The organism is Streptomyces sporangiiformans, from assembly GCF_005768555.2.
In the GTDB taxonomy this organism is placed as follows: Bacteria; Actinomycetota; Actinomycetes; order Streptomycetales; family Streptomycetaceae; genus Streptomyces; species Streptomyces sporangiiformans.
This window is the reverse complement of the sequence record NZ_VCHX02000069.1, coordinates 1-56,664: the sequence shown is the minus strand read 5'-3', so window position 1 is coordinate 56,664 and position 56,664 is coordinate 1. Positions and strand designations below refer to the sequence as shown.

Here is a 56,664-nt window from a genome sequence, read left to right as displayed (position 1 = left end):
CGTCCGGCGTTTGAGGACGAGGCCGTTCAGGCCGATAGCGGGGGTCTGGGGGCGCAGCCCCCAGGAACAGGATGGGACGGGTAAGGGCGGCGGGGGCGGAACAAACCAAGACCGCCCCCTGTTCAGTTGCCGCGGGGACCGCGAACCCCGCGGCGTACCGAACAGGAGGCATTCACCATGGCGGCAGACGAGATCCGAGGCACGGCGCAGGGATCCACCCCCGTCCCCCTCTCCGTCCTGGACCTGGTCACCGTCGGAGCGGGCCGCACGGCCACCGACGCCCTCCGTACCAGCGTCGAGCTGTCCCGCCTCGCGGAGTCCCGCGGCTTCCACCGCTACTGGGTGGCCGAGCATCACTCGATGCCGGGCGTGGCCTCCTCGTCCCCGGCCGTGATCCTCGCGCACCTGGCCGCCCACACCACCCGCATACGCCTCGGCTCGGGCGGCGTCATGCTGCCCAACCACGCCCCCCTCGTCATAGCGGAGCAGTTCGGCACACTCGAAGCCATGGCCCCGGGCCGTATCGACCTGGGCCTGGGCCGCGCCCCGGGCACGGACGGTGCCACGGCCGCGGCCCTGCGCCGCACGGAGAGCGTCGGCCAAGGCGCCGACGACTTCCCCGAGCAGCTCGCGGAGCTGACCCGCTTCCTGGACGACGACTTCCCGGACCGCCACCGCTACTCCCGTGTCCACGCGGTCCCGGGCCCCATCCAGGGCACCTCTCCCGGCGGCGTCCAGTCCGCGCACCGTCCACCGGTCTGGCTGCTCGGCTCCTCCGGCTTCAGTGCCCGCCTCGCCGGATCGCTCGGCCTCCCCTTCGCCTTCGCGCACCACTTCTCGGCGCAGAACACGATCCCGGCCCTCGACCTCTACCGGGAGTCGTTCAAGCCCTCGCAGGCCCTCGACGCGCCGTACGCGCTCATCGGCGTCTCCGCGCTCGCGACGGACGACGAGAAGGAGGCCCGCCGCCAGATCCTGGCCGCGGCCCTGAACATGGTCCGCCTGCGCACCGGCCGCCCCGGACTCGTACCGACCCCGGAGGAGGCCGAGGCCTACGAATTCAGCCCGATGGAGCGGGAGTTCATCGACAGCTGGAACTCCAACGTCATCCACGGCACGGCGGACGAGGTCCGCTCCGGCCTCGACGACCTGCACAAGCGCACCGGCGCCGACGAGTTGATGATCACCAGCCATGCCCACAACAGCGACCTGCGCCTGCGCTCGTACGAACTGATCGCGGATGCCTACGGGTTGCCGCGGGCTCAGGCCTGAGAAGGGTCGGGCCTGAGCAGGGTCAGGTCTGCGGGCAGTCCTCCGCTGTCAGGAGTGCGGAGATACGATCCGGCGCCACCGGACGCGAGTACAGCCACCCCTGACCGGTGTCGCAGCCGATGCGGCGCAGGCGGGAGGCCTGGCCGGACGTCTCCACGCACTCGGCGGTGACCGTCAGGCCCAGACGGTGGGCGAGTTGGATGAGAGCCTCGACGATGACCTCGTCGGCCGGGTTGGAACGGTCGCCCGCGTCCTCGTACTGGAAGCCGCGCACGAAGGACCCGTCGAGCTTCAGGACGGAGACGGGCAGGCGGCTGAGGTAGGCGAGGTTCGAGTACCCCGTGCCGAAGTCGTCGATGGCGATGCGTACGCCCATGTCGCTGAGCGCCTGCAGGGCCTGGAGCGGGCGGCCGGCGGAGCCCATCACGGCCGACTCGGTGAGCTCCAACTGCAGCAGGTGCGGGGCGAGTCCGGTCTCCGCGAGGATCGTCGCGACATCCGCCACCAGATCCGAGTCCCAGACCTGACGCACCGCCACGTTCACGCTCACGAAAACCGGAGGCACGTCCGGATGGTCCAGCTGCCAGCGGCGCGCCTGCTTGCAGGCGGTGGCCAGCACCCAGCGTCCGAGCTGCACGATCGAGCCGTCTTCTTCCGCAAGTCCGATGAACCGATTCGGCGTCAAGGTGCCGAACTGGGGATGGTTCCAGCGGACCAGCGCCTCGACTCCGTGGACGCCGCCGTCCTCCATCCCGACCAACGGCTGGTATTCCAGGGCGAATTCACCTCGCTCGATGGCGGGCCGGAGGCCGGAGGAGAGCGCCTGGCGGGTCATGCGGTGGGCGTTGCGCTCCGGGTCGAAGAGCGTCCAGCGGGACTTTCCGTCGGCCTTTGCCCAGTACAGCGTCGTGTCGGCGGCCTGCATCAGACCGGTCGGGGTGGTGCCGGCGGCGCGCCGCTCGACGACCCCGATCGAGGCCGAGACCGAGAGCCGCTGTCCGGAGAGGTCGAAGGGCGCCTGGAGGGAGCCCAGTACGGACTCGGCGAGCTCCGCGAGCTGCTCCGTACCCGTGGAGTCCTCGACCAGCAGCGCGAACTCGTCGCCACCGAGCCGGGCGACCAGCGGCGTGGCCGTCCTCGCGTACCCGGCCTCGTCCGCGCAGCGCGTCAGCCGCTCGGCGACGGCCGCGAGCAGCCGGTCACCGACGCGATGGCCGAGCGTGTCGTTGACGGCCTTGAACCCGTCGACGTCCAGGTAGCACACCCCGATCCTGCCGGTGCCGGACTCCTCGTACGCCTCCGGCTCCAGCGCGGCCGACAGGCGTTCGAAGAACAGGGTGCGGTTGGGCAGCCGGGTCACCGGGTCGTGCATCTGCAGGTGCCTCAGGCGCGCCTGGAGTTCGTGGCGGGCGCTGATGTCCGAGACGGAGAGCAGTACGGCGCGCTCCTCCTCGGGCAGCGGCGAGACCGTGACCTGGACCCAGAGCGAGTGGCCGTCGGGATGCTTGAGCCGGCGGGTGCAGCGAAGTCTGGCCTGGCGGCCGCGGAGCACCTCGCGGTAGGCGTGCCAGGTGCGGGCGTCGGAGGCCAGGTCCACCAGGTCGGCGGCGATCCGGCCCGTGAGGCCGTCCGGGCCCGCGCCGAGCAGCGCGGCCAGCGTGTCGTTGGCCGTGACGACCAGGCCCTCGCGGTCGACGACAGCCATCGGGAGGGGCGCGGCGGCGAAGGTGGCGCGGAAGGTGCGGGCCTCGACGCCCGGTTGCGTCCGGGCGGCGGCAGCAGGGGGCGTCCGTTCGTGCGGAGGTGACTCGTTGTCACTCTCTGTTACGACTGACCGGGCGAGGTCTGCCGCAGGCGCCGGTCCATCGGACGTTCCGCTCACCGTTCGCTCCCGCTGTGCACTCGTTCTCGTACAGGTCTCGTCGGGTGGTCGGCCGGAGGTGGACGGCCGCTCTGGCCGTGTCCACGCAGGAAAGTGTGCCGATCATAGAGGCTGTCCGTAAGGCCTTCCAGCTACTGCTCAGTCTTCCGGAACAACGAGCGCATGCGACAGATCGTTTCTGCCCGCACCTGGACGGGTTCCTTCATCACGCGATCACTTGTGACGTTCCGTGAGTACTCGGGGTGTCGACCTGCGGGTCGTCCGGTTGTCGGTCCCTCTCACCCTTCTGGTGCAGGCAAACAGGGTGACTGTGATCAAAAACCCACAAGCTGGGTGCGGTATCCCGAATTCCGCATCCGGAGGTCGATGTGCCGCGTCCGCTCACCCTCAAGGGGCTCGCCCGTGCCGGGATGAGACCTCGTTGGCGTGGTCCCGCGGCCGTGTTCACGTCCATGGCGGCGCTCGCCGCGACCTCCCTGGTGACGGGCCCCTCGATCGCCGTGACCCGCTCCCTTCCGTGCGCGCTGAAGCGGACCGACGCCCACCACTCGGAGGGGCTGGACACCTGGAACGCCTCCTATCCGCGCCCCGCCCGCCGCCTCGACGCCGTGATGGTCTTCCTGTCCTTTCCGGACTCCGAGCCGCTGACCAGGCCCACCGACCTGAAGGGCGACTACTTCCCGGCGACCAGTCGCTTCTTCGAGCAGGCCTCCTACGGCAAGTTCACCCTGCGCCCGCACCCGGTCCGCGAGTGGATCCGGATGCCGCGGGCCTCCACCGCGTACGCCATACAGCGCGACTGGCACTCCGCGCGACGGTCCGCGTACCTGCGCGACGCCCTCGCCGTCTCCAACGGGCGTGTCGACTTTTCGCGCTACGACGTCGTCTACTTTGTCGCCGACCCGGACGCGCCCGGCGTGGACTCGGACGCGACGAAGGTGGTGAACCTGGACACGCCGCTGCGGGCCGACGGCAAGGACATCCGCCGCGTCGTCACGGTTTTCGAGAAGCACCCGCCGGACCGGCTGGTTCTCGCCCATGAGACCGGCCATGTCTTCGACCTGCCGGATCTCTACCACCGGCCGACGGACGGCAAGGGTGACTGGGACACGCACGTCGGCGACTGGGACCTCATGGGCAGCCAGTTCGGCCTCGCGCCCGATCTCTTCGGCTGGCACAAGTGGAAGCTCGGCTGGCTGGCCCCCCGGCAGGTGGCGTGTGTGGAGGGGGCGGGTGACGCGGGCGGCGCGCGGTTGACGTTGGAGCCATTGGGGGCGGGGCCGGCCACGGCTGCCTCGATGGCGGCGGCGACGGCTGCCTCGGGGGCGGCGGGGGAGGTGCGGAAGGCGCGGGAGGTGGGGTTCGGGCTGGGCGGCGGGACGAAGCTGGCGGTGGTTCGCACCGGGCGCAGCAGTGCGATCGCCTTCGAGGCGCGGGGGCCGGTCGGGAACGACGAGGCGGTCTGTTCGCAGGGTGTGCTCGTCTATCGCGTACGCGGTGAGACCGCGTCCGGGGGCGGGCCCATCCAGGTCATCGACGCGCACCCCACCTCCGAGGCCTGTTGGGACAGGTCCGTGTATCCGCCGCTCGCGGACGCGCCGGTGGGGCTCGGGGAGAGCTTCACGGTGCCGGGGGAGGATGTGCGGATCGAGGTGGAGGACCGCACGCCTTCGGGCGCGTGGACGGTGACGATCTCGGCGGGGTGAGTGCTCACATAGGGGGACACTCCTGCCTGCGTCACGGGGGTGTGGGTGTCGGAGCCCTCGCAGGGCGCGGCGAAGCCGCGCGAAAACAACGATGGCGAGGAGGTTCGCGCTTTACGCGAACCCGCCTCGCCATCGCCATCGTGCGCCGCCAGGGACTCGAACCCCGGACCCGCTGATTAAGAGTCAGCTGCTCTAACCAACTGAGCTAGCGGCGCCTGCTGACGTCGTAGACCTTAGCACCCTGTTCGGCGGGAGGAAAAATCGATATCCGCGCTGGGCGAGCGGCCCGTACGGCGGCCCAGAGCAGGACCTCTGGGCCGGGCAGCCAGGGCCGGAGGGTGTCGGGGGCGACGAGCCAGCGGGCGGTGGTGGGCGGGGGGACCGGCTCGGGCTCGGAGGGTCTGGGCTCGGCCTCGGCGGGCGCGGGCCCGGGTGCGAGTGCGGGCGCCGGGCTCAAGGTCGGGATCGTCACCGCGTCGCCCTGGCCGTGGCAGAGCAGGGGCGGGATCGCGCCGCTGCGGCCCGCGCCGCCGTCGGAGCCCCATTCCTCCCACCGCAGGAGCGCGGGCAGGCGCTGCGCGGTGCCCGGGGTGGCGAACAGGAGTATCCGCCCCCGGTGCGTGGCCACCGGGCCCGAGCCCGGGCCCTCGTCCCACAGCCGGTCCAGCATGCGGCGGCCGAAGATCACGGGAGCGTTGACGACGTCGAAGGCGTGACCGCAGGGCAGGACCGCGGGGGTGCCGGGCGGGTCCTCCAGGGCGGCGAGCCTGCCACATGGATGCCTGATCGCGCGGGCGAGCCAGGCGGCTCCCTCCGGTGTGAGGGTGTGTGCTCCTTGGGGGACGGCGCGTGCCGGATTCCGTGTGCCGCTCATGCCGCTCATGTCGCCTACATCTACCGGCGGTGAGCGACTGACTCCCGAGAGTTGCCGGAAATGGGGACGGGAGGGGTGGATGTGGGGTACCTTGCCCGCCCGGCATATGCCAAGGGCCTTTCCTGGCCTCAGGTCACCGGCTCACGTGAGGTTGCCTGCTTACGGGCTCACGTGAGGTCGTCGGCTCACGGGCTCAGGTGAGGTCGTCGGCTCACGGGCTCAGGTGAGGTCGCCGATTCCATGCCCGTTGCCGTCCGCCCCGCGAAGCAGCTCCCGCCCGTACTCGACCATCCTCTTCGCGTAGTCCTCGGTCCACTCGGCACGTTCGGCGATGGCGGCCGGGGTGAGCCGGTCGAACCGGCGGGGGTCGGCGAGCTGGGCGGCGGCGATCGCCTGGTACTCGATGGCCCGGTCGGCGGCCGCGCGGAACGCGTGCGTCAGCTCCGTGGCACGGGACAGCAGCGCCCGGGGATCGTCGATCGACTCGAGGTCGAAGAAATGCTCCGGATCGGAGGCGGCCTCCGCGGGCTCGAAGAGCAGCGGCGCAGGGCGAAGCCGCGGCTCGTTCCTGCGCGGCGTGGGCTCCGCCATGACTTCTCCTCCTCGTACGGTGTGCGACCCGTCCTTGTAGTGGGCCACCGTCCATTGTCCCTTGACCCCGCAAGAGGGCATGCGGGGTCGCCGGCCGGCGGTCCCGCTCACGGGCGCCACGACACCCGGTGTTCCGACAGATGTGACAGCACCGCGTGGTTCGCCTCCCAGCCGTCCGGGAACTTCACCGTGACCCCGAGCTGGACCGGTTCCGTGGACGGGTGGTCGTCCAGCAGGTCCGTCACTCCGGCGCGGCAGACGACGATGCAGGCGTGGCGGTGGCGGGAGGCCAGAACGCACAGGCGGCCCGTTTCCAGGTGGAAGGCCGTCGCGTCGGGGCGGCCCGAGAGGGGATGGAGGACGACGGTCACGTCGTACTCGCGGCCCTGGAGACGGTTCGCCGTGTCGACGGTCACCCCACCGGCGCCGAGCTCCGCGAGCGCCGCGCGGACGGACGCCGCCTGATCCCGGTGTGCCGTGCCCACGGCGATGCGGTCGGCGGTGAGCGGGGCTGGATCGGGGGACCGCTCCGACGTGGCCGCTCCGCCCCGGTCCAGGAGACGGCGTACGACCTGGGCGAGGGCGCGGACCGCCTCGGGGTCCGTACGGGGCGTGTGCCGGGCCGGGAGTTCCAGCAGGCCCCAGCCCGTCTCGGCCGCCTCGTCGATGACCCGGTCGGGGCTTGAACCGTCCGACGGCACCGCGAAGGCGAGCCGGCGGTCGGCGTGGCCGGTGCCGCTGCGGAACGGGGTGTACGGGTAGAACGCGTCCGAGACCAGCGGCCCCGCCGACGCGGGGAGCCGCCAGGACACCGGCAGCCGGTGCTGCGGCAGCTCGGGGTTGTGGGCGAGCAGCGTCGTCACGGCGGACGCCGAGGGGTCGTACGACAGACCCGCCCACTGCTCCGAGCCGACGATCGAGAACGGGTCCAGCTGGCCCGGGTCGCCGACGAACAGCGCCCGCTCGAAGAGCCCGGCGACGGCGAGCAGCGCGTCCGAGCGCATCTGGTACGCCTCGTCGACGATCGCGTGACGCCAGGGCTCGACGCCCTTGACATGGGCCCATTTGGCAGCCGTCGAGATCACGACGTCCAGCCCCGAGAGGTCCGCGGCCTTGGCGGACTTGCGGACGTTCGGGAGATCGTCGAGCGCCTTGTCGTACGGATCCGTGTCGCTGCTGTGCAGGCGGCCGACGGGCAGCTCCGGGTTCTTCTCGGCGAGCCGCAGGACCAGGTCGTCGACCTGCGCGTTGGTCTGCGCGATGACCATCAACGGGCGCCCGGCCTCGGCCAGTTCGAGCGCCGCCCGGACCACGAGCGTGGACTTGCCCGCTCCGGGCGGCGAGTCCACGACGACCCCGCGGTGCGCCCCGTGCAGGGTGTCGCGCAGGATCGCGCCGGTGGCGCGGGCGGCCTCGGCGCCGGGATCGAACGGGGACGGGGAGGCGGGGGTCACAGAAGGTCCTCCTCGGTCACCGGGTCGGGCTCCGGAAGCGCCGCTGCTGCCGCGCCAGTCCTGCCAGTCGCCCCGGTCGCTTCTGCCGCTTCGGTCGACTCCGTCGGCGGTCCGCCGTGGGTCCAGGGCGTCTCCTCCGGGTCGGGCAGCTTCGCGCCGCCCCGCTGCTCGTGCTCGAAGAGCGTGAAGCAGATCTGGTCGCCCTTCTCGGGGACGGATCCGGGCTCGGGCTCCTTGCCGCGGCCCATCTTGTCGACGATGCGCAGGACGACGCTGAGGCCGGCCGCGGCCTCGTCGGCGTCGGTACCGGCGTCTGCGCCGCCGTCCTCGCCCCTGCCCCGGACCCTGTCGCCGTCGCCGTCGCCGTCGCCGTCGCCGTCTTCGCGTTCGACGTACTCGACGAACTCCGCCGACTGCGGTTTTCCGCCGAGAGAGCGGTAGACCTTGGCGCGCTCGCCGAGGTGCGGCCGGTCGTCCGTGCGGATCGTCACGAGCGGGCGCGGGCTGGGGCGCTTGCTCTCGCTGTACGCCATGACCACGTCCGTGACCTCGCCCGCGAAGGCCTCGCCCGCGAGCCGCCGGCCGGCCATGACGAGCGGGTCGTCGAGGGCCTCCTGGGCTTCCAGGCGGGCCTGTTCGCGCTCGCGCGTGGCGAGCTTGTTCGCGGCGGTCACCGCGTCGTCGCGGCGCGGCTGCGGGGGCTCTCCGGCGAGGACGCCGTCGCGGTGGCCGGTGAACGACCAGCGGTCGCGGGTCCAGCGGTCGGCGGCGTGGGCACCCTCGGGCAGCCCGCGCAGGAGGTCGAGTCCGCGCCACACCGCGTCCCAGGTGGGGCGGGTGCGGCTCTCGACGAGGTCGCGGATGTGCTGCTCGGCGGCGGTGAGTTCACCGAGCCGGTCGTCGGCCTCCAGGCCGTCCTCGGCGGCCCCGAGCGCCGTACGCGCGCGGTCGTAGCGCTCGATGGCCGGGGCGAGCAGCTTGTTGTCGAACGCCGGGTCGGTGGCGGGTCCGGCGGGCGGGCACAGCAGCTGCCCCTTGGCGTCCCGCTGCAACTCGGCCCGCAGCGCGGCCTCGGCACCGGGCTCGCCCTCGGGCGGGGCGATCCAGGCGAGCAGGGCACCGAGGTGCTGGTCCTCCAGGCTGCTCTGACCGGTGGCCCAGTGCCGCGACAGTACGTCCGTGAGGGCGAGCAGCAGCGCGGAGCCGGGCACCCGGGCCCGCTCCCCGAAGTGCGTCAGCCACCGCCCGAGCAGCGGCACGCGCGGCGGCGCCGGATGCGGCGTCTCCGGGTCCTGCTCCGCGGTGCGCCGAAAGCGCATGGAGCGCCCGAGAAGCCGTACGAAATCGATGCCGGCGCGGCTCGGCACGATCAGCTGCGGTGCGTCCGCGCACAGTTCGACCTCGACCTTGACCCGCTTGCCCGTCTCGGGGTCGGTCTCGCTGCGCTCGGCGGCCTCGACCGCGTCCCCGTACGCGTCGACGTACGGCAGTACGACATCGGCGAGTTCGGCGAGAAACGTGAACCGCAGATCCCGGTCCCGCGGCTGCGGCACGACGAGCAGCCGCGGTGCGTCGCGGTCGGTGCCGACCAGCGCGCCGAGCGGAGCCCCGGCCTCCCCGGCGGTGGTGAGCGGCACGAAGACGAGCGGCCGCTCGGAGAGATGCCGGTGCCGCACGGTGGCGAGGGGCTGGGCGCGCCCGGTGTCGACGGCTTCGAGGCGGGCGAGGGTGGTGATCAGGGACATGGCGTCCCCTTGTGGTCGAGCGACCGGTCGTGCCCGGGCGACCGGCTGCCCAGGGCCTCCGCCCGCAGTTCCGCCGCTCTGCGGAGGGCGGCGACCGCCGGGTCCGTCGGGTCGCCGGTCGTTCCGCGGGCCGCGGCGAGCACGTCGTCGACCGTCGTCAGGCCGCCCAGCTCCGCCCGCAGCGAGCGCCCCAGCGACGTCACCGCCCCGTCGGCGCGGGAGCGGGCGCGGCAGTGGAAGGCCAGTTCGCAGGTGGCGAGGCACTCGGGGGCGTAGGTGGCCGGGACCGACTCGACCGCGGCGGTCAGGTCGGCGGCGGGGAGGTCGGGGGCGAAGCAGGTGCCGTCCGGGAGGGAGTCGGCGATGTCCTCGATGCGCGTGAGACGGTCCAGCTGACGGCGGGTCACGGAGCGCTGCTTGCGGACGTCGACGGCGGACGCGGCCGGCAGGTTGGAGAAGTCCTTGGGGCAGACCAGGAGGATCCGGTGCCGGACATTGCTGATTTGGGCGCGCCCCTGCGGCTCCGCGACGACCCGGTCCGCGCCGAGCCGGTCCGCGCCGAGGCGGTTCGCGACCTGCTCCAGCGCCAGTACGTACACCGCGGCCTGCCGCGCGGCCGCGCCCACCTTCGCCGCGTCAGCCGAACCGTCCAGCATCGGGAAGGACTTGATCTCGACGACCGTCCAGCTCCCGTCGGGATGCACCACCACGGCGTCCGGCTCCAGGAAGGCGGGGGAGCCCGCGACGTCCAGGGCGAGCAGCGGATGGTCGAGCAGCGTCCAGGCCCCGGCCTCGGTGGCCTCGCGCAGCGCCAGCGCCGTACGGGCCGCACGCCCCTCGGGGCCTACGGCCGTGAGGTCGGGGACCGCGGCACCCTGGGGAGGAACCGCTCCCGGATCCAGCCTCTCGTGCACGAGCCGCAGCAACTCCGCGCCCCCGTCGGCCTTGACCCGCGCCTCGAAGGCATTGCCCCGCATGAACGCGAACTGCGACTGCCCGAAGGCGGACGGCGAGCCCAGCGCGCTCGCCAGCGTGGCCTTGTTCACCCCCGCGCCGTCGAGGATCGCGCGCCGCTTGCAGCCGGGGTTCGCGGCGAGCGCGGCCAGGGCGCGCGCGTCGAGCGGCTGCGGCGGGACCGCGGGTCCGCGCAGCTCAGCGAGCCGTTGCCGGAGCGCTGTCCCCCGCGTCGGCGGGACTCGCTTCGGGACCGGCTCCCTGCTCGGCTCCCAGCTCGGCGCCCGGGGTGGCACTGGCCTTGCGCTGTCGGGGAATTCGCTCACCCGGGGAAGTCTGGCATCCACCACTGACAATTGAGGAACCTGTGCCCCGAGAGACCATGGTGACGGGTGCCAGACGCGCGACCCCGAGCCGCGCCCGCGCCGTGTCCGCGAGCCGCAGCACCGGCGCGGTCAGCAGCAGTCCCGCGCCCATCACGAGCGCGCCCGCGAGGGCGTCCAGGAAGTAGTGGTTGGCGGTGCCCATCACCACGAGCGTGGTGATCAACGGGTAGGCGACGCCCACGGTCTTGGCGAGCGGTGTGCGGCCGTACCGCCACAGCATCACGCCGCACCACAGCGCCCAGCCGACGTGCAGGCTCGGCATCGCCGCGTACTGGTTCGTCATGCCGCCGAGCCCCCGTGGCGCGCTCGCCTCGCCGCCCCACCAGCCGTAGTCGCTGTACTGGGCCATCGTGTCGACGAAGCCGTGCCCCGCCGACAGCAGCCGGGGCGGGCAGGTGGGCAGCAGGGTGAAGCCGATCAGACCGATGAACGTGGAGGTCATCAGCCAGGCGCGGGCGGCTCGGTAGCGCACGGCGCGGGACCGGAAGAGCCACACCAGGACCGCGGGCGTGACCAGGTAGTGCAGGGAGGCGTACCAGAAGTCGGCGGGTATGCCTATCCAGGGTTCGCGGGTGAAGAGACGGTTCAGCGGATGCTCGGCGTTGAGGTAGAAGGCCTTCTCTATGCGCAGGATGCCCAGGCCGTGGTCGACGGCGCTCGCCACGTCGCCCCGTACGAGGAGCCGGCCGGCCGAGTACGCGGCGTACACCAGCAGGATCAGCGGCAGCTCGGTCCACCAGCGGGGTCGAGCGCGCAGTACCGCCTCGGTGCCCGGTACATCGGTCCGCCGCATCCGATCGCCCTCCCCCTTCTGTCCCGTGGCCCGGTGTGCCACGCCCGACGTTCAATCTACGGTGTATGCGAACGCCTGAACGGGGCGCCCTGGTGGTCATAGACGCAGAGATCGCCCGGCGGGTTGCCCCGCGGGGGCGTGCGCGATGATGGAGCGATCCAAGCCCGCCGTACGTCACGTACATGCCACATATACGTCCCGTACTCGTCCCGTACTCGTCCCGGAGAGGCATTTCATGGCACCGCGCATCCTGCTGGCCCGGCACGGACAGACGCAATGGTCGTTGTCCGGCAAGCACACCGGCAGGACCGACGTTCCCCTCCTGGAGGAGGGCAGGCGCGGCGCCAAGCTGCTCGGCGAGCGCCTGGAGCGGGCGCCGTTCGGCGGGCTCGCGGCGGCCGAGGTGCGGACGAGCCCGCTGGCACGCGCGCGTGAGACGTGCGAACTCGCCGGATTCGGCGACCGGGCGACCGCCTGGGACACGCTCATGGAGTGGGACTACGGCGCGTACGAGGGCATGACCCCCGCCGAGATCCAGGCGCGCCGGCCCGGCTGGCTGATCTGGCGCGACGGGGTGCCCCGGGGCGAGACCCTTGCCGAGGTCTCCGCGCGCGCGGACGAGGTGGTCGCCTGGACACGGTCCCTCGACCGCGACGTGCTCGTCTTCGCGCACGGTCACATCCTGCGCTCCATAGCCGCCCGCTGGCTCGGCCTGGATCTGGACTTCGCGGCCCGGATCCGCCTCAACCCGACATCCCTCTCGGTGCTCGGCTGGGCCTATGGAGAGCCGGCGATCGAGACCTGGAACGACTGCGGGCACCTGGACACGGCCTGACGGCGCGACAACCACAGTTCGACAAGAGGTGGACCGCGCGTCCCTACGCCGTCCGCGCGAGCGCCGCGTGCCGCTCCAGGAAGTCCGACACCCTCGACGCACGGCGGTGCGGCAGCAGCACCCGGGCCGTGCCCGCGAGCATCGTCTGGACCCGTGACGACTGCACCTGATCCAGAAGGTCCAGCACGCGCAGGCCGGCCGCGGCGGCCTCGTCGGGATGCCCGGCCCGGGCCAGATCGTCGGCCAGTTCGGCCGTGTAGAGCGCGAGGTTGCGCGTGAAGTGGGGATCCTGGAGCCGCGTCGCGCGCCGGGCGTGGTGGGCCGCGCGCGGCCAGTCGCCGAGCGTCGACCAGCACTGGGCCTCCAGGCCCGCCAGTTCGGCCGCTCCGTAGAAGCTCATCCACTCCGGATCGGCGTCACCGGGCCCGCGGTCGTACAGCGCCCGGGCACGGGTGAGCGCCTGTTCGCAGCTGGTGCGGTCGGCGAGCCCGGCCCAGCCGCCCGCCTCGCGCATCGAGAGCAGCGACAGCAGCCGGGCCGAGCCCAGCGGACGTGCGGCACGCTGCGCGGCCTGCGCCGCCCGCACCGCCTCGCGCGGCCGGCCCGCGTCGCGCGCCAGGAAGGACGTATTGCAGAAGGCATGCGCCTCCAGGGCCGGATCCCCCGCCATGCGGGCCGTCGCGAGCGCCTCCGCGTAGTGCGAGCGCGCGTCGCCGAAGCGCCCGGAGTCGTGCGCCAACCACCCCACGGAGATGGCCAGTTCACCCGCCCCCGCGTGCAGCCGTTCGGCGGTCGCCGGTCGCGTGGCCCCGGCGTCCAGCAGGGCGTACGCGGCTCGCATCGGAGCCGCCGCCCTCTTGTACAGCCCGTCGGCGCCGTGCCGGTCGTCGAGCAGCCGGATGTGCCGTACGGCCTCTTCGAGGGCGCCCGCCTCGGCCTCGCCGAACCGGTGTGCGGGACGGTCCGCGGCCGCGGCGACGCCGCCGAACGCGAGCCCCAGGGGGCCCAGGGTGGCGGCCGCCACGGTGGCGGTGCCGCCCGTCATGAATGCGCGACGCTGCACGTCGCTCTCCTCGTGGTTCCGATCGTGGTGCTGGTGCTGGTGCTGGTGCTGGTGCTGGTGCTCGTGTGTGTCGTGGTCGTACTCGTAGTCGTAGGTGTCATACGGCTCGTACGCCCCCTCCGTCTCAGGTGGCGCGTACGCCGGGATCCCGGTACGCGAAGGGGGCGGATCTTCGGTTGCGCGCGCCCCCCGTCCGCGTACCGATGAGCGGGGCGCGAACCCCAGGTCGGCCAGTGTCCGGCCGGGGAACATATGCAGGAACACCCGCTCGTACGCGTAGTTCGGGCAGCGGATCTCCCCTGCCTCCACCCGCCCCACATAGCGCGCGTCGCAGCTGACCCGCTCTCCTATCTCCCGGGCGGCCCGTCGCACCGCCGCGGCGAACTCGCCCGGCGAGCGCTGCCCGCGCAGCTGCCTGAAGGCGAGGTTCGGCCGCGGAGGCCGAGGTGACTGGGACGACGAGGTCGTCGTTGACGACGCCATGGCCGGGCCCTCTCTCGCGAACCGTCGAACCATGCCGGAGCCAGGGCGAGTTGATCATGTCCCGTCTGTTTCCGGCGGGCACGAAGGTACCCTCTGTGACCAGTCGGTCGCACAAGGTTTAGCTACAAAACGGATATCTCATCCACGATCTGCCATGAACTGCCAACCTTTGCGGTCGAGTTCCGCCGTAGCCGTTGACGCCCCGTGGCGTTGAACCATGCGGTGAGCTCGATCTAGGAGGGTTCCATGGCGGAGGCCAGGCAGAGCACCGATCCCTGTGTGCCGCTCTCGACGGCGCGGCATGCGCCGACTTCCGTCCCCGAGTGCGGCGCCGAGCCGCTCGGTGGCCGGGGCACGCGGTCCGAGGACTTCTGCGACCTCGTCACGGTCCCCACGCGCCAGGGGCTGGAGGCCGTCGACATCCTCCGGCGTGGCGCCGGGGAGGCCGTCGGCCCCGTCCTGCACGACGGCAATTGCGACACGCTCGGCTTCCTGGTGCCGCCGGGCACGGCCGACGCCTGGGACGTACCGGGCAGCACCTGCACCCATGCCCAGGCCGATGGCCGTGGTGCGGGCCTCCTCACCGAGGCCCTGGAGCCCCCCGAACCCCCGGATTCCCCGGCGCCCCCTGTGGAGGGCTCCGGCTGGCTGCTGCCCCCGGACGAGTCGGACCTCGCCACCGATCCCGCGGTACTGCGGGCAGCCCTGGATGAGGCGGCTCGGTTGATCGAGGCGGCGGACAACTGCCAGTAGCCCCGAGCTCCCGCGGCTCGCTGAGCCGGCCCGGGCGTACGGTCCGATAATGGGCAGATGGCGAAGGCGAAGGCGAAGGCGCGGAACAAGCGGTCCGGGGGTGGGCGGTCGGTGCCGGAGGCCGTTGTCGTGGCGGTCGACGGGGGGCTCGCCGAGTTGATGCCCGACCGGGAGCGGACGCGGGCCTGGACCCTGCTCATCGACGGTGCTCCGCAATCGCATGTCGACCTCGACGACCCGGCGTACCTGGACTTCGAGTACCAGCGGCGGCTCGGCCATGTCATCGACCTCGCCGCCCCGCCCGGCCGGCCCGTGCACGTCGTGCACCTGGGCGGCGGCGCTCTCACTCTCGCCCGCTACGTGGCCGCCACCCGCCCGCGCTCCACCCAGCAGGTCGTCGAGCGCGACGCGGCCCTCGTCCAACTGGTCCGCCGGGAGCTGCCATTGCCGTCGAACGCCCGGATCCGGGTGCGGTCCGTCGACGCCCGCGAAGGGCTGGCCAAGGTGCCGGACGGCTGGGCGGACCTCGTCATCGCGGACGTGTTCAGCGGGGCCCGGACGCCCGCCCATCTGACGTCGACCGAATTCCTCACCGACGTACGCCGGGTCGTCAAAGCCGGTGGCCTGTACGCCGCGAACCTCGCCGACGGCCCGCCCCTCGCGCACCTGCGTGGCCAGATCGCCACCGCGGCCGGTGTCTTTCCCGAACTGGCCCTGGTCGCCGACCCGACGGTCCTGCGGGGAAAACGCTTCGGGAACGCGGTCCTCGTCGGCTCCGACCGGCCGTTGCCCGTCGCCGAACTGACCCGGCGCGCTGCCTCCGACCCGCACCCCGGACGGGTCGAGCACGGCCCGGCGCTGCTCGACTTCACCGGGGGAGCGATACCGGTCACGGACGCGGCAGCCGTGGCGTCCCCCGCGCCACCCCCTTCGGTCTTCCGCTGAGCGGCCCGGTGATGACGGCCCAGGGGCCGTAACAGCCCCGGCACTTCTGGCAGTCGGCCTCTCGCCGACGCCGCGTCACAGCCATCTGACGACTCGCGTCGCCACGGCCGCGTACCCGATGCCGATCGCCAAGGAGACGAAGAGCGCCGACAGCGGGAAGTCCTCCCCGAAGTGGGGATAGACCTGGAAGTGCGTCAGGTAGATGTAGAGCGAGCTGCTCGCCAGGACGCCCGCGACCCGGTTGAGCGGGCCCAGACTGGGCAGCGTCGGCACCCAGATCAGCAGGGTCAGCCCGGCCACCACGAGAGCGGTGCGCAGCGGCTGGTCGTGGAACAGCCCCGGCATGGTGAGAAGGAGCACCGCCGTCAGCAGTGACCGCTGTCCCACGGTGGTCGCCCGCGCGGCCGCCCACCCCAGCGCGAACAGCCAGAAGACCACGGTGGGCCCCAGGTGGAAGCGGGCGGGTGCCACCTCCGGCAGGTCGTACCGGCCGATCAGCCCGACCACCAGGAGAGCCAGCGGCAACCCGAACGCGTACCGCCGTTCCAGCCGGTCCAGCCGCGGTACGGCCATGAGCACGGCGAGGACGACCAGGAAGTAGACCAGCGCCTCCACGAACCAGTAGTGCCACTCGTGCCGCTCGGTCCCCTGGTCGATCAGGCTGTTCAGCAGCAGGGCGTTGGCCGGGTCGTACAGGCCGGTCAGCGCCACCGCGCAGGTGATCCACGCCACGCTCGGCACGACGACGCGGGCGATGCTGCGCCACAGGTGCCGTAGCCGCTCGCGGCGCTCGCCCCAATCGAGATGGAAACGGGCGAAGTTGAAGCCCGCGACGCCGATCAGCACATGCGCGCTGCCCTGGAGGGAGAAGACGGGTATGTGCGAGGCGACGATCAGGATGATCCCCACGGCGCGCAGGGCGATGCCGGTCTCCAGGGAGCGACGGGTGTTCCTGGGGCGGGTACGCCAAGCACGGGTGCTCCAGACCCGCCGGAGCCTCGGGGATTCCGCGGCCCGCGTGCGCGCGTTCACGGGCGCCGCCAGGGCGCGCAGTTCGCGGATCGGCTTCGTGTGCCAGTCGGCGGGCAGCCCGCTCAGTGCCTCCTCCAGCCGCAGGGACATCTCGACGTAGGAGAGCGAGTCGCCGCCCAGGCTCACGAAGCTGCTGTCCTCGGTGACGTCGGCCCGGTCGAGGATCTCGGCGTACAGACGGCACAAGTCCCCGGCAGGTGCCCCGGCCGCTTCCTCCGGTGCCGGGCGTGTCAGCCGTCGTACGGCCTCGTAGTCGGGCTTGCCCGTGCCGAGCCGCGGGAGTTCGGCGAGGACCCGAACCCGTATCGCGCGCGCCGGGAGCCCGCACTCGGCGGCCACCAGTCGCCGCAGCCGGTCACTGTCCGCGGCCTCGTCACCGATGGCGCCCGGCGCGCCCAGCACGGCCAGCGCCAGGGCGTCCCCGTCCCCCGCGCAGTACGCGCTGACCCCGTGCCGCTCCAGCAGCGCCTCGACGCGCTGGGGGTCGATCCGCAGACCGACGATCTTGGCGAACCGGCTGCGGCGGCCCACGATCTCGTACAGCCCGTCGGGTGCGCGCCGGGCGAGGTCCCCCGTGTGCAGTTCCCGCACGGTCCTGCCGAGGCCGAGGTCGGCCGGGGTCTCGGCGTAGCCGAGCATCACGTTCGGTCCCGAGTAGACCAGTTCGCCGATCTGAGGATCATCCTGGTCGTCGACCGGGTGCAGCCGGAAGGAGCCGCCGGGTATCGGTACGCCGACGGCCTCGGGGCGCTCGGCGGCGAGTTGCGGCGGCAGGTAGGCCATCCGTGCCGTCGCCTCGGTCTGTCCGTACATCACGAACATCTCCCAGCCGGACCGGCGCCCCAACTCCGCGTACCGCGCCACGCGTTCGGGTGCGAGTCGCCCGCCGGCCTGGGTGACGCGCCGCAGATGCGGCAGCCGCATGCGCTCGAAGCCGACCCGGTCGAGCAGGTCGAAGGTGTACGGCACGCCGGCGAGCGAGGTGCCGCGGGCGCGGCGGAACTCCTCCCAGAAGGCGGTGTCGGACACCGACCGCTCGGTGAGGATCAGGCCGGCGCCGCGCAGCAGATGGCTGTGGATGACCGACAGGCCGTAGCAGTAGTGCGGGGGCAGCGTGGTGGCCGCCCGGTCGGTGTCACGGATGCCGAGGTACGTGGCGATGGACTGGGCGTTGGCCTGCAGGTTCTGGTGCGACAGCCGCACCAGTTTGGGCGAGCCGGTCGAGCCGGAGGTGCTCAGCAGCAGGGCCAGGTCCGGGTGGAGGGTGTGGCTGCTCGCGCGGCGCCGCTCGTCGAGGTCCCAACTGCCGTCGGCACCCGGCCGCGCCACCACGTCCGGGGCGTACGCGGCGGTCAGTGAGCGGATCGTGCTGTCGCTGTCGCCGGGGACGAGCAGGACGGGGTGGCCGGCGGAGAGGGCCGCCAGGTGAATGACGAGGGCGTCGGCCCGGTTGGCTCCGGCCAGCAGCACCAGTCGGCGCACCGGTCCGAGGCGCTCGGCGGTGGCGGCCACCCGCTCGGCCAGCCGACGGTAGGAGAGCGTCTCCTGAGGGGTGATCAGGGCGACGCGGTCGCCGTGCGCCGCGAGCCCTCGCGCGAACGGCACGCCGTGCGGGCGTACGGGCGGTTCGGGAAACGGAACCGAGGCGGGTGGGACGGGGAAGGTGCCGGGCGGGACGGGGGACACGGGGGCCATGGGGGGCGGGGCGGTCGACGGAGCCCGAAGAGTGGGCGGCGCCTGCAGGGGCCCGAAGGGGTCGATCACGGTGCGCGCCTTTCCGCAGCAGAGTCCGCCGGTAACACAGATCCCTTGACGGTTAGGCAAGGTTTACCTTATTCATAGCATGTTCACAGTTGGCTAAAAAGCATCGCTTCGCCGCTCGCTGACAGACGACGCGACCTGCGGCGTCGCGGCGAGTCATGCAGGAAGGCACACCCCATGAGACGCCCCCTGGCTGGCCGAATCACCGCGCTTGTCGCGGCCGGCCTCCTGCTCCCCGCCCTCGCCGCCTGCGGCTCCGACGACGACGGAAGCAGCCAGGGGAAGGGCGGCGACTCCGCCCTCGTCATCTACTCCGGCCGTAACGAGAAGCTGGTCAAGCCGCTCCTCGACAAGCTGGAGAAGGCCGTCGGCACCAAGGTGGAGGTGCGCTACGGCGACAGCGCCGAACTGGCCGCCCAGCTACTGGAGGAGGGTGAGCGCACCAAGGCCGGACTGTTCTTCTCCCAGGACGCCGGAGCGCTCGGCTCCCTCTCCAAGGAGGGCATGCTGGCAAAGCTGCCGCAGACCCACCTGGACAAGGTCGACAAGGCCTACCGGAGCGGGGACGGCGACTGGGTGGGCACATCCGGACGCGTGCGCGTCATCGCGTACCACCCGGACAAGGTCGCCGAGGGCGAGGTCCCGGACAGCGTCCACGACGTGGTGAAGCCCGAGTGGAAGGACAAGGTCGGCTTCGCGCCCACCAACGCCTCCTTCCAGGCCTTCGTCACCGGCATGCGCGTCCTGGAGGGCGACGACGCCACCCGTAAGTGGCTGAAGGCACTGAAGGACAACGGCGCCAAGACCTACGCCCACAACCTCGCCACCCTGGACGCCGTCGAGTCCGGCGAGGTCTCCCTCGGCCTGATCAACCACTACTACTGGTACGAGCGGGTCGCCGAGAAGGGCGAGGAGAAGGTGGGCGCCAAGCTCCACTTCCTTCCCGGCAAGGACCCCGGCGCGCTGATCAACGTCGCCGGTGTGGGCATCCTCACAAACGCCGGGCAGAGCGAGGCCGCGCAGAAGGCCGTCGACTTCCTGCTCTCGAAGGAGGCACAGACCTACTTCGCCGACGAGACCAAGGAGTACCCGCTGGCCGCGGGCGTCACGAGCACCGTCGAGGGCCTGCCGCCGTTCGACTCCCTCGAATCCCCCGACATCGACCTCGGCAAGCTGGAGTCCCTTCAGGAGACCCTGGCCATGCTCCAGGACGTCGGACTGGTCTGACGGCCGTGCCCAACACACCGCGTGCCGCGCCGCGTTCGGCCGGGGCGTCCGCCCTGGCATCCGCCCCGGCTGAGGCATCCGCCGCAGCCGGGCGCGGTCGGTTCCGTACGTTCCATGCGTTCCGTACGCGGACCGGACGCAGACCACCCCTGGTCCTGCTCGTCCCCGCCTGCGTGGCAGCCCTCTTCGCCCTGCTCCCGCTCGGCTATCTCGCCGTCCGCGCCCTCGAACGCGGCCCCGGTTACGCCTGGGACGTCGTCGCCGACGCACGCACCCTGCACCTGCTCGGCCGCAGCCTCGGCCTCACCGCCGTGGTCGTCGCGGCCAGCCTGGTGCTGGGGATCTCGCTGGCCTGGCTGACCGTGCGCACCGCCCTGCCCGGCGCCCGCGCCTGGTCGGTACTGGCCACACTGCCGCTGGCCGTGCCCAGTTACGTCGCCGCCTTCGCCTGGCTGTCCGCCGAGCCCTCAGTCGCCGGGTTCGGCGGGGCCGCGCTGGCGCTGACCCTGGTCAGCTTCCCGTACGTCCATCTCCCGGTCGCCGCCGCGCTGCGCGGCATCGACCCGGCGCAGGAGGAGGCCTCGCGCTCCCTCGGCCATGGCCCGTCGGCCACCTTCCTGCGGGTCACCCTGCCGCAACTGCGACCGGCCGCGGCGGGCGGCGGACTGCTCGTGGCGCTGTACGTGCTCTCGGACTTCGGTGCGGTCTCGCTGATGCGGTACGACACCTTCACCCGGGCCATCCACACGTCGTACCGCGCGTCCTTCGACCGCACCCCGGCCGCCGCGCTCAGTGTCGTGCTGGTGGTGATGACGGTGGCACTGGTCGCCGCCGAGACCCGTACGCGCGGACGCGCCGGACACGCGAGGACGGGAACGGGCACCGCCCGGCCGGCCGTTCCGCTCCCGCTGGGCCGGTATCGGCCGCTCGCACTGCTGTGGTGCGGTGCGGTGGCTGCCGTGGCCGTCGTCTTCCCACTCGGCACCCTCGCGTACTGGCTGACCGCCGGCAGCTCGGCCGCCTGGGACCTGGGCGGGCTCGCCGACACCGCCTGGGCCACCCTCGGGGTCGCCGCCGCGGGCGCCGCCCTCACCACGGTCCTCGCCCTGCCGGTCGGGGTGATCGCCGCCCGGCACCGGGGCCGGGGCGCGCGCCTGCTGGAGCAGGCGGCCTACGCGGGCCACGCGCTGCCCGGCATCACGGTCGCGCTCTCCCTGGTCTTCTTCGCGGTCCGCTACGCATACCCCCTGTACCAGCAACTCCCGCTCCTGGTCTGCGCGTACGCGGTCCTCTTCCTGCCGGTCGCGGTGGCCGCCACGCGGGCCGCCGTGCTCCAGGCGCCGCCCGTGCTGGAAGACGTGGCCCGGTCGCTGGGGCGGCGGCCGTGGCAGGTCCTGCGCGAGGTGACCGTGCCCCTGGCCGCGCCCGGAGTGGCGGCCGGAGCCGCCCTCACCTTCGTCGTCTGCATGAAGGAACTCCCGGCGACCCTCCTTCTGCGCCCCACCGGCATGGACACCCTGGCCACCCGCCTCTGGACCGAGACGGGTGCCGGATCCTTCGCCGCCGCGGCCCCCTACGCGGCCGCGCTGATCCTGCTGGCCGCCGTCCCCTCCTATCTCCTGGGCAGGCACCGGACATGACGGACACGAACGAACTGCACGTCGAAGGGCTCACCAAGTCGTACGGGGACGGCGACCCCGTCGTCCTGCGCGGGCTCGACCTGACCGTGCCGACCGGCGCCCTGGCCGCCGTTCTCGGCCCCTCCGGCTGCGGCAAGACCACCCTGCTGCGCATCGTCGCCGGCTTCCTGCGCGCCGACGCGGGCACGGTGAGGCTGGGCAACCGGGTCGTTGGCGGCCCCGGTGTCCATGTGCCGCCCGAGCGGCGCCGCATCGGCATCGTCCCGCAGGAGGGCGCGCTGTTCCCGCACCTGAGCGTCGGGCACAACGTGACCTTCGGCCTGAAGGGTGTGGACCGCCCCGAGCGACGCCGTCGCGCCGAGGAGATGCTGGAACTGGTCGGCCTGGCCGGCTACGGCGACCGCATGCCGCACGAACTGTCGGGCGGCCAGCAGCAGCGCGTCGCCCTGGCACGGGCGCTCGCCCCGCGCCCTCAACTGGTCCTGCTGGACGAGCCGTTCAACGCGCTCGACAGTGCACTGCGGGCGGGGGTGCGGGCGGACGTACGGACGGCGCTGCGCGCGACGGGAGCCACGGCCGTACTGGTCACCCACGACCAGCAGGAGGCCCTGTCCACCGCCGACCTCGTCGCCGTCGTCCGCGACGGCCGCGTCGCCCAGTGCGACACCCCGCAGGACCTCTACCGCCGCCCCGCCGACCCCTGGGTCGCGGGTTTCGTCGGCGACGCCGTCCTCCTCCCCGGCACGGTCGACACCGACGGCACGGTGCGTACGGCGCTGGGCACCGTGCCCCTCCGCGCCCTGCCCGAAGGCAACCCGCGCACCGGCACGGTCCTGCTCCGCCCGGAACAGCTCCGGCTGACCGGACCCACCGCGCAAGGCGCGGTCCGGGGCACGGTGACCGACGTCTGCTTCTACGGCCACGACGCCATGGTCACCGTCGCCGTCGACGGCCACGCCGCCCCGGTCGGCATCCGCGTCGCGGGACCACTGCGGGTGCGGCCGGGGGAGGAGACGGGGGTGCGGGTGCTGGGGGAGGGGACGCTGCATCGTGACGGCTGTGAGCCGACAGCGCTCTGAACGCTATTGCGAGGGGCGCGGCACCCCCCTCAGGCGCCGCGCCCCATCCCCCGTTCCCCCGGGATACCGGTCTATTCAGTTCTCGCAGTTCTCTTCAGTGGTCACCTCGGGCAGTGCCCCCGACCGAGCCGCCTTCCCGTACCAGAGGGCGCTCGACTTCGGGGTGCGGGCCAGCGTCGAATAGTCCACGTACACCGCGCCGAAACGCTTGCCGTAGCCGTAGGACCACTCGAAGTTGTCCATGAGGGACCAGAGGTAGTAGCCGCGGACGTCCGCGCCGTCGGCGATCGCGCGGCGCACCGCCGAGAGATGGCCGTGCAGGTAGGCGATCCGCTCGGGGTCGTGGACGCGGCCCTCCGGGTCGGGCTTGTCGTCGTACGCCGCGCCGTTCTCCGTCACGTACAGCGGCAGGCCCGGAGCCTCCCTCGCGTAGCGCATGATCAGTTCGTGGAGGCCGGTCGGGTCGATCGTCCAGCCCATCTCCGTACGGTCGCCCGGGGTCTGATGGAACATCACATCGTCGGCGGCCGGCCAGGGCGAGTACGAGCTCGCGCCGTGGCCGTCCGCGCGCGGGCCCGTCGGTGCCGCCTCCGCGGCCGAAACCAGCGCCGGCGTGTAGTAGTTCAGACCGAGTGCGTCCAGCGGCTGGTTGATCGCCTGGAGGTCGCCGTCGAGGACGTACGACCAGTCCGTGACCGAGGATGTCGCCTCGAACAGGGTCTCGGGGTACGCGCCGTGCAGCATCGGGCCGTGGAAGATCCCGTTCGCCAGGTCGTCGATCCGCTGCTTCGCCGCCACATCCGCGGGATCGTCCGAAACCGTCCTGATCGTGGAGGAGTTGAGGCTCACCGCGATCGTGTTGCGGGCGGGCATCGCCGCGCGGAGCGCCGAAGTTCCCAGGCCGTGCGCCAGGTTCAGGTGATGGGCCGCCTTCAGTGATGCCGCCGCGTCCGTCCGGCCCGGGGCGTGCACCCCGGAGCCGTACCCCAGAAAGGCGCTGCACCACGGCTCGTTGAGGGTCATCCACTGCTCGACGCGGTCGCCGAGCGCCTCGCCGACGATCTGCGCGTACTCCGCGAAGCGGTACGCCGTGTCGCGCTCCGGCCAGCCGCCCGCGTCCTCCAGGTCCTGCGGCAGATCCCAGTGGTAGAGGGTGAGGGCCGGCTTGATGCCGTGCGCGAGCAGTTCGTCCACCAGCCGGCGGTAGAAGTCCAGGCCGCGCTGGACGGCGGGACCGCGGCCCGTCGGCTGCACCCGCGGCCAGGACACCGAGAAGCGGTACGCGGACAGCCCCAGCTCCGCCATGAGGGCCACGTCGTCGCGGTAGCGGTGGTAGTGGTCGACAGCGATGTCACCGTTCTCGCCACCGGCCGTCTTGCCGGGAGTGTGGCTGAAGGTGTCCCAGATCGAGGGCGTGCGGCCGTCCTCCCGCACCGCCCCCTCGATCTGGTACGCGGAGGTGGCGGCCCCCCAGAGGAAGGCGGACGGGAAGGTCACGGGCTCAGACATGGAAGCGCTCCCATAGAGGTCGTGGGGACCGACGGGTAAGACGGGGGGGAAGGATGGGCGGGGCCGGGGCGGCGATGGCCCGGCCCCGTAGGGCGGCGGCGCGGCGGGTCAGCCCTTGATGGCGCCCTGCATGATCCCGCCCACGATCTGCTTGCCGAACAGGAGGAAGGCGATGAGCAGCGGCAGGGTGCCGAGCAGCGCGCCCGCCATGATCACTGCCTGGTCGGGGACGTAGCCGGTGCCGAGGGAGTTGAGCGCCACCTGCACGGTCGGGTTCTGCTGGTTGAGGGCGATGATCGGCCACAGGAAGTCGTTCCAGGCGAACACGAAGGTCAGCAGGCCGAGCACGGCCATCGCGGGCCGCGCCGCGGGGAAGACCACGTGCCATACGACCCGCAGACTGCTCGCACCGTCCACGCGTGCCGCTTCGATCAGCTCGGTGGGCAGTGCCTGCACCAGGTACTGCCGCATGAAGAAGGTGCCGAAGGCGGTGCACAGCGTTGGCAGGATGACCGTCTGCAGCTGGTTGGACCAGCCGAGGTCGGACATCCACAGGTACAGCGGAACGACGGCCAGCTGCGGCGGGATCATCATCGTGCCGATGGTCAGCAGCAGCAGCGCGCTGGAGAACCGGAACCGCAGCTTGGCGAAGGCGAACCCGGCGAGCGTGGAGAACACCACCGTGCTGACGGTGATGGCGGACGCGACGAACGCCGTGTTGAACATCGCGGTGCCGAGCGAGGCCTCTTCCCAGGCGGTCTCGAGGTTCTTGAACAGGTTCCCGCCGAACCACAGCGGCGGCGGTGCCTGCGCGAGCCGGGAGTCGGTGCGGGAGGCCGCGATCGCCGTCCACACCAGCGGCGCCAGCGAGATCAGCGCGAAGAGGGTGAGGATGACGTACGTGACCGGGCCCGCGTGCAACTGCTTGCCCGCGCCGAGGACGCGGGGGCGCCGGGAGCCCCGTTTCTCCGCCTGAGGCAGCGTCAGATCGCTTGTCGTCATTGGGCTTTCCTCAGGCGTCGGGTGACCACCAGATTGATCACGGCGATGATCAGCAGGATCAGGAACATCGACCAGGCGATCGCGGACGCCTTGCCGAGGTTGCCGACGATCCAGCCCTGGTCGTACATGTACAGGCCGAGCGTCTGGAACTGGTGGGCGGAGCCGCCCTTCGAGCCGCTCACCCCGCCGAACAGCAGGGGTTCGCCGAAGAGCTGCGTCGCGCCGATCGTGGAGACGACCACCGTGAACAGGATCGTCGGCCGCAGCATCGGGATCGTCACATGACGGAACTGCTGCCAGCGGCCGGCGCCGTCCAGGGCCGCCGACTCGTACAGGTCGCTGGGGATCGCCTGCATCGCCGCGAGGTAGATCAGCGCGTTGTAGCCGGTCCACCGCCAGATCACGATCGTGGACACGGCGAACTTCGAACCCCAGTCGGACTCACGCCAGTTGACCGGATCTATCCCGATGAAGTCGAGCAGCCAGTTGATCATGCCGCCGTCCCAGGAGTACAGCAGCACGAACACCAGCGTGGCCGCCGCCACCGAGGTCGCGTACGGGGTGAGCATCACGACCCGCCACACGGTCGAGCCGCGCAGCTTGTAGTTGAGCAGGTGCGCGATCCCGATCGCCATCATCAGCTGCGGCACGGTCGAGATCACGCCGATGACGAAGGTGACCCACAGGGAGTTCCAGAAGAAGTCCGAGGACAGCAGGTTCTGGTAGTTGTCCAGCCCCACCCAGGTCTGCTTGTCCAGGTCGGCCAGCTGCACGTTGTGCAGCGAGTACCAGGCCGTGTACAGCAGCGGGACCAGTGAGAAGGCCCCGAACACGATGAAGAAGGGGGAGATGAAAGCGTACGGCGACGCCTTCATGTCCCAGCGGTACAGCCGGCTGCGCCAGGAGCTGCCGCCCGGCGGTGGCGTACCGCGACCCTGAGCGCCCCGGGCCGCGCCCGGCTGATTGCCGGGCGCGGCGTCGGCACTCGTCGCGGGTTGCGCGAGAGCCTGCTTGGAGCTGGTCACTGGCCGAGCACGTCCTTGATCTCCTTGGTGGCCGCCTCCCAGCCCTGGTCAGGGGTCTTCCCCTTCTGCTCGACCTGGAGGATGCCCACGTCGGTGATCGAGGTGCCGATCGGCTGGTCCTTGACGCCCAGGTACTGCATCGGGCTGGTCTTCGCCGAGTCGGAGAAGATCTGCGTGAGCGGCGCGCCCGAGAAGTACGCCGTGGTGTCGTCCTGCGGCTTCAGGGTCGAGTACACCGACGGGGTCGACGGGAAGCTGGCCTGCTTGGCGAAGACCTTCGCCTGCTGCTCCGGCGCGGTCAGCCACTTCGCGAGCGCGATGGCTTCCTTCTGGTGCTTGCTCGCCGTCGGCACACCGATGAAGGAACCGCCCCAGTTGGACGCGGTCGGTGCCGCCGCCACGTCCCACTTGCCGTTGCCGGACTCACCGGCCTTCTGCTGGATGTAGCCGATCATCCACGCCGGGCAGGCCACCGTCGCGAAGCTGCCCTTGGCGTAGGCCTGCTCCCAGGGCTTGTCGAACTGCTTCAGCTTCGCCGACATGTCGCTGGTCGCGACCTCCATCGCGACGTCCCAGGACTTCTTCACGCCCTCGGACTTGTCCCAGACGACGTTGCCGCCCTTGTCGTAGTAGCGCTCGCTGAAGCCGCCCGCCACGGCGTTGTAGACCGAGGAGGCGGAGTCCACGTACTTGGTGCCCTTGGGCGCCTTCTTCATGTACTCCTTGCCGAGGTCGACGTACTTGGCCCAGTCGCCCTTCCACAGCTCGGCGAGCTTGGCGCGGTCCGTCTCCAGGCCGGCCTTCTTGAAGAGGTCCTTGCGGTAGCAGACCGCCATCGGACCGACATCGGTGCCGAGCCCGATCGTCTTGCCGTCCTTGGTGGTGGCCTGCGCGGTCTTCCAGTCGAGCCACTGGGACTTGTCGACGTCCTTGCCGAGGTCGACGAACTTGTCGGCCTGCGTCTGCACGGCCTCGGTGATGTTGCCGACCTCGATCGCCTGGATGTCGTCGGTACCGGAACCGGCCTGCAGACGGGTCAGCGTCTTGGGCCAGTACACGTCGGTACGGGTGGTGACGTTCTCCTTGATGGCGATGTCCGGGTGCAGCTTCATGTACTCGTCGTAGAGGCCGGACTGCTTGTAGCCGAATTCACCGAAGGTGCCGACGGTTATCGTCGTCTTGCCGCTGCTGTCGCCACCGCCGTCCGACGAAGAGCCGTCGTCCGAGTCCTCGGCACAGCCGGCCAGCAGTCCCGTGGCCAGCGCGGCGACCGCCGTGAGGGCCACCAGCCGGCGGGACCGGCGGGTACTCGTGCGCATTGCGTCCTCCTGTTGCCTGACGTGCCGACCCCCCGGCCAACTGCACTGTTGGGCCCGTCATCTAGCTGCGGCTCGGGCGGGGAACGTGCGGGATGTGTATGTGCCAGGTACTGTGGGAGCGCTCCCACCAGTGATGTATTGAAGACTCGTTGGTTCGTGCGGGGGTGTCAAGGGCGAAAGCAGGGAGATATGTCTTCAGTTATCGGGCTGTTAGCTGGCGCCGTGAACGAGGGTCGAAGGCGACCGGCGACCCGCCGGGCGAACCTTCACAGGATGGCGGATCACTCTGCGTCGGACGGCGGAGGGCCGGTCCGCGGACACGTCGGACAGCAGGTCGCGGGCCATCTCGCGATCCGACGCGAGGCATCGTACGGGGATCAAGACTGTTAGATTCCAGGCCGAACGCGGTGTGATGAGAGGCGGACCATGGCAGTCCACGGAGCGCGGGGCCGGAGCGGCAAGCGGCCGACCCTCGAAGAGGTCGCCGCGCGCGCCGGAGTGGGGCGCGGCACGGTTTCCCGGGTGATCAACGGTTCACCGCGCGTCAGCGACGCCACGCGCGCCGCCGTCGAGGCGGCGGTGGCGGAACTCGGCTACGTACCGAACACGGCGGCCCGCGCCCTCGCCGCCAACCGCACGGACGCGATCGCGTTGGTCGTCCCCGAGCCCGAGACCCGGTTCTTCGCCGAGCCGTACTTCTCGGACATGCTGCGGGGCGTGGGCGCGGCCCTGTCGGACACGGAGATGCAGCTCCTGCTGATCTTCGCGGGCAGTGACCGGGAGCGCCGCCGGCTGGCCCAGTATCTGGCGGCCCACCGGGTCGACGGCGTCCTGCTGGTCTCGGTGCACGCGGACGATCCGCTCCCCGACCTGCTGGAACAGCTGGAGATCCCGGCGGTGATCAGCGGCCGCAGGTCCGCCGAGGAGACGCTGCCGTCCGTCGACTCGGACAACTACGGCGGCGGCCGGGCCGCGGTGGAACACCTGCTCGCCCGCGGATGCCGCACCGTCGCCCACATCGCGGGACGCCTCGACGTCTTCGGCGCCCAGCGCCGCATCGACGGCTACCGCGACGCGCTGCGTGACGCGGGCCGGGAGGTGGACGAGGACCTGATCGTCCCCGGTGACTTCACGGAGGCGGGCGGCCGCCGCGCGATGACGGAACTGCTCGACCACCACCCTGCCGTGGACGCGGTCTTCGCCGGCTCCGACGTCATGGCCGCCGGCGCCCGGCAGGTCCTGCGGGAGGCCGGCCGCCGCATCCCCGACGACGTGGCCCTCGTCGGCTACGACGACTCCGCCATTGCCCGTCATATGGACCCGCCCCTGACCAGCGTCCGCCAGCCGATAGAGGAGATGGGCCGCGCGATGCTCGACCTGTTGCTGGGCGAGATAGCGGACCGCCGTCCGGCGGCCTCACGGGGCCTGGAGAAGCGGCAGGTCGTACTGCCGGCGAAGCTGATGGCACGCGCCTCTTCGTGAGGCGCGCGGGAACGGGGCTGCCTTCCCGTGGGAACGGGTCCGTGTTCCCGTGATGTTCCCGTGGGAGCGGCAACAGATAAGGCCCGACCTGCTTTCGCAGGCCGGGCCTTGATCATTGAGGGTGAGTGACGGGACTTGAACCCGCGGCATCCTGGACCACAACCAGGTGCTCTACCAGCTGAGCTACACCCACCATGACCGGTGGTTGTCCGCGTGGACTTCCCGACCGGCCAAGAAAAAGTGTACAGGGTCCGAAGGGGTGCTCGCGCCCGCCTTTCGCGGGGCGTCAACTCGCGGGCAGGACGTGTTTCGCGGCGATCGTACGGGCCGTGTCCGAGTCCGGTCCCGGCTGCGGGACGAAGATCGCCTCGCGGTAGTAGCGGAGTTCGGCGATGGATTCGCGGATGTCCGCCAGGGCTCTGTGGTTGCCGTTCTTCTCCGGGCTGTTGAAGTACGCCCGGGGATACCAGCGGCGAGCCAGTTCCTTGATGGAGGAGACATCGACGATCCGGTAGTGGAGGTAGTCCTCCAGGGTCGGCATGTCGCGCAGCAGGAAGCCACGGTCCGTGCCCACCGAGTTGCCGCACAGCGGAGCCTTGCCCGGCTCCTTGACGTGCTCCCGTACGTAGGCCAGGACCTGCTCCTCGGCGTCCGCCAGTGTCGTACCGGCGGCCAGTTCGGAGAGGAGGCCCGAGGCGGTGTGCATGGTGCGCACGACCTCCGGCATGGTCTCCAGGGCCGCGTCCGGCGGGCGGATCACGATGTCCACCCCTTCTCCGAGCACATTCAGCTCGGAGTCGGTGACCAGCGCGGCCACCTCGATGAGCGCGTCGTCGGACAGCGAGAGGCCGGTCATCTCGCAGTCGATCCACACCATGCGATCGTTCATATGTCTCACCCTACGGCCCGTGGCCACAGGCGGGCAGGCATGGGGCCATGGCACGAGCAAGGCGGGGCGGGCGACGGTCCTTCGACCACGCCACGCCCCGCCTCAGGCGGTGAGTCTCATCCCCGGCTCACCACCATGTCTCCATGGCTCTCTACTGAGCGCTCCGCTGCCCCGGCACACTCGGCCGCCCATGCAGGTACAACTCCGTCGCGCCCTTCGCCGGGTCCGTGGACAAGGACGCGGTCGGCCCCACGGCGTGCGCCGCGGCCGTGCGGCGGGACTGGAGGGGTACGGGGGCGTCCTGAGGAACCGGTGGCGGCGCGCCGTCCGGGTCCGACGGCTTGTCGGACTGCGGGCGCCGGGCGCGATAGGCCGCCCGGTACGCGGCGGGGGACGAGCCGAGCTGACGGCGGAAGTGGCCGCGCAGGGCCACCGGGGAGCGGAAGCCGCAGCGGCCCGCCACCTCGTCCACCGAGTAGTCCGACGTCTCCAGCAGCCGCTGCGCCTGGAGCACCCGCTGCGTGATCAGCCACTGCAGGGGGGCACTCCCGGTGAGAGAGCGGAAGCGGCGGTCGAACGTACGCCTGCTCATGTACGCGCGTGCCGCCAGCGTCTCCACGTCGAACTGTTCGTGGAGGTGCTCCAGCGCCCAGGCGACGACCTCCGCGAGCGGGTCGGCGCCGATCTCCTCCGGTAAAGACCGATCGAGATAGCGCTCCTGGCCGCCGCTGCGCCGGGGCGGGACCACCAGGCGGCGGGCCAGGGCTCCGGCGGCTTCATTGCCGTGGTCCGTCCGCACGATGTGCAGACACAGGTCGATGCCCGCGGCCGTACCCGCCGAGGTCAGCACGTCGCCGTCGTCCACGAACAGTTCGCGGGGATCGACGTGGACGGACGGATAGCGCTTCGCCAGCGTCGGCGCGTACATCCAGTGAGTGGTCGCGGGACGGCCGTCCAGCAGGCCGGCCGCGGCCAGTACGAAGGCGCCGGTGCACAGCCCGACTATGCGGGCCCCCTCCTCATGGGCCCGGCGCAAGGCGTCGAGCGCCTCCTGGGGCGGTGGCGCGGTGATCGACCGCCACGCCGGCACGACGACGGTGCCCGCCCTGGAGATCGCCTCCAGCCCATGGGGCGCGGTCAGTTCGAGTCCCCCCGTCGTCCGCAGGGGCCCTTCCTCCCCCGCGCAGACAAGCAGCCTGTAGCGCGGCACGCCGGCGTCCTGGCGGTCGATCCCGAACACCGACAGTGGTATGGAACTCTCGAAGATGGGGCCGCCGCTGAACAGCAGCACCGCGACGATCTCCTTGCGGCGTCGCCCGGAAAGTTTCCGGGCCGCGGCTTCCGGCGCGGCAGTGGAGTCGTGGCTCATACTGCTAAGCCCCCCTCGGTGGTCGCGGCTCCTCGGTTGTGTCGCTCCTGCACGTTTCCCCTCGGTCCTGCACGAGTCCCCCGCCGTAAGACAGTCAAGATCGAATCTACTGTGTCCCGTGGTGCCTGGGTGACCAGTTCGGCACACGGCACATTGTCGACATGGCAACTTGGCGTGAAGCATTCGATCACGAAGCGTTGCACTCGTGGGTCCTACAGGGAAGTGCGCCTCGTCCGCGTGGCTGGTCCCCGTAGGGTGCGGGCGCCCTTAGGGCCCCTTTCAGTGCAGGTCGAACGGGGGTTGAAGACCCCTTCGGCCAAGTAATGCGCGGTTCCCAGAAGTTGGCTGAAAACCGATGGGTCCGTGCGCGCAAACCGGTCAGTCAACCGGCGTGCATCCCCGGGAGTACCGGCACCTTCCGCGCGCTCCCGCGCCGACCCTGCCGCGCCGCCCGTGGCGCGGCGTCCGCTCCTCGGCCAGCAGGCGAGGCGTACCCCGCTCGGAGCGCCTCAGCAGGACCCGGCATGCCCCGGTCACCGCGGCCAGACCGAGGGCCGCGCCGGCCGCCGCGGCCAGGGAGGTCCCGTACCCGACGAGCACCAGGGGAACCAGGACGCAGCTGAAGGCCGCCCAGCGGATCACATCGCTCACCCTGTCCTGTGCGGCGGCCGTCCTGGAGGAGGGCCGGGGTGCGGTCGAGGGTCCGGGCACGGTGTAGCTCCCTGGGGCGGCGGTGTACGGGGGTTCAACGCATCGCCGACCGGCCGGTCACGGTAGCGGGCCGGTCACGGCAGCGCGCAGGGCGGCGGCTCGCGGGGTGAAGCCCCGCGAAACCCCGTGCAAACCGCCTGTACGTGGCAGCAACCATTGCGTTGCGGGCGCTCTCTCGTGCATGCTCCGGGGAACCCTCCCGCGGTGAGTGCGGGATCTGGGCAGAGGAGGCGTGCCGCCGTACCCTTGGGGGTATGGGGTTGGGAAGATGATTCCCGGACACAGCTCCGTAGCACCTGTCGTCCCACCCACGAGGATCAAAACGCCGAGACACTCATGGCCGGTCAAGAATTCTTCGATCCCGCGCACCGCAAGCGCCCCGTCGCCGACCCCAAGGCGGCCGAGCCCTCGGCGGAGGAACAAACACGTCAGTCCTGCGATCCGGCGTTCAAGCACGGTGTCGTCGTCGGCTTCGACGGCTCGACATCCAGTGAACGCGCCCTCGCCTACGCGATCGGGATGGCGCATCGCTCCGACTCCGGTCTGATCATCGTGCACGTGGCCAACCGGCTGCCGACCACGGTGTGGGCGGGCTGTGAGCCCCCGGTCTTCGTCGATGTTCCGGACCACCGCACCGAGGTGCTGGGGCTTGAACTCGCCTGTGCGGAATATCTGTCCGAGGTGCCGTGGATCCTTGTCGAGCGCGGCGGCGACATCTGCCACGAACTCGAGGAGGTCGGGCGGGAGTACGAGGCGAACGCGATCGTCGTCGGCACCACGCACGGCATCGTCGGGCGGATCTTCGGCTCGGTCGCGGGGCGGCTCGCGAAGCGCGCGCAGCGCCCGGTGATCGTCATTCCGTAGACCCGCGCGCCCCGCGCGCGAGCGCACCCGGCCCGTTCTCGACGCCTCCGGCGTTGTCATTCCGTAACTCGCCGTTGTCCCAGGTGAGACGAGTCGCCCAGAGCGTCAACATCCTTCTGTGCGTGGACAAATCTACTGGCGCGTAGAGGTGGTTTGTGCCCTTGTGAAGGGTACAAACCGTTCGCCGGTCGACGGACACACGACCGGCACCTCACCGCACCACCGCACGTGCATGAAGGGAGCCCGCCGTGGACAACGACGTCTCTGCGGGAAGCACCACCACGACACTTGGTCATCTCGCCCTCGGAGTCACCCTGCTGGCCTTCGGCCTCGGTCACACCGAAGTGATCGACGGCGTGACAGCCGGGGACGCCGTCTCGCTCGCCACCTATGTAGGCGGCATCGCGCTCTTCGTCGCCGGTCTGCTCGCGCTGCGCGACCGCGACGGGTTCACGGGTACGGCGTTCGCCGGGCTCGGGGCGTTCTGGTTCACCTGGGGCGTCGGCGCGGACACCCAGGTCACGGACAACGCGGCGGGGCTGTTCCTGCTGCTCTTCGCGCTCGTCGCGCTCAGCCTGACCGTCGGTGCGTCCAGTGGTGCCACCCTCACACGCGGGGCGTACGGACTGCTCTTCGTCGCCCTTCTCCTCCTCGCCGTCGCGCGGTTCGGCGACTCCGAGGCGCTCACCAGGGCCGGTGGCTGGTTCGCGGCGGCGTCCGGCCTGACGGCCTGGTACGCGGCGACGGCGGCCCTGGCCCACTGGCCGACCGCACTGCCGCGAGGACGCGCTGCCGGCCGGGGGGTGACGGCCACCGGCTGAGGCAGCCGCGAGCCGGGGTTTGGGCGGCCCCGGCTCCCTGAAAAAACGGCTCTCCGTGTGCGGGTGGCACACACGGAGAGCCGTTTTTTGCGCCTGAACCGGCGCCGCTCTCGCGGACCTGGTTGCGCCCCCCTTGCGCCTAAACCGGCGCCGCTCTCGCGGACCTGGTTGATCGCCGCGGGGGTTCCTCAATTATCGCTTCGGTGGTCCTGTGGATTCCTTATTCCACCGTCACGGACTTGGCGAGGTTCCTGGGCTTGTCGATGTCCCGGCCCAGGGCCAAGGCCGTGTGGTAGGCGAGGAGTTGGAGGGGGATGCCCATCAGGATCGGGTCGAGCTCGTCCTCGTTCTTGGGGACGACGATCGTCTGGTCGGCCTTCTCCTGCTCCCGGTGGGCGACCGCGAGGATCTTGCCGCTGCGGGCCTTGATCTCCTCCAGGGCCGCGCGGTTCTTCTCCAGGAGGTCGTCGTCGGGGACGATCGCGACGGTGGGCAGCGCGGGCTCGATCAGCGCGAGCGGGCCGTGCTTCAACTCCGAGGCGGGATAGGCCTCGGCGTGGATGTACGAGACCTCCTTGAGCTTCAGCGAGGCCTCACGGGCCACCGGGTAGCCGCGTACACGGCCGATGAAGAGCATCGAGCGGGCCTCGGCGTAGTCCTCGGCCAGCTTCTTGATGTCCGCCTCCTGCTCCAGCATCTCGGAGATCTGGCCGGGCAGCCTGCGCAGGCCCTCGATGATCCGCTTGCCGTCGGAGACCGACAGGTCGCGAGTGCGGCCGAGGTGCAGCGCGAGCAGCGCGAAGGCGACCGTGGTGTTGGTGAAACACTTGGTGGACACCACGCACACCTCGGGACCGGCGTGCACGTACATGCCGCCGTCGGCCTCGCGGGCGATCGCCGAACCGACCACGTTCACGATGCCGAGGACCCGCGCGCCCTTCCGCTTCAGCTCCTGCACGGCGGCCAGCACGTCGTACGTCTCACCGGACTGGGACACCGCGACGTACAGCGTGTCGGGGTCGACGACCGCGTTGCGGTAGCGGAACTCGGAGGCCGGCTCGGCGTCCGCGGGGATACGGGCCAGCTCCTCGATCATCTGGGCGCCGATCATGCCCGCGTGGTACGAGGTGCCGCAGCCGAGGATCTTCACCCGGCGGATCTGGCGCGCCTCGCGGGCGTCCAGGTTCAGGCCGCCCAGGTGCACGGTGGAGAACCGGTCGTCGATGCGGCCGCGCAGCACCCGGTCCACGGCGTCGGCCTGCTCGTGGATCTCCTTGTGCATGTACGTGTCGTGGCCGCCCATGTCGTACGACTCGGCCTCCCACTCCACGGTGGTCGGCTCAGCGGTCGTACGGGTGCCCTCGGTGGTGTACGTACGGAAGTCGTCGGCCTTGAGGGTCGCCATCTCGCCGTCGTCGAGGGTGACGATCTGGCGGGTGTGCGCGACGAGCGCGGCGACGTCGGAGGCGACGAACATCTCCTTCTCGCCGATGCCGAGGACGACCGGGGAGCCGTTGCGGGCCACCACGACGCGGTCGGGGAAGTCGGCGTGCATGACGGCGATGCCGTACGTGCCCTCGATGACGCGCAGCGTCTCGCGGACCTTGTCCTCCAGCTTCACGGCCTGCGAGCGGCCGATGAGGTGGGTGAGGACCTCGGTGTCGGTCTCGGAGAGGAACTCGACGCCGTCGGCCTCCAGCTTCCTGCGCAGGTCGGAGGCGTTGTCGATGATGCCGTTGTGGACGACGGCGACCTTGCCCTCGGCGTCCAGGTGCGGGTGCGCGTTCACGTCGGACGGAGCGCCGTGTGTGGCCCAGCGGGTGTGGGCGATGCCGGTGGTGCCCTTGAACCGGGCGGGGACCTTCGCCTCCAGGTCGCGGACCCGGCCCTTGGCCTTGACCATCTTGAGGCCGGGAGTCTTCGGGCTGCTGACGACGATGCCCGCCGAGTCGTATCCCCGGTACTCGAGGCGCTGCAGTCCTTCGAGGAGGAGCGGTGCCACATCACGCCTGCCGATGTATCCCACGATTCCGCACATACGTTCCCTCGGTTCCCCTCTGTCGTTCGTTCGGCTCTGTCGTCCGGCGGTCAGCCGTAGACGATGCGGCGCAGCTGTCTGAGCGTGAGCTCGGGCGGTGCGACCGCGCGGTACTTCAGGTCCGCCGTGATCCGTTCGAAGATCGCCGAGTTCACCAGGCCCTGGGCCTGGAGCTCTCGGTGGCGGCGACGGACGTAGTCCTCCGTCGTCTCGTCGAAGTAGGCGAGCACATCCTGGATCACACGCAGCGCCTCGCCCCGGCTCAGGGCCGAGGAGCGCGTCAGGTGATCAACAAGGTCATCGTGCACCCGTCGATCCTGAGGTAAAGCGCGAGTAATCGCAAGAATCCTGCCCGATATCGGGCACGTGACTGTTGAAACTCTCATGAGAGGCTGTTCGGAGCCTGTTCATTCTGTGGCCCGCAGGGCGAAGGGTGCGGGGAGGACCTTTCCGGCCATGAACATTCCCCGCATGGGTGTCCCGGAGAAACTGGCCGATCGGATGAGCCTGGCCGAGCAGCACGAGTACCTGCAGGCCGGATTCTCCCGGCGAACGATGATCAGAGGCGGTGCCGTCACCCTGGGCGCCGTCGTGGGCGGCTCCTTCGTGCCGGGCGCGACCGCCGAGGCGGCGGTTCCGAGCCCGCGGACGCGCACCGACGAGATCGACGGGTCCCTCGTCGCTCCCCTCGGCCGCCACCTCGCCTACGGTGCCGACCCGCGCACCGAGATGACCGTCTCCTGGCAGGTCCCGGTCGCGGTGCGGAAGCCGTACATCCGCGTCGGAGCCCACCCGTGGGACCTCTCGCGCAAGATCGAGGCCGAGGTCAGGACACTCTTCACGCCCGCCGGCGTCGGCGCGAGCGGCGACCACACCCAGTACTACCTGCACGCCCGGCTCACGCGACTGCGTCCCGGCAGTACGTACTACTACGGCGTCGGCCACGACGGCTTCGACCCGGCGGCCCCGCATCTCGCGGGCACGATCGGCACCTTCACCACCGCGCCCGCGCACGCCGAGCCATTCACCTTCACCGCCTTCGGCGACCAGGGCGTCAGTTACCACGCGCTGGCCAACGACAGCCTGATCCTCGGTCAGAACCCGGCCTTCCACCTGCACGCGGGCGACATCGCGTACGGCGACCCGACGGGACAGGGCAAGTCCTCCGACACCGGCTTCGACTCGCGCGTCTGGGACCAGTTCCTCGCCCAGACCGAGTCGGTCGCCAAGCAGGTGCCGTGGATGGTGTCGTACGGCAACCACGACATGGAGGCCTGGTACTCGCCGAACGGCTACGGCGGCGAGGAGGCCCGCTGGCAGCTCCCGGAGAACGGGCCCGACACGAAGAACCTGCCCGGCGTCTACTCCTTCGTGCACGGCAACACCGCCGTGATCTCGCTGGACGCCAACGACATCTCCTTCGAGATCCCGGCCAACCTCGGTATCTCCGGCGGCACACAGACGGCATGGCTGGAACGCCGGCTGCGTGAGTACCGCGCCGCGGAGGGCATCGACTTCGTCGTCGTCTTCTTCCACCACTGCGCGTACTGCACCTCGACCGCGCACGCCTCCGAGGGCGGGGTGCGAAAGGAGTGGGTGCCGCTGTTCGAGAAGTACACCGTCGACCTGGTGATCAACGGCCACAACCACGTCTACGAGCGCACCGACGTGATCAAGGGCGGCGAGGTCTCCCGGCAGCTGCCGATCGGTGGCACCGCCCACCCGGAGACGGACGGCGTCGTGTACGTGACGGCGGGCGCGGCGGGCCGCAGCCTGTACGCGTTCAGCGCCGACGAGTCGTACGAGGGGCACGAGAAGGAGAACGACGCCGTCTCGTCGTTCGTCTGCCTCAAGGACGGCGGCCGGCAGCAGGAGACGGTCGCGTGGTCGCGGGTGCGGTACCTGGACTACTCGTTCCTGCGGGTGGATGTGACGCCCGCGCCCAAGGGGCGCACGGCCACGCTGACCGTGCGGGGGATCGCCGAGACGGGCGAGGAGGTCGACCGCTTCACCCTCGCGCGCCGGGTCTGACCGGCCGCGGACTGGCGGTCCTCGGCGTCCGCTCGAGGACCGCCTGCTACATCCGCTTGAGGACCGCCTGCTTGGCCAGCGTGAACTCCTCGTCCGTGAGGACCCCGGACTTGTGCAGCTCGCCGAGCTCGCGCAGACGGCGCAGCAGGGCGTCGTGGTCGGCCTCGGCGGGCCGCTCCGGGGCGGAGACGGCACCGGGGGAGTGCTGCTTCAGCGGCGCGTCCGCGACCGGTGGCGCCGATGGATGCGGCAGACGCACCTGTACCGCCGCCGCCACCAGCGCCATGAGCGGGTCCTTCTTGAAGCCCCACAGCTCCACGGAGTTGGGGTCGTACTTCGGCGGGGCCTTGGTCGCGGCGTTGTGGACGGTGAAGCGGAGGTAGCCGTTCTCGAGGCCGGCAGCCGGGTGCCACTCCACGGCCCGGATGTCTGCCAGGGCGAGCGTGCGGCCGCCGGCGGCCGCCTTCGCCTCCTCGGTCTTCCAGTTCCACTCCAGCCGGACGGACTCCCCGTCGAAGCTCGCGGTGCCGTCCCCGGCGGACACCGACAGCGGCACCGGCGGTCCCGGCAGCAGATAGCGGTCGACGGCCGTGGACGGCACCTGGTCCAGCAGCAGCGCGTTGCGGATCTCGTCCACGAAGTACTCGGCGACGCCGTACCGGTCCGATTCGACGGCCAGTTGGTACGGGTCGGAGGAGTCCACGAGCTTGCCTCCGGTCGCCTGTAACAACGGGTCGGCACCGTCGCGCAGCCGGATTCTGAGCCGCCCGGACTTCTTGCCCTGCTCGAAGGAGATCCCCGCCAACGCACCCAGCGGAACGGTGAGTTCGCCCAGCGTCTTGCGCAGCAGGCTCACGTTCTTCTCGCGGCCAGGGGTGAGCCGCAACGCATCGCCGTCGAAGGCCCAGGTGCCGTCCTTCTGGATGATTTCCGCCATACGGGGGATTGTTTCACCGGTCTCGCGAGAGAGTTGGTCTATACCCATCGGGGCTCGTGGAGGGCTCTCGGGGAACTCATGGAAGGGAGCGCTTGTGAGACAGCACCACAGAACGCCCCGCCTCTTAGGTTCGCTGCTGCTCGTGGCGGCCGCCGGTGTCTGTGCCCTCGGCGCCGGACCCGCCCCCGCCGAGGGCATGTCCGCCACCCCGCTCGGCCAGGTGGTTCCGGCTCCCGCCTCGGTCGACGCGGGCGGATCCCCGTACCGGATCACCAGTGGCACCCGTATCCGCGTGGACGACTCGCCCGAGGTCCGCCGGATCGGCTCGTATCTCGCCGACGTGCTGCGGCCGTCGACCGGCTACCGGCTGCCGGTCACGGACGACGCGGGCCGCGACGGGATCCGGCTCCGGCTCACCCGCGGCGACGCCGGGCTGGGCGAGGAGGGCTACCGGCTGCAGAGCGGCAGGCAAGCCGTCACCATCACCGCCCGGAAGCCCGCCGGGCTCTTCCACGGCGTGCAGACGCTGCGCCAGCTCCTGCCCGCCGCCGTCGAGAAGGACTCCGTGCAGCCCGGACCGTGGCTCATCGCGGGCGGCACCATCACGGACACGCCGCGCTACGGCTACCGCGGCGCGATGCTGGACGTCGCCCGGCACTTCTTCACCGTCGGCCAAGTCAAGCGCTACATCGACCAGCTGGCCCTCTACAAGGTCAACAAGCTGCATCTGCACCTGAGCGACGACCAGGGCTGGCGCATCGCCGTCGACTCCTGGCCGCGGCTCGCGACGTACGGCGGCTCCACGCAGGTCGGCGGCGGGCCGGGCGGCCACTACACCAAGGAGCAGTACAAGGAGATCGTCCGGTACGCCGCCTCCCGCTATCTGGAGGTCGTGCCCGAGATCGACATGCCCGGCCACACGAACGCCGCGCTCGCCTCATACGCGGAGCTGAACTGCGACGGTGTCGCACCCCCGCTCTACACCGGCACCGACGTCGGGTTCAGCTCGCTGTGCGTGCCGAAGGAGATCACCTACGACTTCGTCGACGATGTCATCCGCGAACTGGCCGCGCTCACGCCGGGGCGCTACCTCCACATCGGCGGCGACGAGGCGCACTCGACCAGCCATGAGGACTACGTGAAGTTCATGGACCGCGTGCAGCCGGTCGTCGCCGAGTACGGCAAGACCGTGGTCGGCTGGCACCAGCTGACCGGCGCGAGTCCGGCGCCGGGAGCGCTGGCCCAGTACTGGGGCCTGGACAGTACGAGCGCCGCCGAGAAGGAACAGGTCGCGGCGGCCGCGCGGAACGGCACCGGCATCGTCCTGTCGCCGGCCGACCGGATCTACCTCGACATGAAGTACGACAAGGACACCCCGCTCGGCCTCGACTGGGCGGGCCATGTGGAGGCGCGGCGCTCGTACGACTGGGACCCGGGCAACTACCTTCCCGGAGCGCCCGGTTCAGCCATCCAGGGCGTCGAGGCGCCGCTGTGGACGGAGACGATCTCCACCTCGGCGCACATCGAGTACATGGCCTTCCCGAGGCTGCCCGGTGTGGCGGAGCTCGGCTGGTCGCCCGCGTCGACGCACGACTGGGACGCCTACAAGGTGCGGCTGGCGGCGCAGGCACCGCGGTGGGACGCGCTGGGGATCGGCTATCACCGTTCGCCGCAGGTCCCTTGGCCCGACCGGTAGCCGATACTTGAGCGAACATGGCGGCGGGCGCCCCCTGGGACCGTACGTGGGGGCGCCCGCCTGCTGGTGGGGGCCGTTGCTACAGCCCGGCGATGGGGTTCTTCAGCGTCCCGACGAGCTGGAGGGCTCCGGCCGGGTCGGCGAGGTCCACCATCTCCTTGTTGTTCCGCAGCTGCAGCCGGTTGAGGCAGGACAGCGCGAACTCGGGCGCGAACATGTCGTACTGCCGGAACTTGTCCGCGAGTTCGGGCCTGGCCGCCTGGTAGTCGCGTACGCAGTCGGCGACCGTCCGCCAGAAGTCGGTCTCGTCCAGGACGCCGTCACCGGCGAGGTCCGCGGCGAGGAAGCGGAAGAAGCAGTCGAAGACGTCCGTGAAGATCGACAGGAGCTTCTTGTCCTCGGGCACCTCGACACGGAGCCGCTCGACCGCGGGCGGCAGCACCGCGTCCGGGTCCATGACCGCGATCTCCTCGGCGATGTCCTTGTAGATCGCGCGCTGCACGACGCCGTCCTTGAGGACCAGGATGACGTTCTCGCCGTGCGGCATGAACACCAGGTCGTACGCGTAGAAGCTGTGCAGCAGCGGCGTGAGATACGCGTGCAGATAGCGGCGCAGCCATTCCACCGGCGGCAGGCCCGAACGCTCGATCAGCGCGGTCGCGAACGACGCGCCCTCGTGGTCGACATGCACCAGCGAGGCCATCGTGGCCAGGGACTCCCCCTCCTGCAGCGAGGACACGGGGCTTTCGCGCCACAGCGCGGCGAGCATCTTGCGGTACGGCGAGTAACGGTCGGTGGCGGCCTCGTACTCCAGGTGCCGGTACCCGACGGCCGCGCGCTCGCGGATGACCGACAGTCCGGTGGACCTCAGCACCGGGTCGTTGACAATGAGCCCGGCCAGCCAGTCGTTGATGGCCGGGGTCGCCTCCATGTACGCGGCGGACAGGCCGCGCATGAAGCCCATGTTGATGACCGACAGGGCGGTCTTCACGTAGTGCTTTTCCGGGGCGCTCTTGTTGAAGAAGGTCCGGATCGACTGCTGGGCCAGATACTCGTCGTCGCCCTCGCCGAGGCACACGAGGTGCCGCTGGGCGACCTCGGCGGCGAAGGTGACCGTGAGTTTGTTCCACCACTGCCAGGGGTGGACGGGGATGAGGAGGTAGTCCGCCGGGTCGAGGTCCTGCTCGCGCAGAACGGTGTGGAAGCGCTCGACCGTCTCGGCGCCCAGCTCGTCCCGCAGGAACGCCTCGTACTCGATGCCCACGCCCGCCGTGAAGGCCGCCCGCGAGCGGTGCGCGGCCAGCCAGACCAGCCGCACCGGGCTCGCGGTCTCGGGGGCGTAGGAGAGGTACTCGTGGACGCCGAAGCCGAGCCGCCCGTTGTTGGCGACGAAGCAGGGGTGGCCCTCGGTCATGCCGGTCTCGATGGCCTGGAAACCGGAGCGCACCAGCTCGGCGACCGGGATCTGCGGCTTGGTGAGCTTGTAGCAGGTCCCGGACAGGGTGGAGGAGATCTCCTCCAGGTAGACGGGCAGGATCTCGTCGCTCAGGCCGAGCGTCTTCTGCAACTCGATGAAGAAGTCGAGGGCGGCGAGCGGGAGTTCGCGGCCGTCGTGGTGGCGGGTGATCGAGTCGGCGTCGACCTGCCAGTGGTCGAGGGCGCGGCGGGTGGCGGTGAACTCGTACCGGGTCAGGCCGTCGTCGCTGCGGACGACGTACCGGCCCGTGCCCTCGTCGCCCTCCGGCTCCGGCGTGATGAGCCGCTCGTGGGCGAACTCGGCGAGGGCCTTGCGGATGAGGAGGCGGTTGGCCCGCGCCCAGCGATGGGGGGACAGATGCGCCACGGCGTCGGACAGGGTCATATCGAAACTCCTCGCGCAGCCAAGCTGTGCCTATTAAAGAAGCGTTCGCGCGTGCAGAAGGACAGCAGTGCGCGCTTCTCCGGCTTCTCGATCTCGCGGACGGGTACGAAGCCGACGGTCTCGTTCAGCGCGTGCACCGCCGTGTTGCTCACATCCGGTTCGACGACGACCCGCCGGGTGCGCGGGTCGGCGAACAGGGACTCCATCACCGCGGTGATCACGGCTCGGGTGAAGCCGTGCACCGGGGTGTCCGTCGGCGCCACCAGGAAGTGCATGCCGACATCGCCCGGCTCGGGTTCGTACAGGCCGACGAGCTCGATGTACCGGGGGTCGTACTTCTCCATCAGGAACGCGGGTTCACCGTCGTGGAACCCCAGGTAGGCGTGGTGGTGCTCGTTGGCCGCGATGGCCATGTACTCGCGCTCCACGTCCTGGAGTTCGGCGTCCTGCATCATCCAGTAGGCCGCCTTGGGGTGCGTCACCCAGGAGTGCAGCAGCTCCGTGTCGGCGAGCGGGTCGAGGGGACGCAGCGAGAGCGTCCCGAGGGCGGTCGTCGAGCTCATATGGCGAACTCCTGGAACGCGATGGCCTTCTCGACGGGGTAGTACTCGGAGCCGAGCAGCTCGCGGATGATGTACGCGTTGCGGTAGGCGCCCATGCCGAGGTCCGGTGATGTGATCGAGTGCGTGTGCACGCCGGCGTTCTGCAGGAAGATGCCGCGGCCCGTGGTGTCGATGGCGTAGTTGCGGGCCACGTCGTGGTTGCCCTGAGCGTCGTAGCGGATCCGGTCGCGTACGGGCTTCAGGAACTCGGGCTCGGTGTACCGGTAGCCGGTCGCCAGGATCAGGCCCTCGGAGTGCAGCTCGTAGTCCTTCTCCTGCTCCTCCTGGCGCAGGCCCAGGACGTATGTGCCGTTGTCGTGGGACGCGGTGGTGAGCGAGGAGTTGGTGATCAGGCGCGTGGGGACCGGGCCGCGGAGGTTCTTCTGGTAGAGCAGGTCGAAGATCTCGTTGATCAGTTCGCCGTCGATGCCCTTGAACAGGCCCTTCTGCTGGGACTGGAGGCGGTAGCGGGTCCGCTCCGGCAGCGCGTGGAAGTAGTCGATGTACTCCGGGGAGGTCATCTCCAGCGTGAGCTTGGTGTATTCCAGCGGGAAGAACCGCGGGGAGCGCGTGACCCAGTTCAGCCGGTAGCCGTGGACGTCGATCTCGCTCAGCAGGTCGTAGTAGATCTCCGCGGCGGACTGTCCGCTGCCGACCAGCGTGATGGACTTCTTCCGCTGGAGCTCCCGCTTGTGCTGCTGGTAGCGGGAGTTGTGGATGAAGTCCCCTTCGAGGCCGTGACAGGCCTCGGGGATGTACGGGGGTGTGCCGGTGCCGAGCACGAGGTGGCGGGCGCGGTAGGTCTGGCCGCCTTCCGTCCGTACGACGTAGACGCCGTCGGCGTGTGTGACCTCGGTGACCGTCGTGTTGAAGCGGATGCTGGAGAGCTGCGCGGCCGCCCAGCGGCAGTAGTCGTCGTACTCGACGCGCAGCGGGTAGAAGTTCTCGCGGATGTAGAACGAGTACAGACGGCCGGACGCCTTCAGGTAGTTGAGGAAGGAGTACGGGGACGTCGGGTCGGCGAGGGTGACGAGGTCCGACATGAACGGCGTCTGGAGGTGCGCGCCCTCCAGGAACATCCCGGAGTGCCACTCGAAGTCGGGCTTGGACTCCAGGAAGACCCCGTCGAGTTCGGTGATCGGCTCGGTGAGGCAGGCGAGGCCGAGGTTGAAGGGGCCCAGCCCGATCCCCACGAAGTCGCGGATCTTTTCCGGGGATTCAGGAAGCGCGGTCAAGGGACTCTCCCAGGTACTGCTCGGCGTGGCCGGCGATCAGGTCGAGTACGACGGCTATGTCGGCCGTCGTGGTCTCGGGGTTGAGCAGGGTGAACTTGAGGTAGTGGCGGCCGCCGACCTTGGTGCCCGCGACGACCGCGTCACCGGAGGCGAACAGCGCCTTGCGGGCAAACAGGTTGGCGCGGTCGATCTCGGCCGGGTCGGTGACGTCGGCGGGGATGTGGCGGAAGACCAGGGTGGACAGCGAGGGCTGGACGACCACGTCGAAGCGCGGGTCGGCGGCGAGCAGTTCCCAGCCCTCCGCCGCGCGGGCGCAGACCTGGTCGAAGAGCTCGCCGATGCCGTCGGCGCCCATCACGCGCAGGGTCATCCACAGCTTGAGGGCGTCGAACCGGCGAGTGGTCTGCAGGGACTTGTCGACCTGGTTGGGGATGCGCTCGTGCACCATGCGGCGCGGGTTGAGGTACTCCGCGTGGTACGTGGCGTGCCGCAGCGTGGCCGCGTCGCGGACCAGCACGGCGGACGAACTGACCGGCTGGAAGAACGACTTGTGGTAGTCGACGGTGACGGAGTCGGCACGCTCGATGCCGTCGATGCGGTCCCGGTTCTTCAGCGATGTGAGCAGCCCGCAGCCGTACGCCGCGTCGACGTGCAGCCAGGTGCCGAACTGGTCGCACAGCTCGGCGATCTCGGGGAGCGGGTCGATGGAGCCGAAGTCGGTGGTGCCCGCGGTGGCGACGACGGCCATCGGGATCAGCCCGTCCTGGCGGCAGCGCTCCAGTTCGTGGGCGAGCGCGACCGTCTGCATGCGCTTGTCGTGGTCGACGGGCAGGGAGACGACCGAGTCGGGGCTCAGGCCGAGCAGTTTGGCCGACTTCTTGACGCTGAAGTGGCTCACCTCGGAGGCGAAGATGCGCAGTTTGGCGTTCGAGTCGGTCTTGGCCTCCTCGCGGGCCAGCAGCAGCGCCTGGAGGTTGGACTGGGTACCGCCGCTGGTGAACACGCCGTCGGCGGCCGGGCCCAGGCCGATGCGCTCGGTGGTCCAGTCGATGAGTTTGCGCTCGATGAGGGTGCCGCCGGCCGACTGGTCCCAGGTGTCCAGGGAGGAGTTGACGGCCGACAGAACGGCCTCGCCGACCACGGCCGGGATGACGACCGGGCAGTTGAGGTGGGCGAGATAGCGCGGGTGGTGGAAGTAGACCGCGTCCTTGAGGTAGATCTCCTCCAGCTCGTCGAGGACCGCGGTGGTGTCGTGCAGCGGGCGGTCCAGGTCGATCCGCTCGATGTGGGGAGACAGGGCGTCGACCGTGACGCCGGTGAACGGACGGTCGGTGGTGGCGATTCTGGCCGCCACCCGCTCGATTCCTTCGGTCACGGAGCTGCGGTACCGCTCCGTGGTCGTGTCATTGAGCAGGTGCGAGCGCATGGGGGGTTTCCTCCGGGGGACAGGAAGAGGGGCGGAACGCGAGCTTCAACTTAGGTTAGCCTAACCTAAGTTTCAATTCGTGAAGAGGTGATCACAGAGCGATGTGATCTATCCCTCTCCCCGCTCGCGCAGTTGCTCCTCGGTCATCCCGCGCCGCCAGTAGCCCACGAACGTGACCCGCCTGCGGTCGAACTCCCGCTCGCGCACGAGATGCCGGCGCAGCTCCTTCACCCGGCCCGACTCGCCGGCGATCCAGGCGTACGGGGCCCTGGTGTGCGGGAGTTCGGCGGCACGGATCGCGTCGAGGGCGTCGGGTGCCCCCTCGTCGCGTACGAGCCATGTGATCTCGGCGTCCGCGGCGGTGAGGGGTTCCAGGCGGTCGCCGGCGTGCGGGACCTCCAGCCAGACGCGGGCCCTGGTCCCCGCCGGCAGCGACTCCAGGATGGCCGTGGCGGCGGGCAGGGCGGTCTCGTCCGCCCACATGACGACCAGGTCGGCGCCGACGGGCGGGCGGAAACGTATCGCCTTGTTGTCGGCGACGGCGGGGCCGAGTACGACGACGCGGTCGCCGGGGCCGGCCTGGGACGCCCAGCGGGACGCGGGGCCGGCGGGCGCCGCGGCCCCCGGCTCCACGCCGTGCAGCGCGAAGTCGATATCGATCTCGACGGTGCTGCCGTGCGCGTCGCGCCGCAGGGCGCGCAGCGTGTACGAACGCATCACCGCCCGTACGTCGTCGGGCAGTTCACGCCACGCCTGCCACCAGCCGTCGCCCTCCTCGACCGGGATGGCGGGCTCCGACTGACCCGGCTGCGGCAGGAAGAGCGACAGGCTCTGGTCGCGGCCGTCGGAGGCGAAGGCGTGCAGATCGGGGCCCGTGAGGGAGACCCGGACGAGTGACGGGCCGAGCCGCCTCGTCCGTACGACCTGCAGAGAGAAAAAACGGAACGGGGTGGCTACGGCCGTCGTCATGGGGTGCTCCTGAGTCGAGGTCAGGGGGAAAGCCCCGTAAGGGGCGCGGGGCTGTGACATATGCGGCTCCGCCGCGTGGGCGCGACCAGCCACGTACGGGCCGCACCATCCACAGGCCTCCGGCAAGGCGGTCAGGTGACCTTCTTGGCCTTGTCGATCGCCTGGGCGAGGTTCTCGAGCAGCGGCGTGCACTTGTCGTAGGACAGGATCGGCTCGGGGTCGCGGGCGATGACCTGGCCCGCCTTGACCGCGGGCAGCTTCTTCCAGGTGGCCTCGGTGATGTCGGCGGGCTGGATGGTCGAGGAGCGGTTGTCCATCATGATGATGTCCGCGTCGTACTTGTCGACGTTCTCCCAGCTCAGGTTCTCGAACCAGCCGCCGCTGGCCTTCAGGGCCGAGGCGGGAGGCTCGACGAAGTTCACGCCGAGTGCCTTGAAGTACTCCAGGTCGATGGAGAGGTTCGTGCCCGAGACATAGAAGATGTCCTGGCTCGCGGAACCGGCCAGCACCTTGATGTCGGGGTTGGCCTTGGCGGCGGCGCGCAGCTTGGCGGCGGCGTCCTCGAAGCGCTTCTTGGCCGTGGTGATCGCGTCGGACTTCACGTCGGCGCCCAGCGACTCGGCGAGGTCCAGCATGCGCTGCAGCGACTTGGTCATCTGGCGGTCGTAGACCGAGATGGCGACGCTCGGAGCGCCGACGGCGAGGATCTTCTTCGTGGACTCCTCGGGGACGTACCAGAGGGTGCCGGCGTCGTCGAACGTCGTGGTGATCAGGGCGTCGGGGGCCAGGCCCGCGTACTTCTCGATGTTGAACTGGCCCCACACGTTGCCGAGGATCGTCACCTTGCTGATGTCGAGATCGCCGGCCTGGACGTCGGCCTTGCCGGTCTTGGTCTTGGTCGGACCGAAGACACCCTTGACCTCTATGCCGTAGTCGTGGAGGGCGGCGGCGACACCGGTGAACGCGACGATGTTCGTCGGGATCTTGTCGCCCTTGGCGGTCTCACCGCGGTCGTCCTTGAAGGTCCACGAGCCGGACTTGGCGGCCTGCGTGTTGTCCGCCGAGTCCCCGCTTTTCGCGTCTTCGTCGCCGCAGGCCGCTAGGACGGCGCCGAGGCCGAGGGCGCCGCCCGCGGCGAGGATGCCGCGGCGGGTGAGGTGGGCGGAACGGGCGTTGGACATGTGGTGACTGCTTTCGCACAGGGCGGAGCGCCCATCGGACAAGTTCAAAAGGTAGGTTAGCCTAACCTCATCTGCTGTCCAGAAGGCGGGGTTCACCTGCGGAAACGCCGGATGGTGCCCGTGTCCGCGCCTGTGCGGGCCCTGTGCACTCCCTTCGCGGCCCGGGTGCCGCAGGGGCGGATTTGCAGCAGTTATCAGCCAGTCAGGCCCAACTCCCGGGCGATCAGCATGCGTTGGACCTCGCTCGTGCCCTCGCCGATCTCCAGGATCTTGGAGTCGCGCCACATACGGGCCACCGGATACTCGTTCATGAAGCCGTAGCCGCCGTGGATCTGGGTGGCGTCGCGGGCGTTGTCGACGGCGATCGTGGAGGAGTGGAGCTTGGCCAGGGCCGCCTCCTTCTTGAAGGGTTCGCCGCTCACCAGGCGGGACGCGGCGTCGCGCCAGGCGAGGCGGGCCGTGTGCGCCTTCATCTCCATATCGGCGATCTTGAACTGGATGGCCTGGTTCGCGCCGATCGGGCGCCCGAACGCGTGGCGCTCCTTGGCGTACTTCACGGACTCGTCCACGCAGCCCTGGGCCAGGCCCGTCGCGAGCGCCGCGATGGCGATACGGCCCTCGTCGAGGATGCGCAGGAACTGGGCGTAACCCCGGCCCTCCTCGCCCAGCAGGTTCGCGGCGGGCACGCGTACGTCGTCGAAGGACAACTCCCTTGTGTCCGAGGCGTTCCAGCCGACCTTCGAGTACGGGGCCGCGACCGTGAAGCCGGGGGTTCCCGACGGGACGATGATCGACGAGATGCGCGGCTTGCCCTCAGGAGTGCGGCCCGTGACCGCCGTGACCGTCACCAGGCCCGTGATGTCCGTCCCGGAGTTGGTGATGAAACACTTGGTGCCGTTGATCACCCATTCGTCCGTCGACGCGTCGAGGCGGGCGGTGGTACGGGTCGCTCCGGCGTCCGAGCCGCCGTCGGGCTCCGTCAGACCGAAGGCGCCGAGGATCTCGCCCGTGCACAGCCGCGGCAGCCACGCGCGCTTCTGCTCCTCGGTGCCGAACACATGGATGGGCATCGCGCCCAGCGAGACGCCCGCCTCCAGCGTGATGGCCACCGAGGAGTCCACCCGGGCGAGTTCCTCGAGCGCGATGCCGAGCGCCAGATAGTCGCCGCCCATGCCGCCGTACTCCTCCGGGAACGGCAGCCCGAACAGACCCATCCGGCCCATCTCGCGGACGATCTCGTACGGGAACTCGTGACGCTCGTAGAAGTCGCCGATCTTCGGCGCCACGACATCGTGAGCGAACTCCTCGACCGTGCGGCGGAGTTCCTCGAGTTCGGGGGAGAGGCGATGGTCCAGGGGCATGGGGATCACTCCTTGTGGGAGAGGGCGCGGACGGTGCGGGAAGGGCTGGGTCGGCCCAGTCGGTCGGCCATCCACACGCTCGTGGCGATGAGACGGTCGAGGTCGACTCCGGTGTCGATGCCGAGGCCCCGCAGCATCCACACGAGGTCTTCGGTGGCGAGGTTGCCGGTGGCGGACTTGGCGTAGGGGCAGCCGCCCAGGCCCCCGGCGGACGCGTCGACGGTGGTCACCCCGTGCTGCAGCGCGGCCAGGGTGTTGGCGAGCGCCTGGCCGTAGGTGTCGTGGAAGTGCACGCCGAGGGCGGCGGCGGGAACGCCCGCCTCGCCCAGTGCGGCGAGGAGTGCCTGTACATGGCCCGGGGTCGCCACGCCGATCGTGTCGCCGAGGCTCAGTTCGTCGCAGCCCATGTCCACCAGGGCCCGGCAGACCCGTACGACCTGGGTTACGGGGACCGGCCCCTCCCAGGGGTCGCCGAAGCACATGGAGAGATAACCGCGGACGTGGGCCCGCTGCGCCTTGGCCCGGTCGACCACCGGCTCGAACATGGCCAGCGCCTCGTCGACCGTCCGGTTGAGGTTGGCCTTCGCGAAGGACTCCGTGGCGCTGGCGAAAACGGCGATACGGGTCGCGCCCAGGGCCAGGGCCCGGTCCAGTCCGCGCTCGTTCGGCACGAGGACGGGCAGGGCGGTGCCGCTCAGGTCGGACAGGTCCCGTACGAGGGGGAACAGCTGCTCCGCGTCGGCGAGCTGGGGCACCCACTTCGGGTGGACGAAGCTGGTGGCCTCGACGGTGCTGAGCCCCGCTTCGGCGAGCCGCCGGATGAACTCGGCCTTGACCTCCGTGGGGACGGTGGCCTTCTCGTTCTGCAGACCGTCGCGGGCGCCGACCTCATGGATCCGTACGGTGGCGGGAAGCCCCGGTGCGGGAACGGCCATGGGAAGTCCCAGTTCGGGGGTCGTCATGCGCTGTCCTCCTCCGCTGCTCGAGCTGCGAGCGGCTCGAGCACGGCCAGCACCTGGTCCATGGCGACGGTCGTGCCCGGCGTGACGTCCAGCTCGGTGACGGTGCCGGCGTGCGGGGCGGAGACGACGTGCTCCATCTTCATCGCCTCCACCACCAACAGGCTCTGCCCGGCCGCCACTTCGTCCCCCACGGCGACCTTCACGACGGTGACCGTGCCGGGCATGGGGGCGGTGAGCGAGTCGACTCCCGCGCGGGCGGCACCGGTGAGGGAGGCGGCGACGGGGTCGTGGTCCAGGACGTTCCAGGAATCGCCGTCGCGGCCGAGCCAAGTGCCGGCGGCGCGGTGGAAGGTGTGGGTGAGGCCGTCGAAGTGGAGGGTGGCGGTGGAGGGGGCTTCCTCTTCCCCAAGCCCACCCCTTCCCGAAGCTGGGGGCATGCCCCCAGGCCCCCAAGAGACGTCCGCGTCGTGCAGAGGGCCGCGTACGCGGACGGTCACGGGTTCCTGCCCTGGTACGCGCAAGTGATGCACAGTCCACGCCGGTTCGCCGCCGAGCCGCCAACCACTGGGTAGCGAGAAGGGATCAACCCAGCCCGGGCTGACGCCACTCAGCCCGTCCGGCGTTTGAGGACGAGGCCGTTCAGGCTGCTTGGGGAAAAGACCCGCCTGTCGCAGCAACCCCGCCGCCACGTACACCTCACCCGGCACCTCCCCCGGAACGAGCCCCTCGACCTCCCGCTCCACCAGCCCCGTGTCCAACTCCCCGGCCACAACGGCAGGGTGGGCGAGCAGCCTCCGCAGGAACCCGGCGTTGGTCGGGACCCCCAACGTGACCGTCTCCGCCAGCGCCGCGCGAAGCTTCCGCAGCGCCGTCGCGCGGTCGGGACCGTACGCGACGACCTTCGACAGCATCGGGTCGTACAGCGAACCGACCTCCGTACCCTCACTCAACCCGGAGTCGGTGCGCACGCCGTCACCCTGCGGCTCGTGCAGCGCGAGCACCGTGCCGCCGGAGGGCAGAAAGCCCCGGGAGGGGTCCTCGGCGCAGATACGGGCCTCGACCGCGTGCCCGGTGAGCGTGATGTCGTCCTGGCCGAAGGCCAGCTTCTCGCCCGCCGCGACCCGCAGCTGCCACTCCACCAGATCCACCCCCGTGACCATCTCGGTCACCGGATGCTCGACCTGGAGGCGGGTGTTCATCTCCATGAAGAAGTACGAGGAAGGGTCGCCCCCGGGCACGATGAACTCCACCGTGCCCGCCCCCTCGTAACCGCAGGACCGGGCCGCCTGGACCGCCGCCTCGCCCATCGCCGCGCGCGTCGCGGAGTCGAGGAGCACACTCGGCGCCTCCTCGATGATCTTCTGGTGCCGTCGCTGGAGGGAGCACTCGCGCTCACCCAGGTGCACCACCTGTCCGTGGCCGTCTGCGAGCACCTGAATCTCGATGTGCCGGGGCCGGTCGATCCACCGCTCCACCAGCAGCGTGTCGTCGCCGAAGGACGCGCGGGCCTCGCGGCGGGCGGCCGCGATCTCGTCGGCGAGCCGCTCCGCGTCCCTGACCAGCCGCATGCCCTTGCCGCCGCCGCCGGCCGAGGGCTTCAGCAGCACGGGCATGCCGATCTCGCGGGCGGCGTCGGCCAGTTGGCCGTCCGTGAGCCCGCTGCCGTTCGACCCCGGCACGACCGGCACCCCGGCCGCCCGCACGGTCTCCTTGGCGCGGATCTTGTCGCCCATCAACGCGATCGCGTCCGCCGGCGGCCCGATGAAGACCAGCCCGGCGTCGGCGCACGCGCGCGCGAACGCGGCGTTCTCCGCGAGGAAGCCGTAGCCCGGGTGCACCGCCTGCGCCCCGGTGCGCGCCGCGGCCTCCAGCAGCCGCTCCACCGACAAGTAACTCTCGCCCGCCGGCGCCGGGCCGATCCGTACCGCCGTGTCCGCCGCACGCACATGCCGGGCATCCGCGTCGGCGTCGCTGAACACCGCCACCGAGCGCACGCCCAGCGACCGCAGCGTACGGATGACCCGTACGGCGATCTCGCCCCGGTTGGCCACCAGCACTGTGTCGAACATCGTCCGTCCCCTCACCCGGTCACATCCGGAAGACGCCGAACCCGGGCTCACCCAGGGGCGCGTTGGCGCACGCGGTCAGGGCCAGACCCAGTACCTGCCGGGTCTCGGCCGGGTCGATCACACCGTCGTCCCAGAGCCGGGCCGTCGCGTAGTAGGCGTTCCCCTGGTGCTCGTACTGCGCGCGGATCGGCTCCTTGAAGGCCTCTTCCTCCTCGGCCGGCCAGGCATCGCCGCGCGCCTCCAGCTGGTCGCGCTTGACGGTCGCGAGGACCGACGCGGCCTGTTCGCCGCCCATCACGGAGATCTTGGCGTTCGGCCACATCCACAGGAAGCGCGGCGAGTAGGCCCGGCCGCACATCGAGTAGTTGCCCGCGCCGTACGACCCGCCGATGACCACCGTCAGCTTCGGTACGCGCGTACAGGCCACCGCCGTGACCATCTTGGCGCCGTGCTTGGCGATGCCACCCGCCTCGTAGTCGCGCCCGACCATGAAGCCGGAGATGTTCTGCAGGAAGACCAGGGGAATCCCGCGCTGGTCGCAGAGCTCGACGAAGTGGGCGCCCTTCTGGGCGGATTCGGAGAACAGGATGCCGTTGTTGGCGACGATCCCCACCGGGTGCCCGTGCACGCGGGCGAAGCCGGTGACGAGGGTCTGCCCGAACTCCGGCTTGAACTCCGCGAAACGCGAACCGTCGACCACGCGCGCGATGACCTCGCGCACGTCATAGGGGGTGCGGGAATCCACCGGCACCACGCCGTACAGCCCGGCAGGGTCCGCCTTCGGCTCCACGGCCGGTGCGACCGACCAGGGCAGTTGTCCGCGCGCGGGGAGCGTGGAGACGATCGTGCGGACGATCCGCAGCGCGTGCGCGTCGTCCTCCGCGAGGTGGTCGGTCACCCCGGAGACCCGGGAGTGGACCTCGCCGCCGCCCAGCTCCTCGGCGGTGACGACCTCGCCCGTCGCGGCCTTCACCAGGGGCGGACCGCCCAGGAAGATCGTGCCCTGACCGCGCACGATCACGGCCTCGTCGCTCATCGCGGGCACATACGCACCGCCCGCCGTGCACGAGCCCAGCACCGCCGCGATCTGCGCGATGCCCGCCCCCGACATCCGCGCCTGGTTGTAGAAGATCCGCCCGAAGTGCTCGCGGTCGGGGAACACCTCGTCCTGCATCGGCAGGAAGGCGCCCCCGGAGTCCACCAGATACACACAGGGGAGGCGGTTTTCGAGCGCGACCTCCTGGGCGCGCAGGTGCTTCTTCACCGTCATCGGGTAGTACGTGCCGCCCTTGACGGTGGCGTCATTGGCGACGACCACGCACTCGCGGCCGCTCACCCGCCCGATCCCGGCGATGACGCCCGCCGCCGGCGCCTGGTCGCCGTACATCCCGTCGGCCGCCAGCGGGGCCAGCTCCAGGAAGGGCGAGCCGGGGTCGAGGAGCGTGTCCACGCGGTCGCGCGGCAGCAGCTTCCCGCGCGCGGTGTGCCGCGCCCGTGCCCGCTCGCCGCCGCCGAGCCGGGCCGTGGCCAGCTTCTGCCGCAGCTCGTCGACGAGCGCGCGGTGCGCCGCCTCGTTGGCCCGCCAGGCCGCCGACGCGGGATCTGCCGCGCTCGTCAGCTCCGGTGCCTCCTGCATCGCGGAGTCCCCTCACTTGTTAATGAGCGTTAACGCGTTTCCCTCAGGTTAACGACCGCTAACCTCCCTGTCTAGAATTGCTTCCATGGCCACCAGAACCCACGCCCCCACCCGCCGCGAACAGATCCTCAAGGAGGCCGCCCGGCTCTTCGCCGAGCGCGGCTTCCACGGCGTCGGGGTCGACGAGATAGGCGCGGCGGTCGGCATCAGCGGTCCCGGTCTGTACCGGCACTTCGCGGGCAAGGACGCGATGCTCGCCGAGCTGCTCGTGGGGATCAGCGGGCAGCTGCTGACCGGTGCCAAGCGACGCCTGCAGGAGGCCGAGGCCGAGGGTGGGGGCAACCCGGGGACCCCTGGGGTCTCTGGTGCCTCTGGGGCACTCGGTGTTCCCGTGGGTCCTGAGGCTGAGGCGGTCCTCGACTCGCTCATCGAGGGGCACATCGACTTCGCGCTCGACGACCGTCCCCTCATCACCCTGCACGACCGCGAGCTGGACCGCCTCCGGGACAGTGACCGCAAGCTCGTACGGCAGCTCCAGCGGCAGTACGTCGAGCTGTGGGTGGAAGTGGTCCGCGAGGTGTATCCCGGACTGGCTGAGCCGGCCGCTCGCTCGGCGGTGCACTCGGTGTTCGGGCTGCTGAACTCCACGCCGCATCTCGGTCGCCCCGGCTCGCTCCCGGGGCGTGCGGCCACGGCGACGCTGCTGCGGCGGATGGCGAAGGGGGCCTTCGCGGCGGCCGGGGCGTGACGAGCGTTACGGGGTGGTTGGTCTGGACGAGCGTCTGTACTCGCCGGTACGGTTGGGGCTGAGCAAGCGCTTAGACATGTACCCCGTGTACGTAATTGCAGGTGGAGGTGGGCGGCGTGCGCCGTACGGTGTTCAACGAGGATCACGAGGCGTTCCGGGAGACCCTGCGCGCCTTCATCGAGGCCGAGGTCGTACCGGTCTACGACGAGTGGTTCGCCGCGGGCCAGGCTCCGCGCGACTTCTACTACAAGCTCGCCGAGCTGGGCGTCTTCGGGATCCGCGTGGACGAGGAGTACGGCGGCGCCGGCATCGACTCGTACAAGTTCGAGGCCGTGATGTACGAGGAGACCGCCCGCGCGGGCGTCTCCTTCGGCGGCTCCGGCGTGCACGTGCTGCTCGGCCTGCCCTACATCAAGATGCTCGCCAGCGATGAGCAGAAGAAGCGGTTCCTGCCGAAGTTCGTCACCGGCGAGGAGATGTGGGCCCTCGCGATGACCGAGCCGGGCACCGGCTCCGACCTCGCGGGCATGAAGACCACCGCGAAGCTCTCCGACGACGGCACGCACTACGTGCTCAACGGCGCCAAGACCTTCATCACCGGCGGTGTGCACGCCGACCGTGTGATCGTGTGCGCCCGCACCGCCGCCCCGCGCGAGGACGATCGCCGCTTCGGCATATCCCTGTTCGCCGTCGACACCAAGGCCGAGGGCTACTCCGTCGGCCGCAAGCTGGACAAGCTCGGCCTGAAGACCTCCGACACCGCCGAGCTGGCGTTCGTCGACGTGAAGGTGCCGGTCGACGACCTGCTGGGCGAGGAGAACAAGGGTTTCTACTACCTCGGCGGCAACCTGCCCTCCGAGCGCTGGGGCATCGCCTTCGGCGCGTACGCGCAGGCCGCGGCGGCCGTCCGGTTCGCCAAGGAGTACGTGCAGGAGCGCACCGTCTTCGGCAAGCCGGTCGCAGCCTTCCAGAACACCAAGTTCGAGCTGGCCGCCTGCCAGGCCGAGGTGGACGCCGCCCAGGCCGTCGCCGACCGCGCCCTGGAGGCCCTCGACGCGGACGAGCTGACCCCGGCGGAGGCCGCGAGCGCCAAGCTGTTCTGCACCGAGGTCGCGCACCGTGTCATCGACCGCTGCCTCCAGCTGCACGGCGGCTACGGCTTCATGAACGAGTACCCGATCGCCCGCCTGTACGCCGACAACCGCGTCAACCGGATCTACGGCGGCACCAGCGAGGTCATGAAGATGATCATCGCGAAGGACATGGGCCTGTAGGCACTGGCATGAGTCAGGCACTTCAGTCCCTGCTCGATCTGCTCGACCTGGAGCAGATCGAGCGGGACATCTTCCGCGGCCGGTCACGGTCCGCCGTCGTCCCGCGCGTCTTCGGCGGGCAGGTGGCCGCGCAGGCGCTGGTCGCCGCCGGGCGTACGGTTCCCGAGGACCGGCTCGCCCACTCCTTGCACGCGTACTTCCTGCGCGCCGGAGACCCCGGCGCGCCGATCGTCTACACCGTGGACCGCATCCGCGACGGCCGTTCCTTCACGACCCGACGGGTCGTGGCCGTGCAGCACGGGCAGCCGATCTTCCACCTCTCCGCGTCCTTCCAGACGTACGAGGAAGGCATGGAGCACCAGGCCGACATGCCGGCCTCGCCCGACCCCGAGACGCTGCCGACCGCGGAGGAGACGCTGCCCAGGTACGCGGAGTTGTTCCGTGAACCGGGCGTCCTGGAGAGGTTGCTGGAGGCGCGGGAGGCGGTGGACCTCCGGTATGTGGACGCGCCGCCGTTCGCCACGGTGGGGGAGGCGCGTGAGCCGCGCTCCCAGGTGTGGTTCCGTACGAACGGCAAACTCGACGAGTTCACGGCTGATCCGCTGCTGCATGTGTGTCTCGCCACGTACGTCTCCGACATGACGCTGCTCGACTCCATCCTGCTCGCGCACGGGCGGGGTGGCTGGGCTGTCGGGGACGTCGTCGGTGCGTCGCTGGACCACGCGATGTGGTTCCACCGTCCGTTCCGCGCCGACGAATGGCTCCTGTACGACCAGGAGTCTCCGTCCGCCTCCGGGGGACGGGGACTTGGCCAGGCCCGGATCTACACGCGGGACGGGCGGTTGGCGATCTCGGTGATCCAGGAGGGCGTGGTACGGGTCCCTAGGTGACGGGTTTTCTCGCCCCCGCCGCCCCNTTTTCTCGCCCCCGCCGCCCCTACCCGTCCCATCCTTCTGGGGCTCCGCCCCAGACCCCGCTCCCGGGGGCCAGCCCCCGGACCCCCGCTCCTCAAACGCCGGAGAGGCTGAATTACCGCGGCCCGGGCCAATCACTCAAGGCCTGGGCTGAACATTTCAGCCGAGGCCGGCATCCACCAGCCCGTCCGGCGCTTGAGGACAAGGTGTCAGGCTGACTCGCACCCACCCACCCGCGCTTTTTCACCCCCCCCCGGC

Annotated in this window: 45 protein-coding genes and 2 tRNA genes; 16 read left to right on the top strand and 31 right to left on the bottom strand. The window is 70.6% G+C overall.

Features of this window, described 5'->3' with window-relative positions; all coding sequences use genetic code 11:
* The first annotated feature begins 177 nt into the window (after nucleotides 1–177).
* Nucleotides 178–1,272: an LLM class flavin-dependent oxidoreductase gene (locus FGD71_RS06495; RefSeq protein ID WP_119099418.1), complete on the top strand. Its 1,095-nt coding sequence runs from the start codon at nucleotides 178–180 to the stop codon at nucleotides 1,270–1,272.
* A 22-nt stretch (nucleotides 1,273–1,294) separates the two neighbouring features.
* Here FGD71_RS06495 and FGD71_RS06490 read toward each other — a convergent pair whose 3' ends face one another.
* Complete coding sequence (locus tag FGD71_RS06490; RefSeq protein WP_119099417.1) at nucleotides 1,295–3,154, bottom strand: putative bifunctional diguanylate cyclase/phosphodiesterase; 1,860 nt, start codon at nucleotides 3,152–3,154, stop codon at nucleotides 1,295–1,297.
* A gap of 440 nt (nucleotides 3,155–3,594) precedes the next feature.
* On the opposite strand from FGD71_RS06490, the gene FGD71_RS06485 reads away from it, so the two are divergent.
* Nucleotides 3,595–4,860: a M6 family metalloprotease domain-containing protein gene (locus tag FGD71_RS06485; RefSeq protein WP_420878242.1), complete on the top strand. Its 1,266-nt coding sequence runs from the start codon at nucleotides 3,595–3,597 to the stop codon at nucleotides 4,858–4,860.
* Between the two features lie 141 nt (nucleotides 4,861–5,001).
* Here FGD71_RS06485 and FGD71_RS06480 read toward each other — a convergent pair.
* The 7 genes from FGD71_RS06480 to FGD71_RS06450 form a co-directional block, all read right to left on the bottom strand.
* Nucleotides 5,002–5,075, bottom strand: a tRNA-Lys gene (locus FGD71_RS06480).
* Complete coding sequence (locus FGD71_RS47265; protein WP_162931044.1) at nucleotides 5,066–5,734, bottom strand: hypothetical protein; 669 nt, start codon at nucleotides 5,732–5,734, stop codon at nucleotides 5,066–5,068. The genes FGD71_RS06480 and FGD71_RS47265 overlap by 10 nt, the downstream gene beginning before the upstream one ends.
* A gap of 219 nt (nucleotides 5,735–5,953) precedes the next feature.
* The gene (locus FGD71_RS06470; protein ID WP_119099416.1) at nucleotides 5,954–6,325 is read right to left on the bottom strand and encodes a hypothetical protein; all 372 of its coding nucleotides are present in this window, start codon (nucleotides 6,323–6,325) and stop codon (nucleotides 5,954–5,956) included.
* 107 nt (nucleotides 6,326–6,432) lie between these two features.
* Nucleotides 6,433–7,779, bottom strand: coding sequence for an AAA domain-containing protein (locus tag FGD71_RS06465; protein ID WP_119099415.1), 1,347 nt, complete (start codon nucleotides 7,777–7,779; stop codon nucleotides 6,433–6,435).
* Nucleotides 7,776–9,524 carry a hypothetical protein gene (locus FGD71_RS06460; RefSeq protein WP_119099414.1) on the bottom strand — a complete coding sequence of 583 codons (1,749 nt, stop codon included), beginning with the start codon at nucleotides 9,522–9,524 and terminating at the stop codon, nucleotides 7,776–7,778. The genes FGD71_RS06465 and FGD71_RS06460 overlap by 4 nt, the downstream gene beginning before the upstream one ends.
* On the bottom strand, nucleotides 9,515–10,774 hold the full coding sequence (locus FGD71_RS06455; RefSeq protein ID WP_420878243.1) for a hypothetical protein: 1,260 nt from the start codon (nucleotides 10,772–10,774) through the stop codon (nucleotides 9,515–9,517). Before FGD71_RS06455 ends, FGD71_RS06460 begins: the two co-directional genes overlap by 10 nt.
* Entirely contained in the window at nucleotides 10,677–11,657 is a 981-nt protein-coding gene (locus tag FGD71_RS06450; protein ID WP_119099413.1) for a phosphatase PAP2 family protein, read from the bottom strand. The genes FGD71_RS06455 and FGD71_RS06450 overlap by 98 nt, the downstream gene beginning before the upstream one ends.
* A 235-nt stretch (nucleotides 11,658–11,892) precedes the next feature.
* On the opposite strand from FGD71_RS06450, the gene FGD71_RS06445 reads away from it, so the two are divergent.
* Nucleotides 11,893–12,492 (top strand): histidine phosphatase family protein, encoded by a 600-nt coding sequence (locus FGD71_RS06445; RefSeq protein ID WP_119099412.1) that lies wholly within the window; start codon nucleotides 11,893–11,895, stop codon nucleotides 12,490–12,492.
* 43 nt (nucleotides 12,493–12,535) lie between these two features.
* On the opposite strand, the gene FGD71_RS06440 is transcribed toward FGD71_RS06445, so the two are convergent.
* Nucleotides 12,536–14,038, bottom strand: coding sequence for an NsdA family TPR-like regulatory protein (locus FGD71_RS06440; RefSeq protein ID WP_119099411.1), 1,503 nt, complete (start codon nucleotides 14,036–14,038; stop codon nucleotides 12,536–12,538).
* A gap of 246 nt (nucleotides 14,039–14,284) precedes the next feature.
* Between FGD71_RS06440 and FGD71_RS06435 the strand changes: the two genes are divergently transcribed.
* Nucleotides 14,285–14,791 (top strand): hypothetical protein, encoded by a 507-nt coding sequence (locus FGD71_RS06435; protein ID WP_162931043.1) that lies wholly within the window; start codon nucleotides 14,285–14,287, stop codon nucleotides 14,789–14,791.
* A gap of 57 nt (nucleotides 14,792–14,848) precedes the next feature.
* Nucleotides 14,849–15,736 (top strand): spermidine synthase, encoded by an 888-nt coding sequence (locus tag FGD71_RS06430; RefSeq protein WP_119099410.1) that lies wholly within the window; start codon nucleotides 14,849–14,851, stop codon nucleotides 15,734–15,736.
* A 75-nt stretch (nucleotides 15,737–15,811) separates the two neighbouring features.
* Here the strand turns inward: FGD71_RS06430 and FGD71_RS06425 are convergent, their stop codons facing one another.
* A complete protein-coding gene (locus tag FGD71_RS06425; RefSeq protein ID WP_240436423.1) occupies nucleotides 15,812–18,454 on the bottom strand; it encodes an AMP-binding protein in 2,643 nt (880 codons plus the stop codon).
* 252 nt (nucleotides 18,455–18,706) lie between these two features.
* On the opposite strand from FGD71_RS06425, the gene FGD71_RS06420 reads away from it, so the two are divergent.
* The 3 genes from FGD71_RS06420 to FGD71_RS06410 are packed head-to-tail and all read left to right on the top strand — an operon-like array spanning nucleotide 18,707 to nucleotide 22,475.
* On the top strand, nucleotides 18,707–19,756 hold the full coding sequence (locus tag FGD71_RS06420; protein ID WP_119099409.1) for an iron ABC transporter substrate-binding protein: 1,050 nt from the start codon (nucleotides 18,707–18,709) through the stop codon (nucleotides 19,754–19,756).
* Between the two features lie 5 nt (nucleotides 19,757–19,761).
* Nucleotides 19,762–21,396 carry an ABC transporter permease gene (locus FGD71_RS06415; RefSeq protein ID WP_420878241.1) on the top strand — a complete coding sequence of 545 codons (1,635 nt, stop codon included), beginning with the start codon at nucleotides 19,762–19,764 and terminating at the stop codon, nucleotides 21,394–21,396.
* Complete coding sequence (locus tag FGD71_RS06410) at nucleotides 21,393–22,475, top strand: ABC transporter ATP-binding protein (protein ID WP_119099408.1); 1,083 nt, start codon at nucleotides 21,393–21,395, stop codon at nucleotides 22,473–22,475. The genes FGD71_RS06415 and FGD71_RS06410 overlap by 4 nt, the downstream gene beginning before the upstream one ends.
* A gap of 75 nt (nucleotides 22,476–22,550) precedes the next feature.
* On the opposite strand, the gene FGD71_RS06405 is transcribed toward FGD71_RS06410, so the two are convergent.
* From FGD71_RS06405 to FGD71_RS06390, 4 genes are all read right to left on the bottom strand, one after another.
* Nucleotides 22,551–23,984, bottom strand: coding sequence for a GH1 family beta-glucosidase (locus tag FGD71_RS06405; protein WP_119099407.1), 1,434 nt, complete (start codon nucleotides 23,982–23,984; stop codon nucleotides 22,551–22,553).
* 108 nt (nucleotides 23,985–24,092) lie between these two features.
* The gene (locus tag FGD71_RS06400; RefSeq protein WP_119099406.1) at nucleotides 24,093–24,986 is read right to left on the bottom strand and encodes a carbohydrate ABC transporter permease; all 894 of its coding nucleotides are present in this window, start codon (nucleotides 24,984–24,986) and stop codon (nucleotides 24,093–24,095) included.
* Nucleotides 24,983–26,011, bottom strand: a complete 1,029-nt coding sequence (locus tag FGD71_RS06395; RefSeq protein WP_119099405.1) for a carbohydrate ABC transporter permease — start codon at nucleotides 26,009–26,011, stop codon at nucleotides 24,983–24,985. Before FGD71_RS06395 ends, FGD71_RS06400 begins: the two co-directional genes overlap by 4 nt.
* Complete coding sequence (locus tag FGD71_RS06390) at nucleotides 26,008–27,330, bottom strand: ABC transporter substrate-binding protein (RefSeq protein WP_119099404.1); 1,323 nt, start codon at nucleotides 27,328–27,330, stop codon at nucleotides 26,008–26,010. Before FGD71_RS06390 ends, FGD71_RS06395 begins: the two co-directional genes overlap by 4 nt.
* Nucleotides 27,331–27,756: 426 nt before the next feature.
* On the opposite strand from FGD71_RS06390, the gene FGD71_RS06385 reads away from it, so the two are divergent.
* Nucleotides 27,757–28,812, top strand: a complete 1,056-nt coding sequence (locus tag FGD71_RS06385) for a LacI family DNA-binding transcriptional regulator (protein ID WP_119099403.1) — start codon at nucleotides 27,757–27,759, stop codon at nucleotides 28,810–28,812.
* Nucleotides 28,813–28,932: 120 nt separating this feature from the next.
* On the opposite strand, the gene FGD71_RS06380 is transcribed toward FGD71_RS06385, so the two are convergent.
* From FGD71_RS06380 to FGD71_RS06365, 4 genes are all read right to left on the bottom strand, one after another.
* Nucleotides 28,933–29,005, bottom strand: a tRNA-His gene (locus FGD71_RS06380).
* A gap of 93 nt (nucleotides 29,006–29,098) precedes the next feature.
* Complete coding sequence (gene orn / locus FGD71_RS06375; RefSeq protein WP_119099402.1) at nucleotides 29,099–29,701, bottom strand: oligoribonuclease; 603 nt, start codon at nucleotides 29,699–29,701, stop codon at nucleotides 29,099–29,101.
* 151 nt (nucleotides 29,702–29,852) lie between these two features.
* Nucleotides 29,853–31,070 (bottom strand): helix-turn-helix domain-containing protein, encoded by a 1,218-nt coding sequence (locus FGD71_RS06370; RefSeq protein ID WP_119099401.1) that lies wholly within the window; start codon nucleotides 31,068–31,070, stop codon nucleotides 29,853–29,855.
* A 378-nt stretch (nucleotides 31,071–31,448) separates the two neighbouring features.
* Nucleotides 31,449–31,781 carry a hypothetical protein gene (locus tag FGD71_RS06365; protein ID WP_119099400.1) on the bottom strand — a complete coding sequence of 111 codons (333 nt, stop codon included), beginning with the start codon at nucleotides 31,779–31,781 and terminating at the stop codon, nucleotides 31,449–31,451.
* A 336-nt stretch (nucleotides 31,782–32,117) separates the two neighbouring features.
* Between FGD71_RS06365 and FGD71_RS06360 the strand changes: the two genes are divergently transcribed.
* Both FGD71_RS06360 and FGD71_RS06355 read left to right on the top strand, forming a co-directional pair.
* Nucleotides 32,118–32,645 carry a universal stress protein gene (locus FGD71_RS06360; protein ID WP_119099399.1) on the top strand — a complete coding sequence of 176 codons (528 nt, stop codon included), beginning with the start codon at nucleotides 32,118–32,120 and terminating at the stop codon, nucleotides 32,643–32,645.
* A 248-nt stretch (nucleotides 32,646–32,893) separates the two neighbouring features.
* A complete protein-coding gene (locus FGD71_RS06355; RefSeq protein WP_119099398.1) occupies nucleotides 32,894–33,466 on the top strand; it encodes a GPR1/FUN34/YaaH family transporter in 573 nt (190 codons plus the stop codon).
* Nucleotides 33,467–33,686: 220 nt separating this feature from the next.
* Here the strand turns inward: FGD71_RS06355 and glmS are convergent, their stop codons facing one another.
* Together glmS and FGD71_RS06345 are read right to left on the bottom strand one after the other, a co-directional pair.
* Nucleotides 33,687–35,504, bottom strand: a complete 1,818-nt coding sequence (gene glmS / locus FGD71_RS06350) for a glutamine--fructose-6-phosphate transaminase (isomerizing) (RefSeq protein WP_119099397.1) — start codon at nucleotides 35,502–35,504, stop codon at nucleotides 33,687–33,689.
* Between the two features lie 50 nt (nucleotides 35,505–35,554).
* Entirely contained in the window at nucleotides 35,555–35,812 is a 258-nt protein-coding gene (locus FGD71_RS06345) for a hypothetical protein (RefSeq protein WP_119099396.1), read from the bottom strand.
* A 163-nt stretch (nucleotides 35,813–35,975) separates the two neighbouring features.
* Between FGD71_RS06345 and FGD71_RS06340 the strand changes: the two genes are divergently transcribed.
* A complete protein-coding gene (locus FGD71_RS06340) occupies nucleotides 35,976–37,535 on the top strand; it encodes a purple acid phosphatase family protein (RefSeq protein ID WP_181359130.1) in 1,560 nt (519 codons plus the stop codon).
* Between the two features lie 46 nt (nucleotides 37,536–37,581).
* Here the strand turns inward: FGD71_RS06340 and FGD71_RS06335 are convergent, their stop codons facing one another.
* Nucleotides 37,582–38,472: a DUF4429 domain-containing protein gene (locus tag FGD71_RS06335; protein ID WP_119099394.1), complete on the bottom strand. Its 891-nt coding sequence runs from the start codon at nucleotides 38,470–38,472 to the stop codon at nucleotides 37,582–37,584.
* 94 nt (nucleotides 38,473–38,566) lie between these two features.
* On the opposite strand from FGD71_RS06335, the gene FGD71_RS06330 reads away from it, so the two are divergent.
* Nucleotides 38,567–40,168: a beta-N-acetylhexosaminidase gene (locus FGD71_RS06330; RefSeq protein ID WP_119099393.1), complete on the top strand. Its 1,602-nt coding sequence runs from the start codon at nucleotides 38,567–38,569 to the stop codon at nucleotides 40,166–40,168.
* Nucleotides 40,169–40,247: 79 nt separating this feature from the next.
* On the opposite strand, the gene FGD71_RS06325 is transcribed toward FGD71_RS06330, so the two are convergent.
* The 10 genes from FGD71_RS06325 to FGD71_RS06280 all read right to left on the bottom strand — a co-directional run bounded on the left by FGD71_RS06325 (nucleotide 40,248) and on the right by FGD71_RS06280 (nucleotide 53,470).
* Complete coding sequence (locus FGD71_RS06325) at nucleotides 40,248–42,029, bottom strand: IucA/IucC family protein (RefSeq protein ID WP_119099392.1); 1,782 nt, start codon at nucleotides 42,027–42,029, stop codon at nucleotides 40,248–40,250.
* Nucleotides 42,026–42,592 carry a GNAT family N-acetyltransferase gene (locus FGD71_RS06320; protein WP_119099391.1) on the bottom strand — a complete coding sequence of 189 codons (567 nt, stop codon included), beginning with the start codon at nucleotides 42,590–42,592 and terminating at the stop codon, nucleotides 42,026–42,028. The genes FGD71_RS06325 and FGD71_RS06320 overlap by 4 nt, the downstream gene beginning before the upstream one ends.
* Complete coding sequence (locus FGD71_RS06315; protein ID WP_119099390.1) at nucleotides 42,589–43,866, bottom strand: lysine N(6)-hydroxylase/L-ornithine N(5)-oxygenase family protein; 1,278 nt, start codon at nucleotides 43,864–43,866, stop codon at nucleotides 42,589–42,591. The genes FGD71_RS06320 and FGD71_RS06315 overlap by 4 nt, the downstream gene beginning before the upstream one ends.
* A complete protein-coding gene (desA, locus tag FGD71_RS06310; protein WP_119099389.1) occupies nucleotides 43,850–45,292 on the bottom strand; it encodes a lysine decarboxylase DesA in 1,443 nt (480 codons plus the stop codon). Before desA ends, FGD71_RS06315 begins: the two co-directional genes overlap by 17 nt.
* Before the next feature lie 108 nt (nucleotides 45,293–45,400).
* Nucleotides 45,401–46,261, bottom strand: coding sequence for a siderophore-interacting protein (locus tag FGD71_RS06305; protein ID WP_119099388.1), 861 nt, complete (start codon nucleotides 46,259–46,261; stop codon nucleotides 45,401–45,403).
* A 131-nt stretch (nucleotides 46,262–46,392) separates the two neighbouring features.
* Nucleotides 46,393–47,442, bottom strand: a complete 1,050-nt coding sequence (locus FGD71_RS06300) for an ABC transporter substrate-binding protein (protein ID WP_119099387.1) — start codon at nucleotides 47,440–47,442, stop codon at nucleotides 46,393–46,395.
* A 194-nt stretch (nucleotides 47,443–47,636) separates the two neighbouring features.
* Nucleotides 47,637–48,797, bottom strand: a complete 1,161-nt coding sequence (locus FGD71_RS06295; protein ID WP_119099420.1) for an acyl-CoA dehydrogenase family protein — start codon at nucleotides 48,795–48,797, stop codon at nucleotides 47,637–47,639.
* Nucleotides 48,798–48,808: 11 nt separating this feature from the next.
* Nucleotides 48,809–49,765, bottom strand: coding sequence for a hydroxymethylglutaryl-CoA lyase (locus FGD71_RS06290; RefSeq protein ID WP_119099386.1), 957 nt, complete (start codon nucleotides 49,763–49,765; stop codon nucleotides 48,809–48,811).
* On the bottom strand, nucleotides 49,762–51,834 hold the full coding sequence (locus FGD71_RS06285; protein WP_119099385.1) for an acetyl/propionyl/methylcrotonyl-CoA carboxylase subunit alpha: 2,073 nt from the start codon (nucleotides 51,832–51,834) through the stop codon (nucleotides 49,762–49,764). Before FGD71_RS06285 ends, FGD71_RS06290 begins: the two co-directional genes overlap by 4 nt.
* A 19-nt stretch (nucleotides 51,835–51,853) precedes the next feature.
* Nucleotides 51,854–53,470, bottom strand: a complete 1,617-nt coding sequence (locus tag FGD71_RS06280) for a carboxyl transferase domain-containing protein (protein ID WP_119099384.1) — start codon at nucleotides 53,468–53,470, stop codon at nucleotides 51,854–51,856.
* A gap of 85 nt (nucleotides 53,471–53,555) precedes the next feature.
* Between FGD71_RS06280 and FGD71_RS06275 the strand changes: the two genes are divergently transcribed.
* From FGD71_RS06275 to tesB, 3 genes are all read left to right on the top strand, one after another.
* On the top strand, nucleotides 53,556–54,218 hold the full coding sequence (locus FGD71_RS06275) for a TetR/AcrR family transcriptional regulator (protein WP_119099383.1): 663 nt from the start codon (nucleotides 53,556–53,558) through the stop codon (nucleotides 54,216–54,218).
* A gap of 116 nt (nucleotides 54,219–54,334) precedes the next feature.
* On the top strand, nucleotides 54,335–55,492 hold the full coding sequence (locus FGD71_RS06270; RefSeq protein ID WP_119099419.1) for an acyl-CoA dehydrogenase family protein: 1,158 nt from the start codon (nucleotides 54,335–54,337) through the stop codon (nucleotides 55,490–55,492).
* Nucleotides 55,493–55,500: 8 nt separating this feature from the next.
* On the top strand, nucleotides 55,501–56,382 hold the full coding sequence (tesB, locus tag FGD71_RS06265; RefSeq protein ID WP_119099382.1) for an acyl-CoA thioesterase II: 882 nt from the start codon (nucleotides 55,501–55,503) through the stop codon (nucleotides 56,380–56,382).
* Nucleotides 56,383–56,664: the final 282 nt, after the last annotated feature.

What these genes read in the sequence shown, in the direction of transcription:
- FGD71_RS06340 (WP_181359130.1), top strand. Translation starts at nt 35,976, where the DNA reads ATGGGTGTCCCGGAGAAACTGGCCGATCGGATGAGCCTGGCCGAGCAG.
- FGD71_RS06410 (WP_119099408.1), top strand. Translation starts at nt 21,393, where the DNA reads ATGACGGACACGAACGAACTGCACGTCGAAGGGCTCACCAAGTCGTAC.
- FGD71_RS06280 (WP_119099384.1), bottom strand. Translation starts at nt 53,470, where the DNA reads ATGCAGGAGGCACCGGAGCTGACGAGCGCGGCAGATCCCGCGTCGGCG.
- FGD71_RS06335 (WP_119099394.1), bottom strand. Translation starts at nt 38,472, where the DNA reads ATGGCGGAAATCATCCAGAAGGACGGCACCTGGGCCTTCGACGGCGAT.
- orn (WP_119099402.1), bottom strand. Translation starts at nt 29,701, where the DNA reads ATGAACGATCGCATGGTGTGGATCGACTGCGAGATGACCGGCCTCTCG.
- FGD71_RS06435 (WP_162931043.1), top strand. Translation starts at nt 14,285, where the DNA reads ATGGCGGAGGCCAGGCAGAGCACCGATCCCTGTGTGCCGCTCTCGACG.
- FGD71_RS06390 (WP_119099404.1), bottom strand. Translation starts at nt 27,330, where the DNA reads ATGCGCACGAGTACCCGCCGGTCCCGCCGGCTGGTGGCCCTCACGGCG.
- FGD71_RS06430 (WP_119099410.1), top strand. Translation starts at nt 14,849, where the DNA reads ATGGCGAAGGCGAAGGCGAAGGCGCGGAACAAGCGGTCCGGGGGTGGG.
- FGD71_RS06285 (WP_119099385.1), bottom strand. Translation starts at nt 51,834, where the DNA reads ATGTTCGACACAGTGCTGGTGGCCAACCGGGGCGAGATCGCCGTACGG.
- FGD71_RS06305 (WP_119099388.1), bottom strand. Translation starts at nt 46,261, where the DNA reads ATGACGACGGCCGTAGCCACCCCGTTCCGTTTTTTCTCTCTGCAGGTC.
- FGD71_RS06370 (WP_119099401.1), bottom strand. Translation starts at nt 31,070, where the DNA reads ATGAGCCACGACTCCACTGCCGCGCCGGAAGCCGCGGCCCGGAAACTT.
- FGD71_RS06385 (WP_119099403.1), top strand. Translation starts at nt 27,757, where the DNA reads ATGGCAGTCCACGGAGCGCGGGGCCGGAGCGGCAAGCGGCCGACCCTC.
- FGD71_RS06290 (WP_119099386.1), bottom strand. Translation starts at nt 49,765, where the DNA reads ATGACGACCCCCGAACTGGGACTTCCCATGGCCGTTCCCGCACCGGGG.
- FGD71_RS06450 (WP_119099413.1), bottom strand. Translation starts at nt 11,657, where the DNA reads ATGCGGCGGACCGATGTACCGGGCACCGAGGCGGTACTGCGCGCTCGA.
- FGD71_RS06360 (WP_119099399.1), top strand. Translation starts at nt 32,118, where the DNA reads ATGGCCGGTCAAGAATTCTTCGATCCCGCGCACCGCAAGCGCCCCGTC.
- FGD71_RS06325 (WP_119099392.1), bottom strand. Translation starts at nt 42,029, where the DNA reads ATGACCCTGTCCGACGCCGTGGCGCATCTGTCCCCCCATCGCTGGGCG.
- FGD71_RS06445 (WP_119099412.1), top strand. Translation starts at nt 11,893, where the DNA reads ATGGCACCGCGCATCCTGCTGGCCCGGCACGGACAGACGCAATGGTCG.
- desA (WP_119099389.1), bottom strand. Translation starts at nt 45,292, where the DNA reads ATGCGCTCGCACCTGCTCAATGACACGACCACGGAGCGGTACCGCAGC.
- tesB (WP_119099382.1), top strand. Translation starts at nt 55,501, where the DNA reads ATGAGTCAGGCACTTCAGTCCCTGCTCGATCTGCTCGACCTGGAGCAG.
- FGD71_RS06400 (WP_119099406.1), bottom strand. Translation starts at nt 24,986, where the DNA reads ATGACGACAAGCGATCTGACGCTGCCTCAGGCGGAGAAACGGGGCTCC.
- FGD71_RS06300 (WP_119099387.1), bottom strand. Translation starts at nt 47,442, where the DNA reads ATGTCCAACGCCCGTTCCGCCCACCTCACCCGCCGCGGCATCCTCGCC.
- FGD71_RS06440 (WP_119099411.1), bottom strand. Translation starts at nt 14,038, where the DNA reads ATGGCGTCGTCAACGACGACCTCGTCGTCCCAGTCACCTCGGCCTCCG.
- FGD71_RS47265 (WP_162931044.1), bottom strand. Translation starts at nt 5,734, where the DNA reads ATGAGCGGCACACGGAATCCGGCACGCGCCGTCCCCCAAGGAGCACAC.
- FGD71_RS06405 (WP_119099407.1), bottom strand. Translation starts at nt 23,984, where the DNA reads ATGTCTGAGCCCGTGACCTTCCCGTCCGCCTTCCTCTGGGGGGCCGCC.
- glmS (WP_119099397.1), bottom strand. Translation starts at nt 35,504, where the DNA reads ATGTGCGGAATCGTGGGATACATCGGCAGGCGTGATGTGGCACCGCTC.
- FGD71_RS06320 (WP_119099391.1), bottom strand. Translation starts at nt 42,592, where the DNA reads ATGAGCTCGACGACCGCCCTCGGGACGCTCTCGCTGCGTCCCCTCGAC.
- FGD71_RS06470 (WP_119099416.1), bottom strand. Translation starts at nt 6,325, where the DNA reads ATGGCGGAGCCCACGCCGCGCAGGAACGAGCCGCGGCTTCGCCCTGCG.
- FGD71_RS06420 (WP_119099409.1), top strand. Translation starts at nt 18,707, where the DNA reads ATGAGACGCCCCCTGGCTGGCCGAATCACCGCGCTTGTCGCGGCCGGC.
- FGD71_RS06275 (WP_119099383.1), top strand. Translation starts at nt 53,556, where the DNA reads ATGGCCACCAGAACCCACGCCCCCACCCGCCGCGAACAGATCCTCAAG.
- FGD71_RS06460 (WP_119099414.1), bottom strand. Translation starts at nt 9,524, where the DNA reads ATGTCCCTGATCACCACCCTCGCCCGCCTCGAAGCCGTCGACACCGGG.
- FGD71_RS06495 (WP_119099418.1), top strand. Translation starts at nt 178, where the DNA reads ATGGCGGCAGACGAGATCCGAGGCACGGCGCAGGGATCCACCCCCGTC.